General features: G+C 42.6%; 49 protein-coding genes, 1 tRNA gene and 7 pseudogenes (1 of these 57 running past the window's edge). 29 read left to right on the top strand and 28 right to left on the bottom strand.

The window, feature by feature from the left end; genetic code table 11:
• The 3 genes and pseudogenes from AC2VE5_RS08535 to AC2VE5_RS08525 form a co-directional block, all read left to right on the top strand.
• A protein-coding gene (locus AC2VE5_RS08535; protein ID WP_486887335.1) for an NAD(P)/FAD-dependent oxidoreductase crosses the window boundary here: on the top strand, positions 1–331 show its end. 680 nt of this gene lie to the left of the window's left edge; only the last 331 of its 1,011 coding nucleotides appear in the window; its start codon lies beyond the left edge, outside the window; its stop codon occupies positions 329–331.
• Between the two features lie 34 nt (positions 332–365).
• Positions 366–506 (top strand): element excision factor XisH family protein, encoded by a 141-nt coding sequence (locus AC2VE5_RS08530; RefSeq protein ID WP_486887334.1) that lies wholly within the window; start codon positions 366–368, stop codon positions 504–506.
• Positions 500–658: pseudogene (locus tag AC2VE5_RS08525) on the top strand (element excision factor XisI family protein); the annotation flags it as partial. The gene AC2VE5_RS08530 and the pseudogene AC2VE5_RS08525, both read left to right, overlap by 7 nt.
• Before the next feature lie 14 nt (positions 659–672).
• Here the strand turns inward: AC2VE5_RS08525 and AC2VE5_RS08520 are convergent.
• From AC2VE5_RS08520 to AC2VE5_RS08505, 4 genes and pseudogenes are all read right to left on the bottom strand, one after another.
• Positions 673–1,001: pseudogene (locus AC2VE5_RS08520) on the bottom strand (DUF3140 domain-containing protein).
• A 10-nt stretch (positions 1,002–1,011) separates the two neighbouring features.
• Positions 1,012–1,225: pseudogene (locus AC2VE5_RS08515) on the bottom strand (hypervirulence associated TUDOR domain-containing protein).
• 128 nt (positions 1,226–1,353) lie between these two features.
• Entirely contained in the window at positions 1,354–2,277 is a 924-nt protein-coding gene (locus AC2VE5_RS08510; protein ID WP_486887333.1) for a ribonuclease D, read from the bottom strand.
• Positions 2,278–2,302: 25 nt separating this feature from the next.
• Entirely contained in the window at positions 2,303–3,199 is an 897-nt protein-coding gene (locus AC2VE5_RS08505; protein WP_486887332.1) for a bestrophin family protein, read from the bottom strand.
• Between the two features lie 136 nt (positions 3,200–3,335).
• On the opposite strand from AC2VE5_RS08505, the gene AC2VE5_RS08500 reads away from it, so the two are divergent.
• Positions 3,336–6,881 carry a hydantoinase B/oxoprolinase family protein gene (locus AC2VE5_RS08500; RefSeq protein WP_486887331.1) on the top strand — a complete coding sequence of 1,182 codons (3,546 nt, stop codon included), beginning with the start codon at positions 3,336–3,338 and terminating at the stop codon, positions 6,879–6,881.
• A gap of 160 nt (positions 6,882–7,041) precedes the next feature.
• On the opposite strand, the gene AC2VE5_RS08495 is transcribed toward AC2VE5_RS08500, so the two are convergent.
• Positions 7,042–7,338, bottom strand: a complete 297-nt coding sequence (locus AC2VE5_RS08495) for an isochorismate lyase (protein WP_486887330.1) — start codon at positions 7,336–7,338, stop codon at positions 7,042–7,044.
• A gap of 211 nt (positions 7,339–7,549) precedes the next feature.
• On the opposite strand from AC2VE5_RS08495, the gene AC2VE5_RS08490 reads away from it, so the two are divergent.
• On the top strand, positions 7,550–7,900 hold the full coding sequence (locus AC2VE5_RS08490) for a cupin domain-containing protein (RefSeq protein ID WP_486887329.1): 351 nt from the start codon (positions 7,550–7,552) through the stop codon (positions 7,898–7,900).
• Positions 7,901–8,100: 200 nt separating this feature from the next.
• On the opposite strand, the gene AC2VE5_RS08485 is transcribed toward AC2VE5_RS08490, so the two are convergent.
• Genes AC2VE5_RS08485 through AC2VE5_RS08475 form a run of 3 tightly spaced genes read right to left on the bottom strand, consistent with a single transcriptional unit; the run spans position 8,101 to position 10,814 of the window.
• Positions 8,101–9,456, bottom strand: coding sequence for a serine/threonine protein kinase (locus AC2VE5_RS08485; protein WP_486887328.1), 1,356 nt, complete (start codon positions 9,454–9,456; stop codon positions 8,101–8,103).
• Positions 9,453–10,625 carry a low temperature requirement protein A gene (locus tag AC2VE5_RS08480; RefSeq protein ID WP_486887327.1) on the bottom strand — a complete coding sequence of 391 codons (1,173 nt, stop codon included), beginning with the start codon at positions 10,623–10,625 and terminating at the stop codon, positions 9,453–9,455. Before AC2VE5_RS08480 ends, AC2VE5_RS08485 begins: the two co-directional genes overlap by 4 nt.
• Before the next feature lie 48 nt (positions 10,626–10,673).
• On the bottom strand, positions 10,674–10,814 hold the full coding sequence (locus tag AC2VE5_RS08475) for a hypothetical protein (protein WP_486887326.1): 141 nt from the start codon (positions 10,812–10,814) through the stop codon (positions 10,674–10,676).
• Positions 10,815–11,095: 281 nt separating this feature from the next.
• On the opposite strand from AC2VE5_RS08475, the gene AC2VE5_RS08470 reads away from it, so the two are divergent.
• From AC2VE5_RS08470 to AC2VE5_RS08460, 3 genes are all read left to right on the top strand, one after another.
• A complete protein-coding gene (locus tag AC2VE5_RS08470; protein WP_486887325.1) occupies positions 11,096–12,001 on the top strand; it encodes a putative selenate ABC transporter substrate-binding protein in 906 nt (301 codons plus the stop codon).
• Between the two features lie 192 nt (positions 12,002–12,193).
• Complete coding sequence (locus AC2VE5_RS08465) at positions 12,194–12,988, top strand: phosphonate ABC transporter ATP-binding protein (protein ID WP_486887324.1); 795 nt, start codon at positions 12,194–12,196, stop codon at positions 12,986–12,988.
• Positions 12,966–14,606, top strand: coding sequence for a PhnE/PtxC family ABC transporter permease (locus AC2VE5_RS08460; protein ID WP_486887323.1), 1,641 nt, complete (start codon positions 12,966–12,968; stop codon positions 14,604–14,606). Before AC2VE5_RS08465 ends, AC2VE5_RS08460 begins: the two co-directional genes overlap by 23 nt.
• Here AC2VE5_RS08460 and AC2VE5_RS08455 read toward each other — a convergent pair.
• The 4 genes from AC2VE5_RS08455 to AC2VE5_RS08440 form a co-directional block, all read right to left on the bottom strand.
• Positions 14,598–15,182: a gamma-glutamylcyclotransferase family protein gene (locus AC2VE5_RS08455; protein ID WP_486887322.1), complete on the bottom strand. Its 585-nt coding sequence runs from the start codon at positions 15,180–15,182 to the stop codon at positions 14,598–14,600. The two genes, AC2VE5_RS08460 and AC2VE5_RS08455, sit on opposite strands and share 9 nt — an antisense overlap.
• A 166-nt stretch (positions 15,183–15,348) precedes the next feature.
• Complete coding sequence (gene groL, locus AC2VE5_RS08450) at positions 15,349–17,022, bottom strand: chaperonin GroEL (RefSeq protein WP_486887321.1); 1,674 nt, start codon at positions 17,020–17,022, stop codon at positions 15,349–15,351.
• A gap of 159 nt (positions 17,023–17,181) precedes the next feature.
• Positions 17,182–18,144, bottom strand: coding sequence for a CHAD domain-containing protein (locus tag AC2VE5_RS08445; protein WP_486887320.1), 963 nt, complete (start codon positions 18,142–18,144; stop codon positions 17,182–17,184).
• A 108-nt stretch (positions 18,145–18,252) separates the two neighbouring features.
• Positions 18,253–18,939 (bottom strand): hypothetical protein, encoded by a 687-nt coding sequence (locus AC2VE5_RS08440; RefSeq protein ID WP_486887319.1) that lies wholly within the window; start codon positions 18,937–18,939, stop codon positions 18,253–18,255.
• A 102-nt stretch (positions 18,940–19,041) separates the two neighbouring features.
• On the opposite strand from AC2VE5_RS08440, the gene AC2VE5_RS08435 reads away from it, so the two are divergent.
• Entirely contained in the window at positions 19,042–20,091 is a 1,050-nt protein-coding gene (locus AC2VE5_RS08435; RefSeq protein ID WP_486887318.1) for a DUF3616 domain-containing protein, read from the top strand.
• Here the strand turns inward: AC2VE5_RS08435 and AC2VE5_RS08430 are convergent.
• Positions 20,088–20,492: an NIL domain-containing protein gene (locus AC2VE5_RS08430; RefSeq protein WP_486887317.1), complete on the bottom strand. Its 405-nt coding sequence runs from the start codon at positions 20,490–20,492 to the stop codon at positions 20,088–20,090. The genes AC2VE5_RS08435 and AC2VE5_RS08430 overlap by 4 nt on opposite strands.
• 56 nt (positions 20,493–20,548) lie before the next feature.
• Between AC2VE5_RS08430 and AC2VE5_RS08425 the strand changes: the two genes are divergently transcribed.
• Positions 20,549–21,133 carry a thioredoxin family protein gene (locus tag AC2VE5_RS08425; RefSeq protein WP_486887316.1) on the top strand — a complete coding sequence of 195 codons (585 nt, stop codon included), beginning with the start codon at positions 20,549–20,551 and terminating at the stop codon, positions 21,131–21,133.
• 5 nt (positions 21,134–21,138) lie between these two features.
• Here the strand turns inward: AC2VE5_RS08425 and AC2VE5_RS08420 are convergent, their stop codons facing one another.
• Positions 21,139–21,348 carry a DUF6737 family protein gene (locus AC2VE5_RS08420; RefSeq protein WP_486887315.1) on the bottom strand — a complete coding sequence of 70 codons (210 nt, stop codon included), beginning with the start codon at positions 21,346–21,348 and terminating at the stop codon, positions 21,139–21,141.
• 97 nt (positions 21,349–21,445) lie between these two features.
• Between AC2VE5_RS08420 and AC2VE5_RS08415 the strand changes: the two genes are divergently transcribed.
• From AC2VE5_RS08415 to AC2VE5_RS08395, 5 genes are all read left to right on the top strand, one after another.
• Complete coding sequence (locus tag AC2VE5_RS08415) at positions 21,446–22,087, top strand: ParA family protein (RefSeq protein WP_486887314.1); 642 nt, start codon at positions 21,446–21,448, stop codon at positions 22,085–22,087.
• Complete coding sequence (locus tag AC2VE5_RS08410; protein ID WP_486887313.1) at positions 22,087–22,632, top strand: hypothetical protein; 546 nt, start codon at positions 22,087–22,089, stop codon at positions 22,630–22,632. Before AC2VE5_RS08415 ends, AC2VE5_RS08410 begins: the two co-directional genes overlap by 1 nt.
• A 459-nt stretch (positions 22,633–23,091) precedes the next feature.
• Positions 23,092–24,432 carry an efflux RND transporter periplasmic adaptor subunit gene (locus tag AC2VE5_RS08405; protein ID WP_486887312.1) on the top strand — a complete coding sequence of 447 codons (1,341 nt, stop codon included), beginning with the start codon at positions 23,092–23,094 and terminating at the stop codon, positions 24,430–24,432.
• A gap of 2 nt (positions 24,433–24,434) precedes the next feature.
• On the top strand, positions 24,435–27,515 hold the full coding sequence (locus tag AC2VE5_RS08400) for an efflux RND transporter permease subunit (RefSeq protein WP_486887311.1): 3,081 nt from the start codon (positions 24,435–24,437) through the stop codon (positions 27,513–27,515).
• A gap of 47 nt (positions 27,516–27,562) precedes the next feature.
• Positions 27,563–27,634 (top strand) — tRNA-Gly (locus AC2VE5_RS08395).
• Between the two features lie 2 nt (positions 27,635–27,636).
• Here AC2VE5_RS08395 and AC2VE5_RS08390 read toward each other — a convergent pair.
• A complete protein-coding gene (locus tag AC2VE5_RS08390) occupies positions 27,637–27,930 on the bottom strand; it encodes a hypothetical protein (RefSeq protein WP_486887310.1) in 294 nt (97 codons plus the stop codon).
• A 139-nt stretch (positions 27,931–28,069) separates the two neighbouring features.
• Here AC2VE5_RS08390 and AC2VE5_RS08385 point away from each other — a divergent pair, with 139 nt between their 5' ends.
• Both AC2VE5_RS08385 and AC2VE5_RS08380 read left to right on the top strand, forming a co-directional pair.
• On the top strand, positions 28,070–28,891 hold the full coding sequence (locus tag AC2VE5_RS08385) for an ABC transporter ATP-binding protein (protein ID WP_486887309.1): 822 nt from the start codon (positions 28,070–28,072) through the stop codon (positions 28,889–28,891).
• A 62-nt stretch (positions 28,892–28,953) separates the two neighbouring features.
• Entirely contained in the window at positions 28,954–30,291 is a 1,338-nt protein-coding gene (locus AC2VE5_RS08380) for an MlaD family protein (protein WP_486887308.1), read from the top strand.
• Positions 30,292–30,342: 51 nt separating this feature from the next.
• Here AC2VE5_RS08380 and AC2VE5_RS08375 read toward each other — a convergent pair whose 3' ends face one another.
• From AC2VE5_RS08375 to topA, 3 genes are all read right to left on the bottom strand, one after another.
• Complete coding sequence (locus tag AC2VE5_RS08375; RefSeq protein ID WP_486887307.1) at positions 30,343–31,017, bottom strand: vWA domain-containing protein; 675 nt, start codon at positions 31,015–31,017, stop codon at positions 30,343–30,345.
• A 121-nt stretch (positions 31,018–31,138) separates the two neighbouring features.
• The gene (locus tag AC2VE5_RS08370) at positions 31,139–31,975 is read right to left on the bottom strand and encodes an SWIM zinc finger family protein (protein ID WP_486887306.1); all 837 of its coding nucleotides are present in this window, start codon (positions 31,973–31,975) and stop codon (positions 31,139–31,141) included.
• A gap of 44 nt (positions 31,976–32,019) precedes the next feature.
• Positions 32,020–34,644, bottom strand: coding sequence for a type I DNA topoisomerase (gene topA, locus AC2VE5_RS08365; RefSeq protein WP_486887348.1), 2,625 nt, complete (start codon positions 34,642–34,644; stop codon positions 32,020–32,022).
• A 430-nt stretch (positions 34,645–35,074) separates the two neighbouring features.
• On the opposite strand from topA, the gene AC2VE5_RS08360 reads away from it, so the two are divergent.
• Both AC2VE5_RS08360 and cobJ read left to right on the top strand, forming a co-directional pair.
• Positions 35,075–36,643, top strand: a complete 1,569-nt coding sequence (locus AC2VE5_RS08360; protein WP_486887305.1) for an NAD(P)H-quinone oxidoreductase subunit N — start codon at positions 35,075–35,077, stop codon at positions 36,641–36,643.
• Between the two features lie 261 nt (positions 36,644–36,904).
• Positions 36,905–38,710, top strand: coding sequence for a precorrin-3B C(17)-methyltransferase (gene cobJ, locus AC2VE5_RS08355; RefSeq protein WP_486887304.1), 1,806 nt, complete (start codon positions 36,905–36,907; stop codon positions 38,708–38,710).
• Positions 38,711–39,228: 518 nt separating this feature from the next.
• Here the strand turns inward: cobJ and AC2VE5_RS08350 are convergent.
• Positions 39,229–40,716 (bottom strand): annotated as a pseudogene (locus AC2VE5_RS08350) (catalase); the annotation flags it as partial.
• Positions 40,717–41,194: 478 nt separating this feature from the next.
• On the opposite strand from AC2VE5_RS08350, the gene AC2VE5_RS08345 reads away from it, so the two are divergent.
• Positions 41,195–42,154, top strand: coding sequence for a manganese catalase family protein (locus AC2VE5_RS08345; protein ID WP_486887303.1), 960 nt, complete (start codon positions 41,195–41,197; stop codon positions 42,152–42,154).
• Positions 42,155–42,270: 116 nt separating this feature from the next.
• Here AC2VE5_RS08345 and AC2VE5_RS08340 read toward each other — a convergent pair whose 3' ends face one another.
• Both AC2VE5_RS08340 and carA read right to left on the bottom strand, forming a co-directional pair.
• Positions 42,271–43,662 (bottom strand): malic enzyme-like NAD(P)-binding protein, encoded by a 1,392-nt coding sequence (locus tag AC2VE5_RS08340; protein WP_486887302.1) that lies wholly within the window; start codon positions 43,660–43,662, stop codon positions 42,271–42,273.
• 106 nt (positions 43,663–43,768) lie between these two features.
• On the bottom strand, positions 43,769–44,902 hold the full coding sequence (gene carA, locus AC2VE5_RS08335; protein ID WP_486887301.1) for a glutamine-hydrolyzing carbamoyl-phosphate synthase small subunit: 1,134 nt from the start codon (positions 44,900–44,902) through the stop codon (positions 43,769–43,771).
• Between the two features lie 200 nt (positions 44,903–45,102).
• On the opposite strand from carA, the gene AC2VE5_RS08330 reads away from it, so the two are divergent.
• Positions 45,103–47,436 carry a cation:proton antiporter domain-containing protein gene (locus tag AC2VE5_RS08330; protein ID WP_486887300.1) on the top strand — a complete coding sequence of 778 codons (2,334 nt, stop codon included), beginning with the start codon at positions 45,103–45,105 and terminating at the stop codon, positions 47,434–47,436.
• 183 nt (positions 47,437–47,619) lie between these two features.
• A pseudogene (locus AC2VE5_RS08325) lies at positions 47,620–47,883 on the top strand (DUF7737 domain-containing protein); the annotation flags it as partial.
• Here the strand turns inward: AC2VE5_RS08325 and AC2VE5_RS08320 are convergent.
• Positions 47,880–48,095 (bottom strand): Hfq-related RNA-binding protein, encoded by a 216-nt coding sequence (locus AC2VE5_RS08320; RefSeq protein WP_486887299.1) that lies wholly within the window; start codon positions 48,093–48,095, stop codon positions 47,880–47,882. The pseudogene AC2VE5_RS08325 and the gene AC2VE5_RS08320 sit on opposite strands and share 4 nt — an antisense overlap.
• Positions 48,096–48,196: 101 nt before the next feature.
• On the opposite strand from AC2VE5_RS08320, the gene dapF reads away from it, so the two are divergent.
• Complete coding sequence (gene dapF, locus AC2VE5_RS08315; RefSeq protein ID WP_486887298.1) at positions 48,197–49,039, top strand: diaminopimelate epimerase; 843 nt, start codon at positions 48,197–48,199, stop codon at positions 49,037–49,039.
• Here dapF and AC2VE5_RS08310 read toward each other — a convergent pair.
• Positions 49,036–49,527, bottom strand: coding sequence for a MogA/MoaB family molybdenum cofactor biosynthesis protein (locus AC2VE5_RS08310; RefSeq protein WP_486887297.1), 492 nt, complete (start codon positions 49,525–49,527; stop codon positions 49,036–49,038). The two genes, dapF and AC2VE5_RS08310, sit on opposite strands and share 4 nt — an antisense overlap.
• 4 nt (positions 49,528–49,531) lie before the next feature.
• The gene (psb28, locus tag AC2VE5_RS08305) at positions 49,532–49,867 is read right to left on the bottom strand and encodes a photosystem II reaction center protein Psb28 (RefSeq protein ID WP_486887296.1); all 336 of its coding nucleotides are present in this window, start codon (positions 49,865–49,867) and stop codon (positions 49,532–49,534) included.
• Positions 49,868–50,131: 264 nt separating this feature from the next.
• On the opposite strand from psb28, the pseudogene AC2VE5_RS08300 reads away from it, so the two are divergent.
• A pseudogene (locus AC2VE5_RS08300) lies at positions 50,132–51,280 on the top strand (endonuclease/exonuclease/phosphatase family protein); the annotation flags it as partial.
• 105 nt (positions 51,281–51,385) lie between these two features.
• Here AC2VE5_RS08300 and dtd read toward each other — a convergent pair.
• On the bottom strand, positions 51,386–51,838 hold the full coding sequence (gene dtd, locus AC2VE5_RS08295; RefSeq protein WP_486887295.1) for a D-aminoacyl-tRNA deacylase: 453 nt from the start codon (positions 51,836–51,838) through the stop codon (positions 51,386–51,388).
• 71 nt (positions 51,839–51,909) lie between these two features.
• Positions 51,910–52,626: an SAM-dependent methyltransferase gene (locus tag AC2VE5_RS08290; RefSeq protein ID WP_486887294.1), complete on the bottom strand. Its 717-nt coding sequence runs from the start codon at positions 52,624–52,626 to the stop codon at positions 51,910–51,912.
• A gap of 261 nt (positions 52,627–52,887) precedes the next feature.
• Between AC2VE5_RS08290 and AC2VE5_RS08285 the strand changes: the two are divergent.
• A pseudogene (locus AC2VE5_RS08285) lies at positions 52,888–53,037 on the top strand (AraC family transcriptional regulator CmrA); the annotation flags it as partial.
• A gap of 42 nt (positions 53,038–53,079) precedes the next feature.
• Here AC2VE5_RS08285 and AC2VE5_RS08280 read toward each other — a convergent pair.
• The gene (locus AC2VE5_RS08280) at positions 53,080–53,454 is read right to left on the bottom strand and encodes a group I truncated hemoglobin (protein ID WP_486887293.1); all 375 of its coding nucleotides are present in this window, start codon (positions 53,452–53,454) and stop codon (positions 53,080–53,082) included.
• Positions 53,455–53,745: 291 nt separating this feature from the next.
• The gene (locus tag AC2VE5_RS08275; RefSeq protein ID WP_486887292.1) at positions 53,746–54,102 is read right to left on the bottom strand and encodes a hypothetical protein; all 357 of its coding nucleotides are present in this window, start codon (positions 54,100–54,102) and stop codon (positions 53,746–53,748) included.
• A gap of 272 nt (positions 54,103–54,374) precedes the next feature.
• Between AC2VE5_RS08275 and AC2VE5_RS08270 the strand changes: the two genes are divergently transcribed.
• The 4 genes from AC2VE5_RS08270 to AC2VE5_RS08255 all read left to right on the top strand — a co-directional run bounded on the left by AC2VE5_RS08270 (position 54,375) and on the right by AC2VE5_RS08255 (position 57,561).
• The gene (locus tag AC2VE5_RS08270; protein WP_486887291.1) at positions 54,375–55,391 is read left to right on the top strand and encodes an SDR family oxidoreductase; all 1,017 of its coding nucleotides are present in this window, start codon (positions 54,375–54,377) and stop codon (positions 55,389–55,391) included.
• Between the two features lie 234 nt (positions 55,392–55,625).
• Entirely contained in the window at positions 55,626–55,940 is a 315-nt protein-coding gene (locus AC2VE5_RS08265) for a hypothetical protein (RefSeq protein WP_486887290.1), read from the top strand.
• 161 nt (positions 55,941–56,101) lie between these two features.
• Positions 56,102–56,734, top strand: a complete 633-nt coding sequence (locus AC2VE5_RS08260; RefSeq protein ID WP_486887289.1) for an antibiotic biosynthesis monooxygenase — start codon at positions 56,102–56,104, stop codon at positions 56,732–56,734.
• Between the two features lie 101 nt (positions 56,735–56,835).
• Positions 56,836–57,561 carry an MFS transporter gene (locus AC2VE5_RS08255; protein WP_486887288.1) on the top strand — a complete coding sequence of 242 codons (726 nt, stop codon included), beginning with the start codon at positions 56,836–56,838 and terminating at the stop codon, positions 57,559–57,561.
• The last annotated feature ends 110 nt before the right edge of the window (positions 57,562–57,671 follow it).

Genomic DNA, 57,671 nt, shown 5'->3' with positions numbered 1-57,671 from the left:
GCGATCGCCTGTTTTTGTTTTCCATAGTTCGGCTAAATTTGCCCAAAATTATATCAATACAGAAGATTTACAACCTGTAGGACAAATATTGTTAGATAGTGCTGCTAAATTATTTCCAGAACTCTCTACTCCTGATTGGCTGCAAGTTGACCGTTGGCGCTATGCTTTTGCGACAACACCTTTAGCTGATAATTGCTTAAACGCCCACACACCCCAGCCGTTGATTTGCTGCGGTGATTGGTGTGGAAGCGACAGATTAGAAAGTGCGATGCGATCGGGGATAGCAGCAGCAGAACAAATAAACCAAGTTTTACCGCCAGCATCAAGTTAAAATTCGAGCATATATCATAGTTCTATTTCATTAATTGCAAATATCGGCAAGAGATAAGTTTCATTACCTTGTCAGAACTGCCCTTGAAAATGAGGGATGGACAATTAATCACGATCCCTATCATATAGATTTAGGATTTGTCGATTTCTATATCGATCTGGGCGCAGACACGTAGATATTAGAGATGGAAAAATTTGGGTGCAGCACGATGGTACAGAAGATGCGATCGCCGACCAATTGCTAACATTGGGAGTACCTCAGCGAGATATTGTACTGGCATACCACGCGCCCTATGTAAGGCAGTATACAGAGTACGCTACAGGATAATCTATGCGGCTAAATTATTTTAAAGGGTGGTGTCCCCAGTTTTTCAAAGAGTACAACCAGCGCGTATGTTCGATGTCGCCTGCGGGTTTTTGGGCGCTATGGCGATGCACGTAACTAATTACTTTTTTCATGTGTGCTACGTCATCGTCGCTATATTTATCTTGCTTTTTTCTAGTATCTCTATAATTTTTTGCCCGGATTTATGACCGATTGATTCGTCATTCCCATCTTTTTGCCCGACTTCTTTTAATTCCTCGGTTTTCAGCCAAGATTCAATTTCTTTCGGTGTCATATTTACCGCTTGCTTAAATTCTTTGATTATAGATTCTGTATCTTTACTCATAATTTACTTTCTACTCTTTGACTTTTTTCAATGACTCCGGTTTATGGGCTGCTTCTTTACCTGTTTTTTCGCTTTCTACCAAATACTGCGGGTTGTCTTCGGAAGCTGCAACGTGATGTCCTTTAATGTTTATAGGGAGGTGAGTTTTTCTTTAATTTTGCCTGTAGTTGTACCTTGAGCAGTTTCCCATTCTACTTGTCACCTTTTTTAAATTTTTCAGTCATAGTTTTATTCTTGACGCTCTACTTGTTATTTTCTTAATTTCTTACTTACGAACATCACTCCTAAAGCTGATTATATTTTTATTTACTTATTATAAAAGCTCTAGCTACAGCAGAAGCAAAATGCAGTTTTAAAACTCGTCATCTTCTTGGTTTTCCGGTTTTTTTACTGTTAGCCGCCAACTATTAGATACTTCTTCTTGCAGGTTTAATTGCTCGACTATTATTCCTAATTCTTTTTGCAGTTTTTGGGTTAAGGTGACGGGAAAATCTAACTGAATATCATTTTGGTTGACTATTTCTGCTAACTGATTAAAGTCTACTTTGAATGTATGGCGATTTACTGGAGATATTTTTAAATCGGCAGTTTCTGATATATCCTGGGCTTGCATAGCTGCTTTTAATCTAGAGTCAAAATGATTGCATTCTGACTCTATAAGTTGCAATTGTTGCTTCAATTCTAGATAACGTTGAGCCAATATTGCAATATTTTCGGTATTTGGATTTGGATTAGTTACTAACTTTAGCTGCAACAATTTTTGATGCACCATATACAAGTAAACTGGATCGAGATTTGCATAGATCAATTGAGTAGCACTTAGAGGTCTTTGTCCCCAATCACTAGCCTGCTGGCTTTTGTCTACAGCAACAATATTGCAAAGTGATTCTGCTAAAGTTTTTAACGATAAATCGGGCAATGGCAACAAATAATAAGGAATATTTTTAGCCATCTCCAACGTGCAAGTTACGTTTTTAGCTTTTGTTTTGCCCAGAAACTTTAAGTCGTATTTAGCATTATGAAAAACCTTTTCGATGGATGGGCTTAACATAATTTTTTGAATAAAAATATCGACAATATCTGGACTATTCAAAACATCCAATATTTCTACACTCTCCTTTGTTTTTTCTGTGCAATCAGTTAAAACTTGAATCAGAGAAAGTTTAGGAGTGCGAGTTTTAAAGTCTGCAACTTCTGTGTCAATCCATAAAACTTCTGCTTGGGTGTACTTATCAATCAGTGATATAATCCGATCTGATTCTACAAAATATTGCATTAATTATTAGAGGTTTTGATTAGTTTTAATTGTAATCACTAACAGTAGGAGTAAGAGTAGTTAAATCTTCGATATTTCGCAACATGGTATTACAAATTGCATCAAGGGGGAGGTCATTTGCATCGTAGCCAAAAGGATTTTCGATTTCAATTCCAATTTCTTCAATACCTAACAATGTAAAACTAATTAAACTAACAATTGCGCCCGTCCACCAACCTAATGTGCTAACTAATTGAAATGGTAATAATAAGCAATAAATTAATAGCAATTGCTTGAGGTGAATAGCATAAGCTAAAGGTATAGGAGTTTTTAAAATTCGTTCGCAACCTCCCAAATCGTTTATCATTTTACTTAGCAAATCTTGCATTGCTACCAAATGGTGGATATTTAATAACTCACGTTTATATTGTTGCTGAAAATAATTGCCAATCCAAAAAGCAACTTCTAGTGGTAGGTTATTCATTGTTTTTAACTTGAAATACTTCGAGAAAGACATTAATTCTTCTAATTCCCGATTGACAGGCTCACTTCTTAAATGTAACTTAGCTGCAACAGCAAAAGCTACTAACAAGCGCATATTTAAGATTTTCTGCTGTTTATCTTCTATTGCGTTTTCTTCGATATTTATCCAAATTTGCCTTGCTAAGTTGCGAACATTATTAATTAAGCTTCCCCAACACTTGCGACCTTCCCAGAAACGATCGTAAGCGGTATTTGTTCTAAAAACTAACAATAATCCCAAAACAATACTAGGAATAACACTTTCTAAAATAGGTTGGGAAACTGGCAATTTAAAATAGTCCAGTAAAGAAATAAATACGCCAAATAGACCACAGTATAAGACGCGGTTAAAAATAGCTGGTATTACCGAGCCTCTAATTTGTAATACTACTCGAAACCAACGAAGTTTCTCATTTTTCATTATTTTTAATAATAATTCCTAATAACTGTACTGAGTATAATTTAAAACATTTAACTAAAACAGAATGTAAGTTAATACTCTGCTTTTTGCTTCTAGCTAATAACATAAGAAATTAGCACAACTAAAAATTTAACTCATGACTTGCGATCGCAACTGGCAATTTTGGATCGACCGAGGTGGCACATTTACCGATATTGTGGCGCAGCGTCCCGACGGGCAGTTAGTAATTCATAAGCTGCTATCAGAAAACCCCAACCTCTACACCGATGCGCCAATTCAAGGGATACGGGAAATTATGGGTATTCCAGCGACTGCACCAATTCCATCTGAGCAAATTGCAGTAGTGAAAATGGGGACAACGGTAGCAACTAACGCTTTACTAGAACGAAAAGGCGATCGCACTTTACTAATTATCACCAAAGGCTTCGGCGATGCGCTGCGGATTGGTTACCAAAACCGCCCAGATATCTTTGCGCGGCACATCGTTTTACCAGAAATGCTTTACGAGCGAGTAATTGAGGCAGAAGAACGTTACAGCGCCCAGGGAGAAGAATTAATAGCACTAAATACTCAAGCATTAATCCCGCAATTGCAAGCAGCGTATGATAGTGGGATTCGCGCTTGTGCGATTGTTTTGATGCACGGCTATCGCTACCCGAAAAATGAGCATAAAATTAGCAGCCTAGCACTTGACATTGGTTTTGTCCAAATCTCAGTATCGCACAAAATTAGCCCGTTGATGAAGTTAATTAGTCGAGGAGATACGACGGTAGTTGATGCTTATTTGTCACCAATTTTGCAACGGTATGTAGAGCAAATATCTAGTCAAATTGGTTCGGTTTCTTTGCAGTTTATGCAGTCTAATGGCGGCTTAGTTGATGCCCAAAATTTTCAAGGTAAAGATAGTATTTTGTCGGGTCCTGCGGGGGGAATTGTTGGCGCAGTAGAGACAAGCTTGCAGGCGGGTTTTAACAAAATTATTAGCTTTGATATGGGGGGAACTTCAACAGATGTTGCTCATTACAATGGCGAGTACGAACGAACTTTTGAAACAGAAGTTGCTGGAGTAAGAATGCGATCGCCAATGATGGCGATTCACACCGTTGCGGCGGGTGGTGGCTCAATTTTATACTTTGACGGTGCGCGTTATCGCGTAGGTCCCGAATCGGCAGGGGCAAATCCAGGTCCGGCGGCTTACTCCAAAGGTGGAGAGTTGACGGTGACAGATTGCAACGTGATGGTGGGCAAATTGCAGCCCCAGTTTTTTCCGCAAGTATTTGGGGTAAATGGAGATTTGCCTTTAAATGCCGAAGTTGTAGAGCGCAAATTTAGGGAATTGGTGGCAGAAATTGGCGATAATCGCACTCCCGAACAGGTGGCGGCGGGTTTTTTGGCGATCGCTGTGGAAAAAATGGCAAGTGCGATTAAAAAAATCTCTTTGCAGCGCGGCTACAATGTGTCGGAATATACTTTGTGTTGTTTCGGCGGTGCGGGGGGTCAACACGCTTGTTTGATTGCGGATGCGTTGGGCATGAAGCAGGTATTTATTCATCCCTATGCGGGAGTTTTGTCGGCTTATGGGATGGGTTTGGCAGATGTCCGGGTTGTGAAAGAAAAAGCGGTAGAAGCTAGGCTGACTGAGGAGTTGGGATTAGAGGAGATTTTTGCGGGGTTGGAAGCCCAAACTCAAGGAAAAGGAGAGCTTTTGCGGCGGGTACACCTGCGTTATGAAGGGACAGATTCGCCTTTGGTTGTAGGGTTTGGCTTGGTGGAGGAGATGCGAGAAGATTTTGAAAAGTTACATCGTCAGCGTTATGGTTTTGTGGTGGATAGAGCGTTGATTGTGGAAGCGGTAGAGATGGAGTTAGTTTGTAAGAATGAAGTTCTAGAAGAAGGCGTAATTTCACGTACAAGTAATACAAATATAGTGCCAGTTGCTACGGTAAAAACTTACATGGCAGATGCTTGGCGAGATACTCCGGTTTATCAACGGGAAGACTTGCAGCCAGGGACGAGTATCGATGGCGCGGCGATTGTGGTGGATGCGACAGGTACAAATGTGATTGAACCTGGTTGGCGAGTGGAAGTAAGCGATCGCAATTATCTCATTTTGTCTAAACAGGAATCTAATAAGCAAGTTACTAAAACAAAAGTTACTGCGGTAGATCCGGTGATGCTGGAAATATTTAATAATTTATTTAGTGCGATCGCAGAACAAATGGGGATTACACTGCAAAATACCAGTAGTTCTGTAAATATCAAGGAAAGATTAGATTTTTCTTGTGCTATTTTTGACCAGCAAGGGCAGTTGGTGGCTAATGCGCCTCATATCCCTGTTCATTTGGGTTCGATGAGTGAAAGTGTCCGCGCCTTGATTTCTGCGAAAGGTGACCCGATTAAACCGGGAGACGTGTATGCCTCTAATGATCCCTACAATGGCGGTACGCATCTTCCCGATATTACGGTGATTACTCCCGTATTTGAGGGTGCAAAAATACTTTTTTACGTTGCTTCGCGGGGACATCATGCAGATATTGGTGGCATTACTCCGGGTTCTATGCCTCCTAATAGCAAAACTATAGATCAAGAAGGAGTATTAATTGATAATTTTCTACTTGTAAGTGACGGTATTTTTAGAGAAAAAGAATTGCTAGAAATTCTTGCCAATAATGATTATCCGGCGCGAAATTCGGCTAAAAATATAGCCGATCTAAATTCCCAAATTGCTGCAAATAAACGTGGTGTACAAGAATTAAATCAAACAGTAGAACAGTATGGAATTGAAATTGTACAGGCATATATGGGCTATGTCCAAGATAATGCCGAAGAATCTGTACGAAGGGTAATTGAAGTTTTAAATGATGGTTGTTTTAGCTACGATATTGATAATGGTAGCACTATTAAAGTCACAGTTACTATTAATAAATCTAGCCGTAATGCCCAGATAAATTTTACGGGTACTTCTGCGCAATTAGATAGTAATTTTAACGCACCATCGGCGGTATGCAAAGCCGCAGTTTTGTACGTTTTTCGGACTTTAGTAAATGATAGTATTCCGCTTAATGCTGGCTGTCTTAAGCCTTTAGAAATTATTATTCCTGATGGTTGTATGCTAAATCCTCGTTATCCGGCGGCGGTAGTAGCAGGAAATGTAGAAACGTCTCAAGCAATTACTGATGCTTTGTATGGCGCTTTGGGAGTAATGGCAGCTTCGCAAGGAACGATGAATAATTTTACTTTTGGTAACGCAGATTATCAATATTACGAAACTATTTGCGGGGGTTCAGGTGCAGGGGCAAATTTTGATGGTACAGACGCGGTGCAAACTCATATGACAAATTCTCGTCTTACCGATCCTGAAGTTTTAGAATGGCGCTTTCCTGTCGTATTAGAAAGTTTTAAAATTTGCCCGGATAGTGGCGGTAAAGGACATTATAGAGGTGGCAATGGTGTAATTTGTCGCCTACGTTTTCGAGAGAAAATGACGGCGGGAATTTTATCAAATCGTCGGGTTATTGCTCCTTTTGGTTTGCAAGGTGGGGAAGCTGGGAAGTTAGGAAAAAACTATGTTGAGCGTAAAGATGGAAATGTAGAGCAATTAGGTAATACAGCTACGGTAGAAATGAGAGAAGATGACGTTTTTGTCATAGAAACTCCCGGAGGTGGAGGTTACGGTGCTTGAAAAGATTAGTTAAGTACGAATAATATTTATTAGATCTATTGCAAAAAATTTATTAGTCGGCTTCAGCCGACTTTAGCTATTAGCCTGGGACTTTAATCCTAGGCGAACTAAGATGATTTTCCAATGAGTTTATTAGGTATCTTTAGGTTTTGCAAGACGTTTATTGGTTAGATTGCCAATGATTTAATTCTTCTGCAATAAAGTAAGTAACTAAGTCTTGGTATAGTTTTTCAATTACGTCTGGGTTTAAGCCATCTTCTTGCGCCCATATACGTCTTTGTTCTAACATTGCTGCAAATCTTTCTTTAGCTTTAACGCTAGTAGCATCAGTTTTAAACTTAGATGCAGCTTTAACATAAGCAAATCTTTTGGCAAAGTTTGCAATAACTTGACGATCAATATTATCAATTTCTGTACGAATTTCTTGAAGACTCGTACATTCATGTGGCATTTTCATAAATTAAATTAATTAGATAATACAGTGCCGGGTAAATGTTATCACAAGAATAAGATTTACACCCTGTACAAATAGGCTTTTGCACGTATTGATAATGCTATGTAAATATAAACGGTCAAAACTCGCTGAGGCTTAGTTATAATTAGTCTGGCTGCTGAATTTGGTCATGATGCAGTGATTGTTCGGAAGAAAGTATTAAGGAGAATAATAGGTGAACAAAGTTAATCTAGAATCAAAGCTTTCTCAGTTCACTGAACAATGGTCGCCGAAAACAGTCGCCCAATTTAACTGCCACGATATTATGGTCGTGAAAGCGAAAGGTGAGTTCGTGTGGCACAAGCATGATGATACGGACGATTTTTTCTTAGTAATCAAAGGTCGTTTGACAATTCAGCTTCGAGAGCGTGATATTCACCTTGAACCTGGTGAACTCTTTGTCGTTCCAAAAGGCGTTGAGCATCGGACAATTGCCAAGGAGGAAGTACATCTTCTGCTTATTGAGCCAGTAGGTACACCGAATACTGGCGATGAAAGTACGGCGGCGGTTAGACAAGTCATTTGAACATTTGTTTTAATCTTTACTCAACAACCCCGTATGTTGGACGGGCTGGAGAGCGCTTACTTCGTTTTAAAACATTTACTGCCGATGAGGCTCATCATATAGAGCGCGTACACAATTCTTCTCTATATTTACCTTTATCCGCTATCAAACAAGGTGTTAAAAATAGCCAATTTAGAATTTGTACATAGGGAAAGTAAAGCTCAAATAATTTTTAACCAGTCTTTGATTTCCTGAATTAACCAGCTACGTTCGACATCAGTTAAAGGCGGAGAGAATGAATATTTTTTGCCGATGGTTTCAATAACCAATGCCAGCCTGGAGTATTCAATATTCCTTTCTAGTGTTGTTGGGAAAATATTTTGTATTTCTGAGCTATAGCCTTGCTTTTGAATATAAGTAAAACCAAATATTTTTAATTTAACCAAAAAATTCTCTTTATCTAAGTTAATGTCTGTTTGTCCGCAAGAACTTTCTAAAGCGCGGAACCACATAAAAACAAAAGGAATCAATATAGAACAAATAACTACAGATGGAATAATATATGTAATTCCCGGCTGCAATACTAAACCTACTATTAGCATTGCTGCAACAGCTAAAAAGGGCGTAACAAAAACTGTAGATATTAGAAAAAAAGGTAAGCTACCAATATTTGCATCTATAGGCGGTATCGCTATATTTAATTCATCAATAGACTTTTTTAACTTAATACGTGTATTGCTAGGTTGAAAGTTTTTGCTAATACTAGAAGCTATAGGTTGCTTAAGTTCTAGCATTTCCAAAGCTTGCCGAGCAGTGCTAGGTCTGCGTTCGGGTGCGGGTTCGGTGAGGCGTTCTAACCATTGAATAAAAAAGGGACTAAGAGTAACACAACTTTTAAATTGAATTCTTAGTTCTTGTTGAGGTAAATCCGCCGGACTTGTACCTGTAACCAAATGGATTAAAGTTGCACCCAAACTATACAAATCTGTAGCTGGAACCGCGCGATCGCCAAATTGTTCCATAGGAGCATAGCCATAAGTCCCAACTACCGTAAACGTTGCTCCGACAGTAGCCACGCGGTCTTGTACCGCCCCAAAATCTACTAAATACACCCGTCCATCCTCGCCCAAAATTAGATTGCTAGGCTTGATATCTCGATGGAGTACCGGGGGATTTTGTTCGTGCAGATAGATGAGAATCTGCAAAATATCTTTGGCAATATTTTCTATTTCTAGTTCGCTAAACTTTTTGCCCTGCGCTAGTAATTCTTTGAAAGAATAACCATAAATAAAATCTTCTACAAGTACAAACTTAATATCTTGCTCGTCAATACCAAAATAGTCTCGGTATTGAGGAATTTGGGGATGATTAAGCTGTTTGAGAACTTCCGCTTCCCGCTCAAACAGCTTCACATAAGTCCAATCCACCGCCGCCCCAAAAGTCAAGACTTTTACTACAACTTGCTCTTGGCAGTCTTTATCTAATGCCAGCCAAGTTTGGCGTAATGGATGACTACTTAAAGGATTTTGTAGTTGATAGCGATCGCCTAATACCTGCTGTACTTCTAACATTGTCATTGGAAAGTTAATTGTCCGCTCTGATACAAATCTTGCACAACTTGAGTCGCACAGACCACCGCCACAATCCCAACAACCAATAGCGGCGACTGCCCAACTCCCACGATAGCAAGAATAATTAACAACGCTGCCGTTCCAAACCGATACTTACTTCTAACTTTGCACGCCAAAATTACTCCCGTGCGGTGCAATAGACCAAGAGACAGCATACACATCGCTACCCCACCACATAACAACCAGCGATTGGGCGTACTCAAAGCGTTACCTGCCTCACTTGCAATAATATGTTCCACACCTGCACCAGTCGCAGATAGACCAATAACTAAAGGCAAGTGACCGTAAAGCCAAACTTGATAAATCTCAATTCGTCCTACCGAACCCGCCGAACGCAATGCCGAACCGCTAACATTTTCAAAATAGATCCACCATAAGCTAAACGCAATACTAAAGCCAAGCATGGCAGAAATCGCACTGCTGATATCCCATTGTTGCTCGGATACCCCATCAACTACCGCAATAATCGCCTCACCCAGCACAATAATTGTAAATAGCCCAAAACGTTCCGGCAAGTGTTCTGGGTGGGGTAGTAGTCCTAGCTGCAAGCTTTTAGGTGTTGTTAAGGGCGTAGCAAAATCTACCACTAAACCCAAACCCCACAAAATAAAACGCCAGGGAATGGGGACAAATGCCGATACTAACCATAAACTAGCAGCGATCGCAAAACCTTTACTATAACGATTTGCGAGTCCCCGTGCTAGAGGAATATGTTTAGCAACGCGGAAGTATTCAATTACAAGTACCGCTCTCCCGATGGTATAAGCTAGGGCAAATCCGGCGGAAGTCTCCCCCAGACCATAATGCACGTTGACGGCAAGGGCAGCAATTGCCAGCATTTGTACGCCAATCAATAACCGATGACCAATATCATCGCTGTCAAAGCGATTGGAGTAGAATGTTGTTCCAATCCACGCCCACCAAATGGGGATAAACAAAAACACAAACTTTAGAAAGCCCAGTACAGATACATCTTCGTATAGGTTGTGGGCAACTTGGGATACAGCAACTACAAACACCAAATCATAGAACAGTTCTAGCCAAGTAGCATGACGATGTTCTTGTTCGCTTTCTTTGCCAATACGCAAGCGCGGCGGCTTTAACCAACTACTCATATTTAATCCTTATGAATAAATTTATATGTAATTTAGCCTGCAATTGGACTAAAATTTTGAGCGATCCTTGATTGTTAGTAAACTGACGATCGCACTACCGCGCTCGTTACCGCTAAACGAGGCTCTAATAATTGTCAAACTCCCCGGTACGAGCAAAGCACCGCCTACTCCTTGCACTGCCCTAGCCATAATCAATTGACTAAGATTAGGCGATAAACTGCACCAAATTGTACATCTTATTTTTATTTTAAAATTAAGATAATTCTAATTTTAAAATATTTACTAATTGTTTGTAGCAAAATTAGTTGATAGTTGAGCTAATTGTCCTCAAATTAATTTTGTCTCAATCAAAGTTCGCAATTACGGAAATATTAAAATTTATGTTTTGATCAAATAGTAGTTTTAGTAGTAAAATCTAAGGCTGTCAACCTTTCCCATTGAGTGCGAATTAATTGCAACTGTTGAAGTCTATGAAAAAAATTATATATGGAATTTTATTACTAGCATTGCTGCCCTTAGTTGCTTGTTCGTCTAATATATCTGAACCTGTAAAAACAGAAATAAAACCTCTAGTTACTGGGGCAATTCCCGATCAAAACCCAGAGAAACTACAGCGTCAATATAGTAAGCTAAGTGCTTATTTAGAGCAGGAATTAGGCGTAAGCGTTATCTATAAACCTGTAACAGACTACACCGCCGCAGTTACCGCTTTTAAGGTAGGAGACTTAGATTTAGTTTGGTTTGGAGGCTTAACGGGAGTTCAAGCACGACTGCAGGTAAAAGGCGCTGAAGCGATCGCCCAACGCGATGTAGATGCTAAATTTCACAGTGTATTGATTACTAACAAAAATACGGGCTTAAAACCAATTAAAAATCCTACTGATTTTCAGCAATTAAAAGGGCGTACCTTTACTTTTGGTAGCGAGTCCTCTACCTCTGGGCGCTTGATGCCACAGTACTTTTTGCAACAGGCTGGGATTAATCTTAAAGATTTTAAGGGTGAAGCGGGTTTTTCTGGCGATCACGATAAAACTATCAAACTTGTAGAAGCTGGTAGTTATGATGTTGGCGCAGTAAATGAAAAAATTTGGCTAAAAAGAGTGGCTGCTCAAGAAGTCGATTTAAGCAAAGTATCAGTTATATGGACTTCGCCTGCTTACTTCGATTACCACTGGCTAATTAGCCCCCAAGTCAAGCAGCGTTACGGTGCAGACTTTGTAACTAAGGTACAAAATGCTTTGCTAAAACTAGACCCCAGTATTCCCGAACAAAAAGAAATTCTCGAACTATTAGATGCTAATAAGTTTGTAGCTACTAAAAATTCTAACTATGCCCAAATAGAACAAGTAGGCAGAGAAATTGGCAAGATAAAATAACCTTTTTGTCAAGCTTTAAAAGCTAACTTTTACTTAACAAAAATAATCAAAAAACTTCTTCAAAACTATTGCTTTTTGATTTGTGATGTCATACTATAGTAATTGTATTTGTCTATCTAAATGCTTGCTAGAAGTAGTTAGTTAGAGCGCAGAGGACAATGTCCTCTGCGCGGAAATTGATAGATCGAGCAGATGGTAGAAAAAACGAATAAAATCGCTGCTAATCAATCAATAAATCGCAATCAATCCCCAATTTTTGAACTGAGAAAAGTTACTAAACAGTTTGGTAACTTTTCAGCGCTTAAAAATATCGATCTAAAAATTTATCCAGGGGAAAGAGTCGCTTTAGTTGGTTCTAGCGGGGCGGGTAAAAGTACGTTAATCAATTTACTTAATGGCACAATTCGCCCGACTAACGGGGAAGTGTGGGTATTAGAGGAGAATTTAGCGCTTTTAAACCCCGCGTCGGTGCGGCAAATTCAAAGGCAAATTGGGACTATTTACCAGCAATTTCATTTGGTAGATAATCTGCAAGTAATTCATAATGTGAATGCGGGGCATTTGGGGCGCTGGTCGTTTTGGCAAGCAGCTTTTTCGCTGATGTTTCCTTTGGAAGTTGCTACAGCTACTCGCGCCTTAACCCAGGTAGGAATTGCGGAGAAATTGTACGAAAGATGCGGAGTTCTTTCGGGAGGACAGCAGCAAAGAGTTGCGATCGCACGGGTATTGGTGCAAAATCCGGCGGCGATATTGGCAGATGAACCAATAGCAAGTTTAGATCCCGAACGCAGCCGCGAAATTATCCAATTGTTGTGTCAATTGAACGCCGAACTAAATAAAACGTTGGTTACAAGTTTGCATGACTTAGAGTTTGCCCGCAATTATTACGGGCGAATTATCGGGTTGCAAGACGGACGAGTTTTGTTCGATTCTCCAGCAAATTTGGTGTCTTCAGAGATGGTTGATGGGTTATATAAAACAAACTAAACCGCCTTTGAAGGGAGTTGTTACTCTATGCGTACTTGCGGTTATTTGGTCGTTGCATTTGGCGAGAGTGTTCCAAGGAGAAGTTGTAAATCCTGGCGGCTGGAGTTTAGTCAAGCAGTTTTTGGTTGCAGCTATTCATCCTAATTTGAGTCAGGAGTTTTTGCTGCTAACTTGGGATGCGACATTAAAAACCTTTGCTTACGCGGTGTGCGGTACTTTTTTGAGTTTAGCTGTCGCAATAATTGGTGGAGTTTTCTGTTCAGAGGTATGGTGGGAAGTTTTGGGGGTATCTGGGCTGCCTTGGTTAGCGCTGCGGGCGGGGTTAGCAATTCCTAGAGCAATTCACGAATTGATTTGGGGTTTATTTTTTATCAATATTTTTGGGCTAGATCCGCTAGTTGCCGTGTTGGCGATCGCAATTCCGTTTGGCGCAATTACTACTAAGGTGTTTTCAGAGATTTTGGACGAGACTCCCCGTCAGCCATTGTTGGCGTTGCTTGGTAGTGGGGTTTCGCCTCTAAATGCTTTTATGTATAGTTTGATTCCCCAAGCACAGACTAATCTGCTTTCCTACGCCTTTTATCGGTTTGAGTGTTCAATTCGCGCGGCGGCGGTACTAGGAATTATTGGCGCGGGGGGTTTGGGTTATCAAATTCTCCTTAGTCTCCAATCTCTGCGCTACGAGGAAATGTGGACTTTATTAATTGCTTTGGTAGTATTGAGCGGCGTTACAGATTTTGCTAGTGCGTTGGTACGCCGTCAGCTTGGCGCACCTAGTCGGCTAGATTTGAATATGTTGAAAAATCAGCCAACTGGAAGCAAGAGCGTACCTAGATGGGCGATTTTAATCGCAGTTATGGCGATCGCATTCTCGTTTTGGTACGTGGATGCAGATTTCAGTAAACTTTGGACACCGCGCACTGGGCAATTATTAGTAGGTGTTTTACAACAAGCGTTCCCGCCCGATTACAGCCAACTAAACCAGATTTTTACGCTTTGCGGTCAAACTTTGGCTATGTCGATTTTGGCGATCGCCTTTGCAGGCTGTGGGGGGATAATTTTATCTTTCTTTGCCGCCAACAACTTTCTCTTACCAGGAGGAATTTTAGATACGGGCAATCGCTGGTGGGGAATAGTAATTTTGGTTTTATCGCGGTTTTTCTTGCTATTTACGCGCGCAATTCCCGCGCCAATTTGGGCATTGATATTTTTATTTGTGCTGTTTCCCGGAATCTTACCAGGTGCGATCGCCCTTGGTATTCATAACTTAGGAATTTTGGGGCGGCTAATGGCAGAAGTTACTGAAAACTTAGACGATCGCCCATTAAAATCCCTCAAAGCCCTGGGTGCTAGTGGTTCTCAAGTGTTCCTTTATGGAGTTTTGCCCCGCACTATGCCCAAGTTTATTGCCTACATCTTGTATCGCTGGGAAGTCTGCATTCGCGCGACAGTAATTGTCGGCTTGGTAGGTGCGGGAGGTTTGGGGCGCTTGCTAACAGAACAACTTAGTAGCTTTGACTACCCTGGAGTCGTTGCTACTTTACTGTGTTTTATCGGCTTAACTTTTGCCGTCGATATAATTAGCGCGACAATTCGGCGGATGCTCTATTCAAGCTGATTTTAGCCCATGACGCTGCTGTAATTGGTGCATATGATTAAACAACTTCCAGCAATATTGTTCGGGTAAGCCGCAAGTTACCGCACCGCGCAACACAACGTTAGAGTACCAATCATTGGGGGCAAGTTCTTCGGTTAATTTATCTACGACCATATAAGTACGAGCGTTGTTGTAAACCTTGCCGTTGCAAGCAATATCTACGTGTTCGTGCCTGTACCAATTGTGATGCACGCCTTCACGCTCGTCTAAAGCGTAACCCAATCGTTGCGGTAGTTGGTAAAGTACGCCTTCAACCGAAGTTGTCGGGTCTTTGATAATATCTAACACGCCACAATTACGAAAGGTGGAATAGCAATAGAAACCTAGTCGGTAGCCAATAAGTGTAGCCGCACCGACAACGTAGATATGAGTTTTTTCGCCGAGACTTCGCTTTAGATCCACTGGACACATACAAGAACCATAAGCAAAGTAGTAGAACATTGGTTCTCGCTGTTGCTGTTTTTGCATTCTTACATTGGTATTTGCCCAATTATAAGCTGCCAAAGTGTCTTTAATTTGTCCAGTCTGAACGCTCATATCGCTCTAGGTGTTTTCTACTTAGGCAGATTCTAGCAGAACTTTATTACTAAATACAACTAAATTCCGACCGAGAAACCGTAGATTAAATTAATGCACAAAAAAGCAGTCTACCCTAAAGGCAAACTGCTAAATAAATTATTCAGTGGTAATTAGTAGCTAGGGATTACATCATCCCCATGCCACCCATACCGCCCATGCCACCCATGCCACCCATACCGCCCATGCCACCCATGCCACCCATATCAGGCGCAGGAGCATTCTTTTCGGGCTTCTCAACAACCAATGCTTCGGTAGTTATTACCATTCCAGCAATGGAGCCAGCGTTTTGCAACGCCGATCGCACGACTTTAGCAGGATCGATAATTCCGGCGGCGATTAAGTCTTCAAATACGCCTGTAGCAGCGTTGTAGCCAATGTTTAAGTCAGTTTCGCGCACTTTCTCCACGATTACCGAGCCTTCCACACCCGCATTATCTGCCATCTGACGCAAAGGAGCTTCCAAAGAGCGCCCAACAATATCTGCGCCAATTTTTTCTTCTTCAGTCAAGCTATTTTTAATCTCATTGATTTGCTTGCCCAGATAGATCAGTGTCGCCCCACCACCGGGAACAATACCTTCTTCTACTGCCGCTTTGGTAGCATTTAACGCATCTTCAATCCGCAATTTGCGGTCTTTTAGCTCAGTTTCTGTTGCTGCACCAACTTTAATTACCGCCACACCGCCTGCAAGTTTGGCGATTCGCTCTTGGAGTTTTTCGCTGTCGTACTCAGAATCAGTGTCTTCTAACTGTCTGCGAATTTGACCAATCCGCTTTTCAACTTCGGCGGTATATTCGCCCGTAGCAACAATAGTAGTTGACTCTTTATCAATGGTAAGTTTCCGAGCAACGCCCATCATTTCCAAAGTTACGGCATCTAAAGTCAAACCGACTTCCTCAGAAATCATTTGTCCGCCTGTTAGCACCGCAATATCTTGTAACAAAGCTTTGCGGCGATCGCCAAATCCGGGTGATTTAATCGCACAAGCACTCAATACGCCCCGCGCCTTATTTACTACCAAAGTTGCCAAGGCTTCCCCGTCTACATCTTCGGCAATAATTAGCAATGGTTGCCCAGAACGCGCAACTTTTTCCAGTACCGGAACTAAGTCTTGAATACTGCTAATTTTTTGATCGGCAATCAAAATCCGGGCATTTTCGTACTCTACTACCATCCGCTCGTTGTCGGTAATAAAGTAAGGAGAAATATAACCCCGATCTATTTGCATTCCTTCGACTACTTCCAAATCTGTAGTCAAAGACTTAGATTCTTCAACAGTGATTACACCATCTGTCGTAACTTTTTCCATTGCTTCGGCAATCATTTTGCCGACTTCTTCGTCATTACCCGCCGAGACGGTAGCAACTTGGGCGATCGCACTTCCTTGGACTGGTTTGGCTATTTGAGCGATCGTTTCTACCAATTTGTCGATGGTTTTTTCGATCCCTCGACGCAGGCTTACAGGATTTGCACCCGCCGCTACATTCTTCAAGCCTTCTTTAATCATCGCTTGAGCGAGGACTGTAGCTGTAGTTGTACCGTCGCCAGCAACATCTTTAGTTTTTGAAGCAACTTCTTGAATTAGTCTTGCACCCGTATTTTCTAAGGGATCTTCTAATTCAATTTCTTTGGCAACGGTAATGCCATCATTGACAATTTGCGGAGTGCCAAATTTCTTCTCTAGCAGCACATTCCGCCCTTTTGGACCCAAAGTAATGCGAACTGCATCGGCTAAGGCATTTACGCCTCGCTCTAGCGCTCGCCGGGATTCTTCGTTAAATGCAATAATTTTTGCCATATTCTGTTATCCACGCGCTTCCATTAGCCAATTTAGCACTCTCTAGCGTTGAGTGCTAATTATCAAGCATTATAAATAAATTGCGCTTTAGTTTACAGCACTGATTTTTAGCTTGTTTTAGGGAGACAGCAAGACAGTTTTTACCCAAAAGTCAAAATGTTAACCTGCAAGATTTAACTTAGGTTCGAGTATGGCGACGTGAAATCCTTTTCTCCTGTCAACACTCAAGTATTGGGTTTGTAAATTTTGCCACTGCTGCCAGGCGGTATAGTTTGCTTTGGCGAGTTCAGACATTAAGGTAGGAACGGAACGCTCAATATTATCTGCTGATGCTTCTTTGAGAAACTCTGTCAAAACATTGCTGTCTTGAATCTTGCCGAGAATTTCTTGAATAGCTTTTATATCTTCCAAATAACTAGCATAATTGTCGCCGTAGAACTCACTAAATACTTCCATTTGATAGCGAATGCGTTTAGTTTCTTTCCGCAAACTATGCAGTAAGTATCCCTGTTTTTCTAATACTTTCTCCACTGCCTCTATTTCTATCACCTTGGCATCGCTACCTACTAACCAGCCCGGATGTAGAAGCAATTTACTGACTTCTGGTAGTAGCAAGTCTGGCAATACTTCCTCAATCGGCAGTTTAGCAATTTCTTGATACTTAGGCTGCTTCAACCACTCATTTAATGACTCTTTTAATAATTTATATTGCTTGCCTTCTATACTTTCTTTGACTTCCGCTAGAGCGTAACGTCGCTGTTTACTTATATCTCCTAAAGCTGTTTCCAAATACTTTTGTTCTTTGGCGGGCAAACTTGGCTTGTAATCATTTTCTAAAGCAGCGCCCAGTACATCTAGATCGCGCAATGAGCCTAAAATTCGCGCAAGTTTACCAATTTTTTTTTCTGTTGCTGACTTGGGCAATTTTAAAGCTGGGGCGAATCCTGCGATCGCACTGCGCAAGCGTCTCATTCCTACACGCATCTGATGTAAGTCTTCGGGGCTTTTGTCTTTTAGGACATCTTTTTCGTGCTTGACAATTTTTTGCAAATGCTTAGCGATCGCAATAGATGCCCAGTCACCTAAAGTTTTTGATTGAGTTTTTAAATCGTTGACTATCATGTTACTTAGCTTCTTTACCTACTTAGAGTCTTTAATATTGTTCCTAAGTATTGCCTTGTATCAACCTACTTTCAGACTATATCGTAAGTAATAGTTAGAAAGCTTAACCTAATTAATACTAACCATTGCTTGCCAAGAAGGGCTTGTCATATGTGACGGTTGAGCAATGCCTAAATCGTAGCTAATCGTTGCTTCTCCGGTGTCTAGCTGCTTGATAAAGGGCTTACCAGTCCATATTTGACAACCGCAAGCCTTTTTTGGCTCTTGGAGCTTGTAGCTGCCGTCCGTTGCCTCTAGTTGAAAAAACTCAATGTGCCAATGAGCAGGTTCGACTGCAATATTAGCCTGCGTTTCATCAGCTTTCACTGTTAAAGGAAAAAAATCAATATCGATCGCATCGGGACTAAACTTATGTTCGCGCACTAATTCTAATACTTGCTGCCAGCTACTAACGTCGCTGCTAGTTTCTGCACCGATAAAGCGTGCGCCCCACAACCAGACAAGTTTACTTAAAATACTTTCAACGCGGGCAAAGTCGCTTTGCAATAATGCCACATCTTCCGGTAGCAGCAATCGACCCGGAATGCACCACCAGTATGCCCAAGAAGTGGTATGGTCAAGAGGAATAATGCGTTTAACTATGCCGGAAATGCGAAGCCCGTTACCGGGCGCGCTTGCGCTATCGCCTTTTTCCCCATCGCTAATTTTTGTCGCCGCCAACTCTAAACTATCGCCCAAAGGATGTTCCGGTGCATCCATTATCTCTGATGAAATAAATAAACTAGCTTCATTCATCACAGCACTCCTTAAATAACTTGCTCTTTTTAGAGCTTAATTCATTGACTCGTTTTAATAGCATTTTTTCACTTTGGTTAATAATAGGTTAAGAGCAAATTTATGGATTACGCACCTATTTTAAATAAAATCACTCTCAAGTTTACTGATACTTTTCAGGAACATCGGCAAGATGTTTCTGCTATCCGGTTAACGCCAGATAATTATTTATGGTTAGGCTCCGATGAAACTTCAACGATTGAAAGATTATCTTTTGTTGATGCTCAAACTTATGCAAATCACAAGCATTTTAATGTAATAGATTTTATTAGCTTACCAGCCCCCGCCGAGGATGAAATTGACATTGAAGGTTTTGCGTATAGCGACTATTATTTATGGTTTGTTGGCTCTCATAGTTGGAAGCGTAAAAAGCCAAAATCCGATAAAACTGATGAGAAAAATCTTAATAGATTAACCAAACTTCAATCTGAGCCAAATCGTTATTTAATTGGGCGTATTCCCTTAATTAATGGTGAATTAGTCAAATCTTGCTCTCACCCTGACGACCCGCAAAAACAGCTAACTGCGGCAAAATTGGATGTTACCAAAAGCGGTAACTTGTTAATGGATGCTTTAGTAAACGATCCTCATCTTGGTGCATACGTCCAAGCTACAATTCCTGGTAAAGAAAACGGTTTTGATATTGAAGGAATAGCCGTATATAACGATCGCATATTTCTTGGTTTGCGAGGTCCGGTGCTACGCGGTTGGGCGGTAATGCTAGAACTTGAACTAGAACCAAATGGTACAGATTTATTAAAGTTAAAACAAGGGCAATATAAAAAGCATTTTATCTATCTAAATGGGCTAGGCATTAGAGATTTGTGTTTAGCTGAAGAAGACTTATTAATACTCGCCGGACCAACGATGGATCTAGATGGACCAGTGAGAGTTTATCGCTTAGAAAATGGAGTAAATTTGCCAGAAAATGTATTATCTAAACCACAACAAATATTAGAAATTCCCTATGGCAATGGTGACGACCACGCAGAAGGAATGACGCTATTTACAGATAATGCGGAAACACCTTCAATATTAGTCGTTTACGATTCCCCGGCTACCGAAAGATTGCCAGGAGTGGGGGACGTAATCGCAGATGTATTTAAACTCTAGAGATTGGTAGAAATAGCTTGGACGGGACAAGTAGGTATACACTGTTCGCAGACTATACAACGCGATCGCGTAAATGCCAACTGAAAAGTTTCGCTATTGATAGTCAAAGCTTCGGTAGGACAAACCCCCGTACACAAACCACAATCTACACAAACATCTCGATCGATGACTATTTCGGCTAAAGCTTGAGATACACCAATGTTTTGCGATCGCATCCACTCAATTGCCGCATCTAGTTGATCGATGTCTCCTGATAATTCTAGTACCAGTTTACCAATTTGGTTTGGTGCTACTTGAGCGCGGATAATATTGGCAGCGACATTGTAATCTTTTGCTAGTCGATAAGTGACTGGCATTTGAATAGTGCGTTTGGGGAAGGTTAGAGTTACTCGTTTTTTCACAGCAGTTACTAAGGTAAAATAAATAGGATACTTAATAAGTTGTAATAAAAGATTTTATGGCTACAAATATAGAACCTACTCCCGAAACAACAGTCGGGACGAAAGTTAGAAATTTATTAATTGTTTTAGTTGCTGTTGCTCTGAGCATCGCTTTATTTTTGGGCTTGCGAACCGATAGCAACGCGGTTTCTCTCACCACTTTAGCGGAAAAATCTACACCGTTAGAAGTTGCGATGAGTAATGGCAAACCTACCTTAATGGAATTTTATGCTAACTGGTGCGGTAGCTGTCAAGCAATGGCTCCCGATATTGCTCAGTTAGAGAAAGAGTACGACAAATCAGTAAACTTTGTGATGCTGAACGTAGACAATACTAAGTGGTTGCCGGAAATTTTGCAGTATCGGGTAGATGGTATTCCTCATTTTGTATTTAGTGGTAAAGACGGAAAAGCGATCGCTCAAACCGTAGGTAAGCAACCCTATACAATTATGAGTAGCAATTTGGATGCTTTGATTGCGGACGCGCCTCTACCTTACGCGCAAAGTAACAAAGGAGCGGTTTCTGCTTTTGCTGCACCCGTCGAACCTACAGCAAAAAATTCCGACGATCCGCGCTTGCATGGCGCTCAAGTAGTTAATTAAAGCAACTATTCCCTATTATCTGTAAAGAGTTTGGGGAAAATCAGCACAAAATAAATCATCCAAGCTAATACGGGAATTGCCACAAAAATTGTTATCCACAGATTGCTTAGTAGCAGCCAACTACCACCAATTAGCGAGATACCTGTAAGGACGATAGACCAAGGCTGACACCACCAAGGTTTATAATTCCAAATGCTTGTAGATTTTTGAGTCATAGTCAAAGAAATTAAACGCTGCTAGTTGTCGTATTCTAGAAGTTTAGGCAGACAAATAGTTTAATAACTCAAAAATTGATTAACAGGAATTTTTTAGATGTCATCGCCCCCAAGGATAATTGTTGTAAGTAATGGCAAAGGCGGTGTGGGCAAGACTACAACAACTATGTCATTAGCAAGTATTTTGGCTGAAAAATACAAACTGTTAGCCGTTGATGCTGATAGTCAAGGCAGTTTTACTTGGTGGGTACAACAAAGTAAAAAGGGTATAGGCTTCGATCTTGCTCAAGAAACCGACCCGCGATTATTAGAAAACTTGAGGAAGGTTGTAGGCTACGATCTAATCATAGTAGATACGCCACCAGCCTTGAGTTCTGCAACTTTAGCCGCCGTAATTCCGGCGGCGGATTACTTAGTTTTACCTACACCGCCAGCGCCAATGGATTTGGCTGTTTTAGTGGAGACAGTAAAGCAAGCTATTACACCAGCTAAAGTCGCTCATCGTGTACTGTTAACGAAAGTAGACACGCGCAGTTTAGGGGAAGCACTGGAGGCACAAAAAACACTCAGAGAACTAGGCATTCCTGTCTGTACGGCGTTTGTAAGAGCTTACAAGGCTCACGAACGAGCCGCGCTAGAGGGGATGACAATTACTCAGTGGCGGGGGAGAAATGGACGAGAAGCAGAGGCGGATTATCGCCGGGTAGTAGATGAAATACAGAAAGATTGGAGAAAGTAATGGTTAGAAAACGAATCGGAGATTTGTTGCGGGAAGAAGCCCAGCAACCTGTAGAAAGAGAAGGCGCACCAGTGACTGATGAAAATAATGCCCAAGATAAGGAAGTTAAAGAAGAATTGCCACCAGTAAATATTCCCGCAACAAAAAGCAGACGCTCGACTCCAGTAAGTGCAACAGAGTCGCAAACACCAGTTGATGAATTAAAAGCATTATTGCAAACAGCCCAGAAAACAGAAAGCTCGTTGCAAAAACAAATTACTGAATTGAAGTCCCAACTCCAAGAACAAAAGAAATTAGTCAAAGAGTTGCAAACCCAAAGTTCTCACGAACAACAGCTTAAAACAGAATTAGAAGAAGCAAAAAAAACAATACTTAAACTTGCTGAAGTTAGTTCTAAACCAACGGCAAAAGCTGGTACAGCTAAACAAGAAAGTAGGCTTGCGCCCGCAACATCTACTCGCGCCGAAAAATTACCTAATTATTCCGATCCCTCAGAACGCCCCAATACCACTCTTGGCAACAAAGATATTGGCTGGTTTGATTAATAAGTAGGTAAAAAAATAGCGATCGCTTTAGATAGTTACAATTTGAGTAAAGGCGATCGCATTTTAATTATTTTAAGCGTCTACTAATTCAAAATTAACCTAGTATTATCTAGCTCTTTTCGGGAAATCTGCAAAGAGACTCAGGTTAAAGCTTTAGCGTCCCGCAGGTTCCAACGCGCTGAATTTGGCGATTAGAGTCAAGAGTAGCACCTAGAAAGCGTGCTTAGGTAGAGGTAAAAACTCGATGCGGTTACTTAACCGTAGCATAACGCCATAGGAAACCTTAGCCTCCCTGATGGCAACTCGATCTACGGGAATTCACAAAGAAGACACGCTCCCAAATAACAATACCACAAAAATTACATCACTTACACGCATAGATTTCCCAAATCAGCAAAGATATTGAGATATATTAATTAGAGTGCTAAGTTTTTATTGAAATAACGGGCAGGCGATCGCGTGGCTGAAACTGTAGATGTCGCTGAAAGTCAAAAAAATATACCTGAAAGGGAACAGCCAGAACAAAAATTTGTGCTGGAAAAAGAGGTAGAAACCGAGCAGATTGTAACGACCAAGCAGCGTCAGCGCTCTAGAGGATGGCTAATGCCACTACTCTTAGGCACGGGGATCGGAATTGGTTTGGCAGGGGTAGGCATGACTATTATGAATCGCCCCAATACGATCAAGCCTGCCGCTACCGCGCCAAATGCGATCGCACCGCCCGCAATCAGCGTAACTGTTGCCCCCGTCCAGCTTACTCCCGTCGCCCGCACACTCAACGTCACGGGAACCGTCAACGCGCGGGACTTGCTCCCAGTGTTGCCTCAAGCCACAGGCTTGCAAATCGAGCAACTATTGGTAGATGAAGGCGACTCCGTAAAAAGAGGACAAACTCTAGCTGTTTTAGATAATTCTGTATTGCAAACTCAAATCGCTCAAGCAAAAGCAGAAGTAGAATCCAATCGAGCCGTAGTCCAGCAAAGATTAGCCGCCCTAGTTCAAGCCCGTGCGACTCTAAGCGAAGCAAACAGCAACCTTGAACGATATAGGCGACTAGCCGAGCAAGGGGCAATTAGCCGTCAAGAATTAGAAACCCGTTCGACTACCGCTACTACAGCTAGAGAAGCAATTAGTGTTGCCCAGGCTAATATTGCCAGCGCCGAAGCGGATGTCCGCATCAGTATCGCCCGCGTCCAGCAACAACAAACCCAACTAAATCAAACTATAGTCCGCGCTCCTGCTAGTGGGATAATTGCCGAGCAAACTGCCCAAGTTGGGGATGTCGCCAATAGTACGCAAAAAATATTTTCAATTATTCAAAATGGCTCTTTAGAATTGCAGGCAAAAGTACCAACAACTAATTTAGCCCAAGTAAAAATCGATGCTCCGGCAGTAATTACTAGCGATGCAGACCCCCGCTTGCGCTTGAGCGCCAAAGTCAGAGAAATAGCCCCCCTCGTAAACCCGCAAAGCCGCGAAGCAACAGTAAGAATAGATATGCCAGCAACTTCTCTGTTGCGACCGGGAATGTTTGCCAGTGCCGCAATTACGATCGCTAATGTCCCCGGAATTGCCATTCCTGCCAAAGCTGTATTACCTCAAAGCGACGGTAACGCGATCGCTTTTGTATTAACGGACGGCGATCTAGTGCGCAGTCAACAAATTGAAGTAGGAGAAGTTATTGGTAAGGGGAGTGTAGAAATTATTAAGGGATTGAAAATAGGCGATCGCGTAGTCGTTGCAGGCGCTGGCTATCTCAAAGATGGCGACAAAGTACAAGTAGTAGCACAAGGTAAATAACTATGGATTTTAACCTTTCTGCTTGGTCAATTCGCCGCCCTGTACCCACAATAGTTTTATTTTTATTTCTGACGATTATCGGTTGGTTTTCGTTTACAACTTTAGGCATCGATATTAATCCAAATATTGATGTTCCTGCCGTTTCCGTCACTGTTACCCAACCAGGGGCGGGACCTTCAGAACTAGAATTTCAAGTAACCAAGCCCGTGGAAGATGCCATAGCGGGCTTGGGAAACATTGACAATATGATTTCTACCGTCAATGACGGCGTTTCGACAACAATTATTAACTTTGACTTGGGTACAGATAGCGATCGCGCTACCAATGACGTGCGTAATGCCGTTGCCCAAATTCGCCAAAATTTACCTCAAGATATTAACGAGCCGATTATTCAAAGGTTAGAATTTTCCGGCGGCGCAATCATGACCTACGCTGTAGTTTCTAACCAGCAATCAGTAGAAGAATTAAGCAACTTAGTAGACGAAACTATTAGCCGCGCCCTTTTATCAGTCCAAGGGGTTGCTGAAGTCCGCCGCGATGGTGGTGTAGACCGCGAAATTAGAATAAATTTAGCTCCCGAACGCTTGCAAGCATTGGGAATAACAGCAACGGCAGTAAACGAGCAAATTCGCGCCTTCAACGTCAACTTACCCGGAGGAAGAACTGAAGTAGGCGGTAGCGAACAAAGTATCCGCACTCTCGGCAGTGCCGCTACAGTTAGGGAATTACAGAACTATCAAATCGTGTTACCCAATGGCAGTTTTGTGCCGTTATCGAGCTTAGGGGAAGTTGAGGATAGTTTTGCCGAACCAAGGACGGCGGCTTATCTCAATAACCAGCCAGTAGTCGCTTTTTCTATACTGCGTAGTACGGGTACAACCTTAGTATCGGTAGAAGAAGGGGTAATTAAAGCCGTAGAAAAGCTGCAAAAAACCCTGCCTAGGGATGTGAAATTAGAATTAATTTTTACGCGCGGTGATTTTATCCGCGAATCTTACGAAAATACTATTGACGATTTGGTACAAGCTTCCGCCCTTGCCGTAATTACGATCTTGGTATTTTTGCGCGATTGGCGGGCAACTCTAATTACAGCGATCGCTCTGCCTCTATCTATTCTGCCAACTTTTGCTGTCCAACACGCTTTAGGCTACACCCTCAACAACATGACTTTGCTAGCGTTGGCGTTGGCGGTGGGCAACTTGGTAGACGATACCGTAGTCGAAGTCGAAAACATGGAACGGCATATTGGCATGGGTAAAACCCCCCGTCAAGCCGCCTTTGACTCGTCGGCGGAAGTCGGTTTAGCGGTACTTGCTAGTGCCGCAACAATTATTGCGGTATTTTTGCCTGTAGCTTTTATGGGCGGGATTCCTGGGCAATTTTTTCAACCTTTTGGGGTGACGGTTGCCGTTTCGACAATTTTTTCTACTTTGGTAGCGCGGACTATTACCCCGATGTTGGGGGCTAATATGTTTAAACCAAAAACAAATAAACAAATCAGAAAGGAGGAGACACGTAATAGTAGAAGGCGATTCCAACCTTATCGAAAATTACTAAATTGGGCATTAAGTCATCGCTTAACTACTATCGGCATTGCGATTACTTTTTTCATTGGCAGTTTAGCCCTTATTCCTTTAATTCCTCAAGGATTTATTGATAATGGCGACTTGGGGATTTCGACAGTTTCAATCGAACTACCACCCGGTTCGACCTTGGCTGACACGCGCAAAGTAGCCACCCAAGCCACAGATATTTTGCGCCGCAGTCCCGCCGTTGAAAATGTCCTAACAACTCAAGAAATAGATTCAGCAACGCTGATTGTCAATCTCCAGCCCAAAAAAACCAGGGAACTATCTCAAGTAGAATACGAGCAACAAATGCGCCCGTTACTGCAAAAAATTCCTGGGGCGAGAATTAGTTTTCAAAGTCAAGGGGCAGCAGGTAGTACCAAAGATTTAACTATTGTCTTAAAGAGCGAAAATGCGCCAGCTTTAACCGAAGTTGCTAATAACTTAGAAAAGCAAATGCGTTCGGTTCCCGGCTTAGTAGAAGTCGCCTCTACCGCCAGCCTAGTCAAACCAGAAATTTTAATTGTCCCCAACCCTGAAAAAGCCGCCGACTTGGGAGTAAACGTGCAGTCAATTGCTCAAACCACATCCTTGGCAACCATTGGTGACAACGAGGCAAACTTAGCTAAATTTAATTTAAGAACCCGCCAAATTCCCATCCGCGTGCAAATTGCCGAGCAAGCAAAGGAAGATATTAATACTTTAAGAAATCTGCGCGTACCAGGTAAAAACAATACCTTAGTCCCCCTAATCGCCGTTGCAGATATTCGTTACGGTAGCGGTCCAGCACAAATAGACCGCTACGATAGATCCCGTCAAGTTTCGGTAGAAGCCAACTTACAAGGCATTGCTCTCGGCGATGGCGTACAAGCGGTAGACAAGTTACCAGCCTTAAATCCCTTACCGCCGGAAGTCGTGCGCCAAAGTGCGGGGGATGCGGAAATTATGCAAGAAATCTTTGGGCGTTTTGGTACGGCGCTGGCACTGGCAATTATGTGTATTTATGCCATTTTAGTGCTGTTGTACAACAACTTCCTTCACCCGCTCACAATTATGGTGGCGTTGCCTTTATCTTTGGGTGGGGCGCTGTTGGGCTTGTTAATTGCTCAAAAAGCTCTAGGACTTTATGCTCTAATTGGAATTGTCTTACTAATGGGGATTGTGACCAAAAACTCAATTTTGTTAGTAGACTATACCATCATGTACTTAGAAGAAGGCAAAACTCAGCGTCAAGCGCTGATAGAAGCTGGTTTGTCGCGCCTGCGACCAATTTTGATGACTTCTCTAGCTACAGTAGCGGGAACTATACCCTTAGCTTTAGGATTGGGAGCGGGGGCAGAAGTCCGCAGCCCGATGGGAATTGCAATTATGGGCGGATTTACAACTTCTACGCTGCTGACACTGGTAGTTGTGCCTGTACTATTTACCTATGTAGATAACTTCCAATCTTGGATTCTCAAGCGACTAAAGCATGGATGGAGCAGAAGCTCGATGCGCAAGCAAATTTCCGAATAACTAACGAGCAATCAAAAATTAGTCGTATAATATTACTTTGCTCTGTTGCGGGTATAGTTCAGTGGTAGAACGTCAGCTTCCCATGCTGAATGTCGTCGGTTCGAGTCCGATTACCCGCTTTTTAGCGATAACCTAGATCGGTTTCTTCTAAACTAGCCCCACTAGAGGTAGGAGGAGCATTATTTGGAGTAGGCGCGGGTGGTACAGAGTTGCTGGAACTAGCGGGGACTGTCGGCGTAACGCTTCGAGGTCTAGCAGGGCTGGGAGTAGATTGTGCTGGTGGAGACGACGGCGTGTTTTCTGGTTTATTGAAGCCTAGTAGTACAGCAGAAGTAGCAAAGTATTTTGTCCACCGCTCAATTGTTGGTTGTTGTTGCCAATCAAAACGGGAAACTCTAGAAAATAGTAGCGGCACTTGTTGCCCTTGGCGATCGCCTAAAATAGTTATAGCAATTTCTGCGCGGTCAAGGTTATTAGTTAAGATACTTTCACCACAAAAGTTGATAATTCATTTTGCTTTGCGCCAAAATTGTTGTAGACAGTAACAAAGTAAAATGCACTACTTGAATGCAACAGAAACTTTTCCACCTGCTACTACTGAACCAATAATTGAATTAAAGGGCATTAGTAAAAACTTTGGCAAAAGTGTAATTTTAGACAACGTAGACTTAAAAATGTACCGAGGAGAAGCCTTAGCAATTATTGGACCTTCGGGTACGGGGAAATCGACCATTTTAAGAATTATTGCTGGGTTATTAGCGCCAGATGCTGGGGAAATATACATAGAAGGACAGCTAAGATCGGGGTTAATTGAAGATGGTAACGATTCAATTGGCATAGGTATGGTATTTCAGCAAGCCGCTTTATTTGACTCGCTCACGGTAGAGGAGAATGTAGGATTTTTGCTATTTCAACACTCCAAACTCAAAAAGTCGCGCATTAGAGAACTGGTAAAGCAAAAACTAGAAATGGTAGGCTTGGGGGAAGCGGGAAGCCGCTACCCTGCCGAATTATCGGGAGGAATGCGTAAGCGAGTTAGTTTTGCCAGGGCAATTATGGCAAACCCCAACAACCCCAAAGATGTCTCAGAAGTTTTGCTATACGATGAACCTACCGCCGGATTAGATCCGATCGCATCTACAGTAATTGAAGACTTGATCCGTCAGTTGCAATCCACTCAAGGAGTTTGTAGCACTTACGCGATTGTTACTCACCAAGACAGCACTATTCGCCGCACTGCCGATCGCATAATCTTTCTGTATCAAGGTAAAGTGCAATGGGAGGGAACTGTAAGCGATACTCAAACTACAGATCATCCTTTAATCAAACAATTTTTTAGCGGTAGTGTAGAAGGACCAATTCATATAATTGGTTGAGGTGCATGGGTTTTACCCTTATAGCAGATTGTCAGCTAAATACTAATAGCTAGGAGAATATTTTGATCCGATCGCGCACAGTTCGAGAAGGCTCTGTTGGTTTATTAATCCTTCTAGGTTTAGGGTTGCTAGGGGGATTTATTCTTTGGCTGCAAGGAATGCAATTAAATAAACGCAGCTATACAGCTACCGTCTCTTTTGCCAATGTCGGTGGAATGCAAGAGGGGGCAAATGTTCGCTATCGGGGGGTAAATGTCGGTAGTATTGTAGCGATTAAACCAGGCGCAAACGGTGTAGATGTTGAGATGGAAATTAGTCCCGCCGACATCATAATTCCTCGCAATGCCGTAATTGAAGCCAATCAATCGGGTTTGATTAGCGAAGTTAGTATTGATATTACGCCCCAAACTCAGCTATCTCCCCAATTGGTTGTCGCCCAACCCCTAGATGAAAATTGCGATCGCAATTTAATTATTTGTGACGGTTCTCGGCTTCAAGGTCAAATTGGTATTAGTCTAGATGCGCTGATTCGTTCTTCAACCAATTTTGCTAGTATCTACGGCAATCCAAAGCTATATGCCAACCTAAATACTGCCGTAAACAATGCAGCCAGGGCTGCGTCGGAAGTAACTCAGCTTACCCGCGAACTTGAAGTTTTATCCAAGTCTACCCGCCAGCAACTCGGAACTTTTTCTACGGCGGCAACTTCCGTAGAAAAAGCTGCCAATGAAATTAGCACTTCAAGCCGCAAAACCCTAAATCAATTTGGCACTACCGCATCGCAGCTAAATACAACTACAGCTAATGTCAATCGGTTAGTAAATAATGTCGATAGTTTGGTAACGACCAATCGCTCTACTTTAGTTACTACTCTAAACAATCTCAACCGGGCAAGCGAACAGTTGCAAGGGACATTTGGCGAGCTATCACCCACACTTAATCGTCTCAACCAAGGGCAATTAGTCCAAAATCTAGAAACCCTATCTGCCAACGCTGCGGAAGCTTCTGCCAACCTCCGCAATGCCTCTAACGCTCTAAACGATCCTAATAATATTTTGGTATTGCAGCAAACTCTAGATTCGGCGCGGGTAACTTTTGCTAATGCCCAAAAAATCACCTCAGATTTGGACGAACTAACCGGAGATCCTCAGTTTCGTCAAAACGTCCGCGAAATAGTCGATGGTTTGAGTGGTTTGGTATCTACTACCCAACAATTAAAACAGCAAGTACAGGTAGCAGAAAGCTTAGACTCCACCCCAGAGGAAAAATTAAATGTAATTTCTAATAGCTCCCCGATTTCTGTCATGCCAAAGGTAGATAATGCAGAGTTTTCCTTAGCTCAAAAAACTTTAAACCAAATTTCATCTACAAAAGAGGAAGATTTCAGGGAAGCTCAATAAAATAGTTGCGGGGAAAGAAGTCAAAAAATTGCGCCTTAATCCCCGTCAGACTTAAATTATACCCCAACCAGGCGGCGGCAAAGGTATTTGTTCATCCATTCTTGATTGCGATACTCGCTGCATACTGGCAGAAAGCCAGATAAACATTTCTTGAAAGTTTAAACCCACTAACTTCAAAGGACTGCGAGCAACGATTTGGGAAAGGCGAGTCATATTTGCTCCTTCTACACCTACAGCAAAGAAAGCTACGCGCTTATTAGCTTCATCTTCTTTGATCCGTTGGGCGGCTTGCTCTATCAAACTATCTGGTTCGCCTTGGGGTTCTCCATCGGTAATTAAAAATACCCAAGGACGATAATAAGCGACTCCATTGGCGCTGTACTCAGCTTTGCGGCTAGATACCATATCTAGCCCTTTATGAATTGCCGAACCCATGACTGTTAAACCTTGAGCCTTTAGTGTTGGTGGTTCAAATTGGTCGGCGGTAATAAAATCTTGGACTACATTCACATCGCTATTGAAGGTAAGAATTGCGACTTCAACTCGCTTTTTGGCTAAGTTATCGCGATTTAGCTCCTCCTTAAATATTTTTAATCCTTCATTTAGGGCATTAATCGCCTCACCTTGCATGGAACCCGAAGTGTCGAGCAACAACACGCAGGGACAGCGCGGTTCTGGGTTCTCAGCAAATTCAACAGCATCCTCAAGTCTTAAAAAATCAGGCATAGTAAGAGCAATTATAGGACTAGAATTCCTAGTTTAACTGGACGAGTGGAAGCCTAGCTCTTTTTTATTGTAGAAAACATAGCCGAAGTTGGCAAAATCTAGGGCAGCAAATTAACGCAGCTTATAGATTCATGGCTGCAAGTGCAGCTTTTTGGCTAACTTGTCCGTAGGCATTACTTAAATACGCGATCGCAGCTTCCGAGACGGTAGCATCAAAATTAGAGTTCCCTGTGCCATCAATCGATAGGGGGATTGGTCCTAAAATATCTAAAATTGATTCGCTACTTACGGGGGGGGCAATGACAACTAAATCGGGGTCTAAAGGGCGATCGTAGTGCCAAAATTGAGCAATATTAGGAAAATTAGTAGTTTTAGAGGTAGGGGCGGTGTTGGTTTGTAAATCGGTAGTTGATTCGGTATTGTTAGTACGGCGTAGCTGACGCAAGGAAGCAATAATTTGGTCTTTAGAGCTACCGCGCAGTTGAAATAAAACAAAAGGATCTTCACTAAAGCGATCGCCCAATTGATAATACACTGCGCCTATATGCTTACAGGGATTGGCTTTGTCGGGACAAGAACACTTACTGCAAATATCGCTCAAACTAAACGGAAATAGCGACACGCCGTTGGCGGTAAAGACTTCCTCAATATTTTGCGGCATTTCTCCAGCTAATAATTTGGCGGCAAAATATGCTCGATGGGACATAGTTTCAATCACGTAGCCCCATTGTTCTTCGGTAAAAGACTCCAAAGACAAAGAAACTTGATAGGGTTCTACTTCTGTTCCTTGTACCTCGGCGGACACCTTAGCCCCTTGAAACTTGATGCTAAGTACATTTCCTTGCCTTGAGTAAGTTCTCGCCCTTTCTAGACGTTTTTTGAAGCGGTAGGAGTCTAGTAAATCTAGCCATCGTTGCGCCCACCATTCACGACTTGCTTGCGCGTTGTAACTTGTCATTGTTGTGCGTGTAAATTTATTTTTGATCGCATATGCTAATAATCCTAGGTTTTTGAACTTGATTTTGCTCTAGATTTGGTTGTTGTAGTTTTTTTGGCAGTGGTAGTTGTAGACTTGGTGGTTGTACGCTTGGCGCTACCAGCAGGCTTTTTGGTGGCTAATAACTCTAAAGCTGTAGCTAGAGTCATCGTTTCTACAGTTTGACCTTCGGCTAAACCAACATTGGTTTTACCGTGCTTGATATAAGCACCATAAGGACCATCGTAGATATTTACAGGTTCGTTGTCTACCGGATGAGAACCTAATTCTTTTAAAGGTTGCTTAGACTTGCTCCGCCCGGTTTTTTTCGGCTCTGACAAAATTTCTATTGCCCGCTCCAAAGAAATTGTAAAGACATCATCTGCGCCTTTGAGACTGCGGTAATCTTTCTCATCCTTGCTTTGGTTATGGACGATAAATGGTCCAAACTTGCCTAGCCCCGCTTGAATTTTGCCATTTGTCGCCGGATGAACCCCCAAAGTCCGGGGTAATGACAACTGATTGACAGCCATTTCTAACGTCACGTCGTCAGGACTGACACCCGCAGGTAGAGACGCAGTTTTAGGTTTCTTATTTTCCTCGGAGGGTTCGCCCAACTGTAAATAATAGCCATTGCTGCCAATTTTGAGGTAAATTGTTTCTCCCGTATCAGGATGCTGCCCAACTTTGTTTGGTCCCTTTAACAGTGCTTCGACTTGTTCAGAATTTATATCTGCGGGAGTCAAGTTTGGCGGAATTGAAGCTGTAATTGTGCCATTACCGTTATTTGATTCAACGTAAGGACCAAACTTACCAATGCGGACTTTGACATCCAAATCGTCTAATTGTACAGTCTTAGCTTTAGAGCGATCGATTTGGCTTTCTCTTTCTTTGACTAAAGTTTCTAGCCCTTTGTCCCCCGAATAAAATTGGCGCAGGTATGGCAACCATTTTGCTTCTCCGGTGGCAATATCATCTAAAGTTTGCTCCATTTTTGACGTAAAGCTTGTATTTACCAAGTCGGGAAAATGCTCTTCTAGTAAAGCTGTAACGGCAAAAGCTGTAAAAGTTGGAATTAGAGCATTGTTTACTAGCTGCGCGTAGCCGCGATCGATAATCGTGCTAATAATACTTGCATAGGTACTAGGTCGCCCAATCCCTTCGCTTTCTAAAGTTTTGACTAAAGAAGCTTCGGTATAACGAGCAGGTGGCTGAGTTTCGTGACCTACCGCCTCTAATTTAGTGCAATTTGGAAAGTCGCCTACTTTTAATGTTGGCAAAATTACTTCTTGGTTTTCTAACGCCGCATTGGGGTCATCAGAACCTTCTACATAGGCGCGGAGATACCCAGGAAAATCAATCCGTTTGCCACTAGAACGAAATCCCGCATCTTCTACTTGAGTTTGGACAGATACTTGCGTTTGTCGCGCATCAGCCATTTGACTGGCTACCGTCCGCTTCCAAATCAAATCGTACAAAGCCGCTTCTCGACCGCTTAAGCCCGTTTCTTGGGGAGTGCGAAAAGTATTACCCGCCGGACGGATGGCTTCGTGGGCTTCTTGAGCGCCTTTGCTTTTAGTTGTATATTGCCGAGGGGAAGGGCTAAGATACTCTTTGCCGTAAAGTTTTTCTACACAACTGCGGGACGCGGCGACAGCTTCTGAGGATAAATGCACCGAATCTGTCCGCATATAGGTAATATACCCTTGCTCGTACAAGCTTTGTGCCGTCCGCATGGTATCCCGTGCCGAGATTCTTAGTTTGCGGTTAGATTCTTGTTGCAATGTTGAAGTAGTAAACGGCGGGGCAGGTTTGCGGGTAACAGGGCGCTCCTCTAGCCCGGTTACTTGCCAGGGCTTACCTGTTAAACGTTTTTGCAGATTTCGTGCCTCTGCTTCGCTCAGTAACGTTACTTTGCGTCCGGCAATAATTTGCCCAGTGGCTTCATCAAAATCGCTACCTGTAGCTACTTTCGTGCCTGCGAGGGTTGTTAGTACGGCGCTAAAAGGGGTTTTTTCCTGTTCTAAGGTTGCCTTTAAGTCCCAATAACTACCTTGACGAAAAGCGCGGCGCTGGCGTTCGCGATTGACTAGCAACAGTACTGCCACCGATTGGACTCGTCCGGCGGATAGCCCCCAAGCAATTGTTTTCCAAAGGAGGGGCGACAACGTGTAACCGACTAAACGATCTAAAATACGTCTAGTTTCTTGAGCGCGGACTACTTGCTCGTCAATATTGCGGCAATTTTTGAGTGCCTTTTTGATGGCTTCAGACGTAATTTCGTGAAACACCATCCGTTTAATTGGCACTTTTGGCTTCAATATTTGCAATAAATGCCAACTTATGCTCTCTCCTTCCCGGTCTTCATCGGTCGCCAGTATCAGTTCATCGGCGGATTTGAGAGCCTCTTTGAGTTGGGTAACAATTTTTTTCTTATCTTTGGGGATTATATACAGGGGTTCAAAATCTGCATCCACATTGACACCCAAATTAGCCCATTTTTCAGACTTTACCGCCGCCGGAATATCACTAGCCGACTGGGGCAAATCGCGGACGTGACCCATCGAAGCTTCCACGCGGTAGCCTGCGGGCAAATAATTACGAATAGTACGGGCTTTAGTCGGAGATTCAACAATAACGAGAGTTGGCATGGGAACTTTTTGAGCAAGTAGCAACGAGGCTAATAAGTCCAAGGATTAAAGAATTTCCCTCCTAATGTCAAGAGGGAGAATTTTTTAAACAGATAATATTTATCTACAGTAAGTTATTTCAATCTTTAACCTATATTTACAGTTAGTGGCTATAGCTATGGGTAAAAAATAGCCTCAAATGATTACGTGTCAAGCTTTCCAAGACTTTTGATCATTGTGTCAAAATTTACCCCTATGGCTTGTTTTGCGCCTCGTTGCTTCAAAATAGAGCAGCTTTATTCAAGAAGTTTTTACCTTGTCAGAGGCAAAATTGGAAATTTTGACTATAAATATCGAAGAAATAAATCAAAAAAACATCTTAATCAGTTTGAGAGACAATACAATGAACACGGTTAGTTTTTATGCCTAATAACGGCAGCCTATACAAAGTATGGATTTTGCCACGCTTGCAGCCCAGTTGAACGCTGGGACAATTTTGCCCGAAGGGATAATTATTACTACCCTTCTGGTGGTTTTAGTCGGTGACTTAATTGGGGGGCGCAAAGCTTCGCGTTGGATTCCCTACGGGGCGATCGCGGGATTATTGAGTGCGATCGTTGCTTTATACTTGCAATGGGATAACCCCAACCCCATTGGCTTTTTAGGTGCATTTAATAGCGATGACTTGAGTATTGTATTTCGCGGGATCGTTGCTCTATCTACCGTTGTCACAATTTTGATGTCGATTCGCTACATAGAGCAATCGGGTACGGCACTAGCTGAATTTATTACAATTATGCTGAGTGCGACTTTAGGGGCAATGTTCCTTTCCGGAGCAAATGAATTGGTGATGATTTTCATCTCCCTAGAGACCCTCAGTATCTCATCCTACTTGATGACAGGCTACACCAAGCGCGATCCCCGCTCGAATGAAGCAGCATTAAAATACTTGCTAATTGGCGCTTCGAGTACCGCCGTATTTTTGTACGGAGTTTCCTTACTGTACGGGCTTTCGGGGGGAGAAACTCAGTTAGATATCATTGCTGCGAATATTCCCAATATTAACGGCGAACAATCTTTGGGGTTGCTAATTGCTTTAGTATTTGTAATTGCCGGAATTGGCTTCAAAATATCTGCCGCACCTTTCCACCAATGGACACCAGATGTTTATGAAGGCGCACCCACTCCAGTGATTGCCTTTTTATCCGTAGGTTCAAAAACTGCGGGTTTTGCTTTAGCAATTCGCTTGCTAACAACGGCTTTTCCGCTTATTACCGCCGAGTGGCAATTTGTATTTACCGCCCTTGCAGTGCTAAGTATGGTTTTGGGTAATGTTGTCGCCCTAGCTCAAACTAGCATGAAGCGGATGCTGGCTTATTCTTCCATTGCTCAAGCTGGCTTTGTGATGATTGGCTTGATTGCAGGAACCGAAGCTGGCTACTCTAGCATGGTATTTTACCTGATAATTTACCTATTTATGAATTTGGGCGGATTCTGCTGCGTGATTCTCTTTTCTTTACGCACGGGAACCGATCAAATTAGCGAATACTCTGGTTTGTACCAAAAAGATCCACTGTTGACCTTGGGTTTAAGTATTTGCTTGCTGTCTTTGGGTGGTATTCCGCCCCTAGCTGGGTTTTTTGGCAAAATTTACCTATTCTGGGCTGGTTGGCAAGCTGGGCAATATTGGTTGGTGTTGCTAGGGCTTGTAACGACAGTAATTTCAATTTACTACTACATTCGCGTAGTGAGAATGATGGTAGTCAAGGAACCTCAAGAAATGTCGGAAGCGGTGAAAAATTATCCCGAAATTCGCTGGGATTTGCCAGGAATGCGCCCAATTCAAGTATGTTTAATCTTGACTTTAGTGGCGACTTCTTTGGCGGGAATTTTGTCGAATCCGTTGTTTACTTTAGCTAATAATTCCGTTGCCAATACGCCCATATTGCAACCCTCAATTATTAGCACTTTGAAAACTGCTCAAGCAGCAACTGCTTTAAGGGAAGCGGCGAACGATTAGCGGTAGATCCCCTCTAGCCCACGGCAATAAAGCGGGAAGAAAAGCGATACCCGCTTTTTGCCTCCCCTTAAAAAGGGGGGAAAATAAATTCTTAGAGAGGGAGAAGCCTCAAACAGAAGGAAAGTCTTAAAATCTACCTTGTTAAGGTAGATTCAGGGGATCTAAATAACGAGCTACTCACTGTAAAGACTTATTAAAGACAATTATTTTAGGGGCGTACTTGAGTAGTGCGCCCTTCATTTATGGAATATAGGTAATTTGATGAATCAATCGATAGCGGCGATCGCAACTACTCCGAATGCTACCAAAACTTTACAGCCTTTGTGTCATTATCTGGGCGCACAGCTTTGGGTTCCCGATATCACCAATATTGAAGCAGCGCAAATATATAGCGGGGATTTAAAAACTCATGTAGCTACTTTGTGGCATACTCAGCAAGCTTTAATATTTTGTTTGGCAACGGGAGCAGTGGTAAGGTTAATTGCCCCTTTATTGCAACACAAATCAACCGATCCGGCAGTGATAGTAATAGATGAAGCGGGTAAATTTGTTATTAGCCTATGTAGCGGACATCAAGGCGGTGCGGATAAATTAGCAAAATTAATTGCTCAATTAATCGGTGCAACTCCAGTATTAACAGGCGCATCTTCTGGTCTAGGACTTCCCGCCGTAGATATGTTGGGCGTTCCCTTCGGTTGGCGACGAGGCGAGGGCGATTGGACGGGTGTAAGTGCGGTGGTAGCGCAGGGTAAACCCGTACAAGTAATTCAAGAATCCGGTTCTAATTTGTGGCAAAAAGCCTATAGTTTTCAATCTTCCTCATCGCCCCAAGCCCAAATATATATTACCGCCCGGATTGTAGAAAGTGTAAACTATCCACAAATCCAATGGCATCCACGAGTTTTGTGGGTGGGGATTGGCTGCGAACGCGGAACGCCGAAGGGAACGATCGCAAATGCCATTAAAAAGGTATTTTTAGAACATCAATTAGCAGAAAATGCGATCGCCGGAATTGCCACTATCGATCTAAAAGCTGATGAAATAGGCTTACTTCAACTATGCAAAGAGCGCGATTTACCTTTGCGTACCTTCACTAAAGAGGTTCTAAGTGCTGTTACTGTCCCTAACCCTTCCCCCATAGTTGAATTGGAAGTTGGAACCCCTAGCGTTGCGGAAGCCGCCGCTCTAAGTGCTGCTAGTAGTCAATCTCTTTTAGTTAGCAAACAAATTTTTAAATCTATTGGCGCAGTAACAATTGCGATCGCGCAATCGGCACAAGAATATACTGGTCGTACAGGTAAATTGTTGCTAGTTGGGACGGGACCTGGGCAATTAGACCAAATTACTCCTGCTGCTCAAATTGCGATCGCTTCAGCAGATGTAGTTATTGGTTATTCGTTGTATATAGATTTAATTGCCCCCTTGCTGCAACCACAGCAAATTATTGAAGCAATGCCCATTACTCAAGAACGTCAACGCGCCGAACGAGCTATAGAGCTTGCCAATTGGGGCTTGACGGTAGCTGTTGTATCTTCCGGCGATAGCGGTATTTATGGAATGGCGGGGATAGTAATGGAACAATTGCAAGCGGCGAATTGGGATGGGAAAACCCCCAGCGTGCAGCTATTTCCGGGAATTAGTGCTTTGCAAGCAGCAGCTTCTCGCGTCGGTACGCCCTTAATGCACGATTTTTGTGCTATTAGCTTGAGCGACTTACTTACACCTTGGGAAACCATCGAAAAACGCCTAACCGCCGCCGCCCAAGCGGATTTTATTACAGCTTTGTACAATCCCAAGTCGCAAACTCGTACCCAACAATTAGCGACAGCAACAGCCATTTTCTTAAAATACCGCGATCCAAATACCCCTGTGGCGATCGTCCGTTCTGCCTATCGCCCAGATGAGCAAATTACGCTAACTACTTTAGATAAATTGCTCGATACAACCGTTGATATGCTAACTACGGTATTAATTGGCAACCAAACCACCCGCACTCACAATAATTGGATGATTACCCCACGCGGTTATCTTGGCTTTGGCGATTCAGTTGCTCTGAATATGGGCTAAATACGATCGCTACTTGTAGAATTTTCGAGTTTTTGGCGAATCGCTGCTTGGGCTTTCGCATCAAAATCAGGATCTCCATGACTTGCAATAATTCTGAGCGGACGTTGAATGATTTTATTTATTACTAGCTTAGTGATGTGGTGGTATCAACCTAAAAACCCGTTAACTCAAAAAAGGCGAAAGTTAAAATAGTTATGCAAACGATTCTGTTACTGACTATTAAGAAGTTGGATTTTGGAAGGTGAGATCGCGCGCTCCAACGGTACACCTAACTGCGGCAAGGATTTTGTAGAAATTTGATTGAAAGTTAGAATCTATGGCTATTTCACCCAACCTATAGCGAGGCATTACCAAGTCTGGCACGATTGTACCAACAGTAAAATTTACTTGTTACTAAAGCCACTCTGGTGAAGGAGCGGCTTTAATCAATAAACTTCTAAGCTTTTTGTACACAGAATATATAAGGTAAGGGAATCTTATTTTTTTCCCCTTACCCTTTAACCGCGCTACATCTTGGCTTGCTCAAGTCCTTCTTTGACCCTTGTACCGTATTCCGAATCGCATTGCATAAAGTGTTCTACCATGCGCTCTTGAATATCTGGGTTACAGGTTTTAAGTGCTGTAACCAAGTTCAAAATTAGGTCATCGCGCTCCGAGTCTTCAAATGTACGATACCGTTCGCCAGCTTGCTTGTAGTCGTTAAGACGGCTAATTTTTTGCCGCACAACTGGACTTTGAACGTAGGGAGTATGATCTTTGCCAGACTTCGGTGCTTCTTTAAGTCCGCCTATACTGCTTGGTTCGTAGTTGACATGGGGGTTTTCGCCTGCTTCTACTCCATCAACGTTGTAAGCCATCTGACCATCGCGTTGATTTGTCGCTACTCGCGCTTTTGCGCGGTTAATCGGTAGCTGGAGATAGTTTGTCCCGACGCGGTGACGCTGAGTATCAGAGTATGAAAAAGTCCGACCTTGAAGCAGTTTGTCGTCGGAGAAGTCTAAACCGTCAACTAATACCCCCGCACCAAAGGCTGCTTGTTCAACTTCAGCGAAATAGTTGGTAGGATTTTTGTCTAGTACCATCCGTCCGATTGGCAACAAAGGGAATTGCTCTGGCGGCCAAACTTTGGTTGGATCTAAGGGATCGAAATCTAGTTCGGGATGGTCGTCATCGGACATGATTTGTACGCAAAATTCCCATTCAGGATAATCGCCTCTTTCAATGGCTTCATACAAATCCTGCGTAGCATGATTAAAATTTTTAGCTTGAACTTCCTCAGCTTGAGCGAGAGTTAGGTTTTTGACTCCTTGTTTGGGAACCCAGAAATACTTAACTATATGCCCCACTCCGTCAGAATTCACCATTTTATAAGTGTTTACGCCCGAACCATCCATTTGTCTGTAGTTAGCAGGAATTCCCCACGGACTAAACAGCCAAGTAATCATGTGCATGGCTTCCGGTATATGGCTGATAAAATCAAATATCCGGTTGGTATCTTGACGGTTTGTTACGGGGTCTGGCTTAAAGGCGTGAACCAAATCTGGGAACTTGAGCGGATCTCTGATGAAAAATACTTTGAGGTTATTGCCAACTAAATCCCAGTTACCATCTTCGGTGTAAAACTTGGTTGCAAATCCACGCGGATCGCGCAGGGTTTCAGGCGAATGACCGCCGTGAATAACACTAGAAAAACGGACAAATACAGGCGTAATTTTGCCTTTTTCTTGGAAAAGTTTAGCACGGGTATATTTGCTTGCTGGTTCCTCGCCGATTGTTCCATAAGCTTCAAAATAACCGTGTGCGCCAGCGCCTCGCGCGTGAACGACTCTCTCTGGGATGCGTTCGCGGTCAAAGTGGCTAATCTTTTCGAGAAAATTATAGTTTTCTAAAACTGTGGGACCTCGATCGCCTACAGTTCTTGTGTTTTGATTGTCAAAGATCGGATGACCTTGGCGGTTAGTCAAAGTCTCCTCAGTGTTGCCCAAGTTATCTTGTTGTTGCTCCATTGTTCTATATAACTTAAGTCTGCTCTTTACTTGACGATTTGCTGCGATCGCATAAGGGAGTTTTCTATAAAGATAAACTCGTTATGGTTTCGATCTATTTAAATCGTAGTCATTACGACTAGCATTTGCCCACTAAATTGCCACAAAATTTGCAGCAAACTTATTTCTCGATCACGTCTAGCTATAGAGTTAGATCCCTTTCTAAGCCAACCTCTGCTTGGGTTAGGAAAGTATTGGGCAATCAAAAAAGCATCGCCACAGAATTATTTGAGTAATATAAACACCATTTGAGAACAAATACTTATCTCTATTGGCTATTTTATTGTCTTACTACTGATTGATGTTCAAACCATATTTGCGTAGTTACCTAGTAAGAGTAACCGTTCTAGCAAATATTCACCATCACTTAAATGTGTTCCAGGTGACTAATAGTATTTCACGTAGACCAAAAACAAAAACTGAGTAAGGCAATCAATAAATGTTTTATCACAAGAAGCAACTGCAATATTTTACTCCTCCAGAGCGTCCAGACGCAGTTTATGCTAAGAAACTGCAAGAACTCATAGGTGGTCCTATGGGAGAAATGACTGTGATGATGCAGTACTTATTCCAGGGGTGGAACTGTCGTGGACCTGCTAAGTACAAAGATATGCTGCTAGATATTGGTACTGAGGAAATTGGTCACGTCGAGATGTTAGCGACGATGCTTGCCCATCTGCTGGATAAAGCACCGATCAAAATGCAAGAAGATGGTGCAAAAGACCCCGTAGTAGGTGCAGTTATGGGGGGTACTAATCCAAGGGATGTGATTGTAGCTGCTATGAATCCAAAGCATTCAATTGTCTCAGGTGGAGGTGCTATGCCTGAAGACAGCGTTGGAGTCCCTTGGAATGGTCGCTACATCATGGCTAGTGGCAACTTGTTGGCAGACTTCCGTTCTAATCTGCACGCTGAGTCTCAAGGTCTATTACAGGCTGTACGGTTGTATGAAATGACCGACGATAAGGGCGTAAGAGATCACCTCAGTTACATGATTGCCCGTGACACCATGCACCAAAACCAGTGGTTAGCGGCGATTGAAGACTTGCAAAGCGAAGGATTTGAGGAGACTGTAGTTCCTAAAATTGCCTACGAATATGGCAAAAAAGAAGCTGCTTATCAGTTCTGGAATAATTCTGAGGGCGAAGACAGCGCTCAAGGTCGTTGGGCTAAAGGTCCGTCGATGGACGGCAAAGGCGAGTTTGAGTATGTAGCCAATCCTCAACCCCTAGGACCTGTACCAACACCACCACAGCCCGATCCTAACTTGCACGGTACTCCCGCTTCTCCCGCAATGCAAAAAACAAGTGACGGTGCAAGTAATATTGTTGATGGTATTTCTCAAGCCGTTGAGGGTGTAGGTGAAACAATTAAGCGCACAATCATCGGCGGGCAATAGCAGACAGTGATGTTTGACAGGTACGAGTAGCAAAATGCCCCTTTTTTAAGGAAAAAAATCCCTTCATTGCTCCTTTTTAGGGGGAATGAAGGGATTACAGCAAAAATAAGTAACTGCTAATTGGCGGCAATACCTTCTTGCCTAGCTGCCTTTTGAACTGCTCCAGAAACCGCACTGACAACCCGCTTGTCGAACACTGAGGGGACAATGTGTTGGCGGTTGAGGTCGGAAGGTTTGACTAATGACGCGATCGCATAAGCTGCTTCTAAGTACATTGTGGTAGTAATAGTTGAGGCTCGACAGTCTAAAGCACCGCGAAATACTCCCGGAAAAGCCAAAACATTATTAATTTGGTTGGGGTAATCGCTTCTTCCTGTTGCCATCACCGCAACATAGTTAGTTACAAGCTCCGGCTGAATTTCTGGAATCGGATTTGCCATTGCAAATACAATTGGTTCGCTTGCCATCGAGCGCACCATTTCCGGCGTAACTACCCCCGGAGCGCTAACGCCAATAAATACATCCGCACCCACCATCGCCGCCGCTAAACCGCCCATTTTATCGATCGCAAACTCTAGCTTTTCGGGGGTCATATCTGGGCGCTGAGTAGACAAAATGCCTTTGGAGTCGCACATCCAAATAATTTCGGCTCCCGCTTTTTTTAGCAAACGCGCGATCGCAACTCCTGCCGCTCCCGCCCCATTAATAATGATTTTTACCTTAGCTATAGGCTTATTGACAAGTTTGAGGGCATTGATCAACGCTGCTAAAGTTACAATTGCCGTACCGTGTTGGTCGTCGTGAAAAATGGGAATATTTAATTGTTCGCGCAGCAGCTTTTCAATTTCAAAGCAACGGGGAGCAGCAATATCTTCCAAATTCACCCCGCCAAATACGGGCGCAATTTGTTTGACGGTTTCGACAATGGTTTTAGTATCTTGACTAGCTAGACAGATCGGAAAAGCATCAATTCCCCCAAACTCTTTAAACAGCATCGCCTTACCTTCCATCACAGGTAACGCCGCCTCTGGTCCCAAATTACCTAACCCTAAGACCGCACTACCATCAGTAACGATCGCGACGGTATTTTGTTTAATTGTTAAGTGGTAAGCCTGTTCGGGGTCTTGAGCAATTGCTGTACAAATTCTCCCCACTCCTGGGGTGTAAGCCATTGCCAAGTCTGCCAAGCTCTTAATTGCAATGCGACTTGTGATCCTAATTTTGCCGCCACGATGCAAATTAAAAGTGCGATCGTAGACATCTATTAATTTAATGTCGGGTAGAACTTTAATTGATTCAACAATCGTCTCTGCGTGTTCGGTACTGGCTGCATCTACTGTAATATCGCGAATTGAAACCTCACGGGTTTGCTCGATCAGATCGATTTGACCGAGATTGCCGCCAGTAGATGCGACAGCACCTGTTACACTCGCCAGCATTCCCACACGGTTGGGAATTTCTAAACGTAGCGTCAAACTAAAGCTAGAGTTGGGGGTCAAAATTGTCATGCCAAGTACCGCGATTCTCCGTTATTGAAGCAGTTGATTATAGCAATACACCTTAAATTGGCACAAATTGCGATCGCAAACTGATAGGAATTTGACAGATGTGCCATCAAGCGTCTCTATTAGTACGCATTGAGGTGACAAATTGCTCGAATAAATAATCGGCATCATGAGGTCCAGGACTTGCTTCGGGGTGGTACTGCACCGAAAACATTGGTAAGGATTTGTGCTTTAATCCGGCAACAGTGCGATCGTTGAGGTTGAGATGGGTAATTTCTACGTCTGAACTTGATAAGGAATCAGGATCGATAGCAAAACTATGGTTTTGGCTAGTAATTTCTACTTTTTGCTCTAAACCCGCAGGCTGATTTAATCCGCGATGACCAAACTTGAGTTTATAAGTTTGAGCGCCCAACGATAAACCTAAGATTTGATGACCCATGCAGATACCAAATACGGGTTTTTGGCTAGTTAATAGAGCTTTGGTTGTTTCTATCCCTTCAGTGTTTGCGGCTGGATCTCCAGGACCATTGGAGAGAAATATCCCATCGGGGTTGTATTTCATAATCTCCTCGGCGGGTGTACTTGCTGGGACAACAATTACCCTACAACCATAACTTGCTAGTCGCCGTAAAATATTTCGTTTGACTCCAAAATCAAGAGCGACAACGGTTAGTTGTTTTTCTACGATTTGCTCAGTGGCGGGTTTAAATTCCCACAGGTTGGTAGTTGGATCTGACCATTCGTAAACTTCTGTAGTGGTGACTTCTCGCACCAAGTTTAAGCCTGCCATATCCGGCGCTGTTTGGATTTTTGCTAATAACTGTGCTTCGTCAAGCTCAGTTGAAATGCCACCATTCATGGCTCCAAATACGCGAATTTTGCGAGTTAGGGCGCGGGTATCAATGCCGTAAATTCCCGGTATATTGTGTTGTTTTAAGTAGTTGGGTAAGCTACTTGTCGATCGCCAGTTGCTGGGGCGATCGCATATATTGCGCGCGATCGCTCCTCGTACCTGCGGGCGGCTCGATTCTTCGTCTTCGGCATTAACACCAGTATTGCCAAGCTCCGGATAGGTAAAAACTATGATCTGACCGCGATAGCTGGGATCTGTCAATACTTCTTGATAGCCCGTCATTCCGGTATTAAAAACTACTTCTCCGATCGTTGTTCCAGTCGCCCCAAAAGACAAACCGCGATAAGTTGTGCCATCAGCAAGGACTAAGATAGCAGGTTTAGACATTTTCAATAATTAGGCTAATTTACGCACGTTGCGATCATTATGCCATGAGTTGTTTTTTAGGGTAGTTGATTTTATACTGATGCGATCGCATTCCTTGAGGCGATCCCCAACCCTAAAGTTAGCCCTCAATCTTCTTGAAATCTTTGGGAAAAAAGCTTTACAGTAAATTAATATACCTTAATATTTTTTCTAATAAACTTGTGCAAGAAGATTTTAGACTAATTGTCGATTTAGTATTAGTCCTTGCAGTGTCGGCGGCAGGTGGGCTACTCGCGGCATTATGTCGCCAACCTGTTTTACTAGGTTATCTTGTTGGGGGCATGGCGATCGGACCTGCAGGATTAGGGCTTATTAAAGAATTAATTCAAGTAGAAACTTTAGCCCAATTTGGCGTTGCTTTTTTATTATTTGCTTTGGGAGTGGAATTTTCCCTGGCTGAACTCAAAAAAGTCCAACTAATTAGTCTGGGCGGTGGAGGTTTGCAAATTGTCCTAACTATTGTTGGTACTGCCTTGGTATCGGTAGGTGTGGGCTGGGTAAGTTCCCCAGCCCAAGGAGTATTTTTAGGGGCAATTTTATCGCTTTCATCTACCGCCGTTGTGTTGAAATGCTTGATGGAGCGCAACGAAACCGAAACGCCCCACGGTCAAGTTATGTTAGGGATGTTGGTAGTCCAAGACTTGGCGCTGGGGCTGATGTTAGCGGTTTTACCTGCTTTAGAACAGCCGCCAGAAACTATCGGTATCGCTGTAATTACGGCATTAATTAAAATTGGCTTATTTGCCACCGGAGCAATAGTAGCGGGAATTTGGCTAATTCCACCATTATTGAGGTTATTGGCTAGGACAGAAAGTAAGGAATTATTTTTATTAGGTGTAGTGGCGCTGTGTTTGGGTATTGCCTTGCTGACCGAGCATTTGGGGTTATCAATTGAAATGGGCGCTTTTGTCGCCGGATTGATGATTTCTGAAGTGGAATATGCCGACCAAACTTTAACGTATGTCGAGCCACTGCGAGATATTTTTGCAACTTTGTTTTTTGCTGCCATTGGGATGCTAATCGATCCGTTCTTTTTGTGGCAAAACCTAGAGTTGATTTTGGGGCTAGTATTGCTGGTATTTGTGGGCAAGTTTGCGATCGTTACTCCGCTCGTAAAAGTATTTCACTATCCCTGGAAAACCGCTTTGATGGTTGGTTTGGGACTAGCGCAAATTGGGGAATTTTCTTTTGTGTTAGCCAGCGAGGGGCTATCGATGGGCTTAGTTTCCCGCCGCGTGTACTTATTAATTTTGGGAACAACCGCCGTCACCCTCGTACTAACGCCGTTTGTATTGCGATTAGTACCGAAAATACTTGAATTACCTTGGTTAAAATCGTTAATTGAAGCTGGAGACGTTGCGATCGCCGAATCTAACGAATTACCCCAACAAAATCATGTAGTAGTTTGCGGTTATGGGCAAGTAGGGCGCAATTTGGTCAAGCTTGTCCAAGAACATGGCTATCCAATAGTTGTAATTGAACAGTCTGAAAGCCGGATTCAGCAGTTGCGCGATGCGGGAGTTGCTTACGTTTATGGCAATGCGGCAAGTTTTCACGTATTAGAAACGGCGGGAGTAGAAAGAGCAAAATCTTTAGCAATTACCTTGCCAGATCCGATGAGTACGCGGCTGTGCTTAAAACGCGCCTTAGAACTATCTCCCGACTTGGACTTGGTAGTACAGGCAAATCATGGTAAAGACATTGAAACTCTTTACCAATTGGGAGCGCAAGAAGTAGTACAGCCAGAATTTGAGGCAAGCTTGGAACTAGCAAGTCATTTGCTGACCAAAATGGGCTTATCGGCGGTAACGATGCAAATAGAAATGCAGCAAATTCGCGATCGCCATTATCTAGATTTACGCCCAGAGCGATCGCCTGCTCAAGTAGCGCGAGAATTGCAAGAAGCGACTCAAGATATGAACAGGCGCTGGTATGCCTTGCCCGAAGGCTCTCCACTTACAGGGATGACTATAGAGGAAGCAGATATGCGTTACTTGACGGGAGTGAGCTTAATGGCTGTGCGGCGGGCAAATGGCGAGGAACTTGACTATCCCGATAGCAAAACAATTTTAGCCAAAGGCGATCGCTTATTAATAGTTGGGGAAGGCGACGAGTTAGCCGCTTTTGATGAATTAGCTAAAGGTGCAGGTACAATACCCGCAGAAAACAATCCTTGTCATTGGTTGTTTGTAGCTAATAATAGTCCAGCAGTGGGGCAAAGTCTCGCCGAGCTTGATATTCGCCGTCAGTATGCGGTGCAGATTCAAGCAATCCGCCGTGATGGTAAGTTTATTCGTTTTCCCGATGGTAGTATGCACTTGCAAGCAGGGGATCAGTTGTTACTTTGTGGCGGCTTCTCGTCATTAAATCAACTAGAACAATTGGTTAATCCGAGCGCTGAGAGTAAAGTTATTCCCGCCGTACCCATTGTGAGAGCTATTGAATCGGAAGCCTTAATGGAGTATTTGCCGATGGATAGTTGGCGAGATATGTAATAGCGCAAAAGTGCTACGTCTTGCTCCTGTCTCTAGGATTAGGGATTGGGGGAAGCAGAATTATCAGCATTATTAAAAAAGTTTCTCTCAAAAGGTGCAAAATAATGACTTGCTGCCGCAAGAGTTTATTTGTTGGTCGCAATTCCTCCCACCACTGGACCGCAGGTCAGTGGGGGCATTTAGGTGAAGTTGGAGAGATCCCATGCTTTAATAGAAGGTCATCTTGGTAGTTATTCTGTTCATCTTGGTAGCGCCGGAGTTCACCGCCAACCAGGAGGATATTTGTGTATTGTTCCCGTACATTCTCAGCATCGCGGACGGGTATTTTTACCCTTTGTTGATAACGATCCCAAAACTGCCGAAGTTATCTCCAAAGTGCTATTACTAGCAAAAGGTCGCGAAATTAAATATCCGACAATTCTAGAACAGATTTTGGCGCGAGGTTAATTTTTAGCTTTGATAAACGCGATCGCTTGTCGCCAAATCGTAATACTCTGTTCGCTAGTATCAATCAGACACATACAAGTTTGATCTTGCCATAGTAGCTTGCCACTAAGTAAGTCGCCACTGAGCAACTTTACTTCTACGGCTTTAGCTTCTTTAATCAACGCCTGTACTTGTTTTATGCTGGGTGAAGCTACATCAAAATCACTTTTCATCAAATTAATTCCTGGCAAACACTGTTATTAGTTGGGTACAAATAGAGAAATATCATTCAACTATAGTATTTTGCCTGCTACTTTCAGGAGGATTAGAAAACGTGTCTATCGAGTTTGTTAAATATCAAGGGCTAGGAAATGATTTCATCTTAATTGACAATCGCTCCTCATCAGAACTTATAGTTTCTCCAGAACAAGCAATTAAATTATGCGATCGCCATTTTGGCATTGGCGCAGATGGAGTAATTTTTGCGCTTCCAGGTCTTGAAGGCACAGATTACACTATGAGGATCATCAATTCCGATGGTTCTGAACCCGAAATGTGTGGGAATGGGATTCGTTGTTTAGCCGGATTTATCGCCCAATTAGAAGGGTATGGTAGCAAAAACGTCCAATATCGCATTCATACTCTAGCTGGCGTGATATCTCCCCAGCTATTGGCTGATGGTCAAGTAAAAGTTGATATGGGTTTACCAAAACTCCTTGCAAAAGAAATTCCTACTACTTTGAGTTCTCCAGAGCAAAAAGTAATTAATGAATCGATTGAAGTCGCCGGGAAAAATTGGTTAGTTACTTGTGTAAGTATGGGAAATCCGCACTGCATTACTTTTGTTGAAGATGTTGCGGCGATAGATTTAGCAATAATTGGTACTCAATTCGAGCATCATTCAGCATTCCCACAAAAAACTAATACTGAGTTTATTCAAGTTGTAAAGCGCGATTACTTAAAAATGCGGGTTTGGGAACGAGGCGCAGGTATAACTTTAGCTTGCGGGACTGGTGCTTGTGCGGCGCTAGTTGCAGGGGTACTTACAGGGATTTGCGATCGCACGGCTACGGTAGAACTCCCCGGCGGCTGTTTGCATATTGAATGGTCAGAACCCGATCAAAGGCTCTACATGACTGGGACGCAAGAACGGGTATTTGCAGGGACAATTAGTTAAGAATGCAACTGACTAACTAAATGCTCTAATTCCGGCAAAATCAACTCATCCATAGCAAGTTTGACTGCATTGCTAGAACCTGGAAGGGAGAATACTAATTTATTTTGGTATACCCCACAAATCGCTCTGGAGGCGATCGCCCTTGAGCCAATTTCTTTGTAACTGAGATATCGAAACAACTCGCCAAATCCTGGCAAAGTCTTTTCCAGCAAACTAGAAATTGCATCGTAAGTTGTATCTCTAGGCGCTATACCCGTACCGCCATTAAAAACCACCACATCAATGCTGTTACTTAGCCCTTGCAATTGGCTTTTAATCTGCGTTGGTTCGTCTTTAATAATGGTGTAATATCCCACCGCGCGATCGGCATTAGAGAGCAACTGTTGAATTAGCTGACCGCTTTTATCTGTAAGGTGTGATCGCGTATCGCTAACGGTAATTACTGCACAGTTAATTATTATCTTGCCTGTATCGGGGTGGGGTTGCATAGATTTACGCTTTGTTGAAGTCTAGCTCGTTTTTCTCAGCGTAACGCTCCATAAAGCGGAGAAACCGATCCCATTCCGCCGTTGAATTCATGATATAAAATACTTCCAAAGCTTCCGGCTTGCCATTGACAAACTTACCTTTAACTTCGCGAGTGACAATTTCACCCTCCTCATCGAGCATGTACATTCCTGTAATGTCATCGGCGTTGCCACCATTTAAAACTGAAGGATTTTGAAAGTAAAATGTCGCTGTACTTTGCTTGCCATCCCGCGAGCGAGTCAAACGTACATCTGGGGTTACATCTTCGTCAATACCTTTAGAAAATTGAATTGTAGCCATAGTTTCCTTGGATCTAAGTTTTTTGCTTATTAGCTTTCTATCTTCTCATTATTTAGACAGGTCTGTTAGCGAGCTTTAACCTGTCCTAGAAGGCGAGGACAGGTTAAAGCTTTGATGAAGAAGGCAAGTTCTAAAACTTAATTTACCAGTACCATAGCTTGTCCTTAACTTTCTTCTTGCATAATTCAGCATAAATACGGTACTCAAATAATGAATAGTAAGAAAAACATATATATACTAGCGATCTCACTGGCAATAGGCACGATTTCTTCTTCTCCCGTTCAAGGGGCGGGACTCAAATTTGCTAGCTTTAACGCCTCCCTCTATCGCAATGCCGCAGGACAATTAGTTACAGACTTATCTACCCCAGATAACAATCAAGCTAAAAATGTAGCTGAAATTATCCAACGAGTTAATCCTGACGTTCTCCTCATCAATGAATTTGACTATGTGGAAGATGAAGTAGCTGTCAATTTATTTCAGGAAAACTATCTTTCTCTGAGCCAAAATGGAGCAGCAGCCGTTGAATATGCGTATAAATACGTTGCGCCGTCTAATACTGGAGTCCCATCAGGCTTTGATTTAGACAATAATGGCTCGGTGGGTGGTGGAAACGATGCCTTGGGATTTGGTCTTTTCCCCGGTCAATATGGTATGGCGATCTATTCTAAATATCCAATTGTTACCGATAGCGTTCGCACCTTCCAGAATTTTTTGTGGCAGGATATGCCTAACGCCCTACTACCCGACGACCCGACAACGACAGCCGCTAAGGACTGGTACTCCGCCGCAGAACTTGAGATATTGCCCCTTTCTTCTAAAAGTCATTGGGATGTACCCATTGAAGTCGATGGGCAAATTATTCATACTTTAGTTAGCCATCCCACACCCCCGGTATTTGATGGCGCAGAAGATCGTAACGGCAAACGCAACCACGATGAAATTCGTTTTTGGGCTGACTATATTACCCCAGAGGCGGGAGATTATATTTACGACGATGGGGGCAATAGAGGCGGACTTAAAGAAGGTTCTAGCTTTGTAATTATGGGCGATCAAAATGCCGATCCAATAGACGGCGACAGTACAGATAACGCAATTAACCAATTGCTAGATAATCCCTTAGTCAATACTAGCGTCACTCCTGCCAGCGCTGGCGGTGTCGAACAAGCAGCGCTAGACGGCGGGGTTAATTTGTCTCACCAAGGCGATCCAGCTTTTGATACTGCCGATTTTGGCGATACACCGCCTAATGGAGCGGGAAACTTGCGGGTAGATTATGTTTTACCTTCAACAGATTTAGAAATTACTGATGCTGGAGTGTTTTGGCCACAGGCTTCCGAGCCACTTTATCGATTGGTAGGCGATCGCGCATCTTTTGCTACAACTCCCAGTTCCGATCATAGTTTAGTCTGGGTCGGTGTCAAACCCGTACCCGAACCTAGCGCTAATTTAGGGATTTTTAGCATGGTAATTGTGGGAATACTTAGCTATTTTCGCGATCGCCGTCTAAAAAAATAATTAAAAATAGGCTTCACGTTCTAGCATCAGCGTCACAGGTCCATCGTTTTCAATTGATACAAGCATCGTCGCCCCAAAGAATCCTGTTTCTACTTTCAAATTACTTTGGCGTAACTTGCCAACAAAGCTGTTGTACAAGGTTTCGGCAATTTCTGGACTAGCGGAAGCATCAAAAGAAGGGCGGCGACCTTTGCGGCAATCGCCATACAAGGTAAACTGGCTAATTACTAGAATCTCGCCGCCGATTTCTTGCACGGATTTTTGCCAACGATTAGCTTTTTCACCGTCAAATAGGCGCAATTCTAAACACTTGCGAACCATCCAATCAATTTCTGCTTCTGTATCGGTGCTAGCAATACCTACAAGGAGGTTTAATCCTTTACCAATTTTGCCGACAATTTCATCATCTACGCAGACTTGGGATTTTGTAACACGTTGAATGATGACTCGCATAACTTATTTTTGTAATTTGCAGCCTCATGAATCCCATTACGTTGCAATTGGTGAGGACAATGACAGCTAGCTTACAAACAAGTTATTAATTGGGCTAGTTCTGTAGATAAATTCTCTTTACAACTATTCTGCTTTGTAAATAATACACCTGCTAATAAGTAGATATTTTTGGAATAAAAAGCCATATTATCTTTTTTTAATTCCTCAATTCTATGCTTTACCTTTGGCTCAGAACTATAGTAACCAAAACTTAAAGGGGAGATAATAAAGTTAGCAATATGGTAACCTTTAGTCAAAGCATAATCAATTGCACCGATCGGATTAGAATAACTAGCAATCATTGCTAATACATTATTGTATTCTAATGACAATAGCTGCTTTGTAACGGTTGTTCCATCTATACCTCCGTGCAAAAATGGCTGATATATTTTATTATCTATTGCTGGTAAATAAGGAGGATTAGATATTAAATAATCTCCTTGAGGTATAGACGTATTAAACAAAGAGCGATTATGAACTATATATTTATCACTTAAGCCGCAAACCTTTATCTTTTCGTTTGCTAGTTCGCAAGACAGATTGTTGATTTCAAACCCATGTACTACCCCGTTAAACTGTGTTTGACTTAAAGAATTAATAACTGGGCTGCCATCTCCAGAACCAAATTCAATAATAGTTTCTGAATTTGAACAATTATTTAATACTAAACTTTGCAAGCAGTAAGAATAAAAATTTGATTCTTCGGGACAGAAAAATACATCCTTTAATGGTTTTGGAGAAGTAAGCATCTAACTAATAAAAAAGTAACTAACCCAAACCTACTGTTTCAGCGTTTCCACTGCCATCTATCGTAAGTTCTATACCTAATAGCTTGCTAAAGGATTGCACTTAAGCAAAATTAAAAAATTGCCTAAATTGTGGCGTGGTTAAAGTAACTTCACAATATAGTATGGGCTGGCGGTGGGTCTAACTGTGATTTTATCGATATCACCATCGTCAGGAAAGCGCGATCACACGAGCAGAAATGCACATAAAACTCCTAACCGCCCGCCCGTCCCTTGATGCTTGCAGATAATTCCGATGCGGTTGATGCTGCTGATCGAGTAGCTTATGAAAGCCTTGCTCAATTTAGCCGCAAATATTCGCGGCTGTTTGGTGCGCCACCGATTAAAGACATTGAACGCTTGCGTACAGCTTAGGTGCGATCGCTATTTTGCCAGCGACTCACTGACAAGTCCAAGTTAGAGGTTCAATACCTCCTTTTTATGATTAGGTGCAGTAGCAACAGCCTTCACTTCGCCGACGAGTTCATCGGAAATTCCTAATTCTTTTAAAGTTCCAACCAAATTCTCGATTACGGCATTGAAGTGTTCGCCATTTAAGCCCATGTCTTCAACTAAATACTTATGAGCTTCTCGCATTGTTTTTCCATCATATTGAGTAGCGCCACCAAAAGCGAAGGTTAGAAAGGCTTTTTGATGCGACTTCTGCTTGTTCATATCAACGTTCTCAAAAAAGTGCTTAATTCGCTGATCGTTTAGAACACGCTCGTAAAACTTATCAACGGCTAGATCGACGGCGCTCTCTCCACCCAGTTTCTCGAATAAAGTAGGCATACAAATTTTTTCTTGTAGGATTTAAACATCATTGCATTGATTAATACTGCCCTGGGGTTATTTCCCCAAAAACGGCTTACCTCTAGTCAGAGGTAAGCCGTGAGTCAAAAAGCAGATATGTAAGCTACGTCAAATCTGATAACAACGAAGGTGCTGAATGAGCGATTGAGAAGACTTACAAATTACAACATCATTCAGCGTTAGGCGGATCCAGAAATTCCACCCTGCGTAGAATACAGATTCTGGGTTGGGCTTGAACGCCCACGTCCAAGCCTATATTGCGATCGTGCGCTAAAACATCAAGCTGTTAATTAATTTTTCTTTAATAACTGACAATTTATTTACGCGGCTATAAATATAGGTGATCGCACCGATATTAGTCATCAAACAACTGCTAGATAGCCCCAACAGCACGTAAGTCGGAATCATCACAACTCCCGCCTCAAACCATGTATATACGTGCCACAGCAGGACTACAGCAAAAATACTCGCGACTCCTGCCGACTGCCATACTCTAATTTTTGGGCGAGGCAGCGCCGCCCACACCATTGTTAGACAAGTAGCAATTAAGTTAGCTGGAACCAAAAAGGCACAAAGAGAAATGCAATGCGTGCGTGACAGTTCAGCTAAATTGGTCAAGTCAAACATCAGATTTTTACTTTAAGGGGGCAGGTTTCTCTTATCCTCCCTCTACTAATTCAATCTTGACCGCTATAAATTACATTTATTGACATTTGCTAGGCACTGAAGATGAGAAAACTCTATATTTTGCTACAAACGTCCCAAGTACCCGCAGTTCAACAATAAACAAAATTATCTACCTCTGGTCAACCCTGCGGCTGATGTAATTAAGTGAAAAATTGATTTAGCTAGTTAATAAAAGTTCATATTTATAAGCTTAATTTTTAGGAGTAGCATCAATGCAATTGAAACCTATAAGCCAACAAGTAGTTGCCATAGTTGGAGCCTCTAGTGGGATTGGCAGAGAGACAGCCCTGCAATTTGCCAAAAAAGGAGCAAAAGTAGTAGTCGCCGCCCGTAGTCAGTCGGGTTTAGAAAGCCTTGTCAGTGAAATTAAACTTTTTGGTGGCGACGCGGTAGCGATAGTTGCCGATGTCAGCGAATTTGAGCAAGTAAAAGCGATCGCAGACAAAGCTGTAGAAGTCTATGGGCGGCTCGATACTTGGGTACACGCCGCCGCTACAGGAGTCCTTGCACCTTTTGACCAGATTACCCCAGAAGAATTTAAACGGGTAATTGATGTCAACCTCACCGGGCAAGCCTACGGCGCAATGGCAGCCTTACCGCACCTCAAAAAAGAAGGAAGAGGGGCGCTAATTCACATCTCCTCGGTAGAAGCTAGGCGTTCGATTCCATTGCAAAGCCCTTACTCTGCGTCCAAGCATGGTGTAGAAGGTATGTTAGATTCTTTGCGGGTAGAATTGCAACATGAAGGCTTGCCAATTAGCGTTACAAATGTGATGCCTTCGGTAATCAATACGCCTTTTTACAACAAAGTTCGCACCAAGTTGGGTGTCAAACCTACCGGAGTACCACCCTACTATCAGCCGAGTATAGTTGCAGAGGCAATTTTGTATGTAGCCGAACATCCTACCCGCGATTTTATTGTTGGGGATGTCGGGAAAGTTTTGGATGTCATGCAGCGAGTTTCGCCAGCCCTTGTAGATAATTTATTACTCTTGATTGGTTTTGCCGGACAACGGACAAACGAGCCAAAGTCAGAAGATGCGCCCGATAATGTATTTGAACCGATCGCAGGTTACGACACTGTAGAAGGTGATTTTGGCAATTTAACTATTCCAACTTTTACAGACTGGCTAGATATGAATCCACCTGTTAAGTGGGGTGCGGTAGCAGTGGCGGCAGCTTTGGGCTTTGCGGCAGTATTGGGTGGATTGTCAGGTAAAGACGCTTAAATAAAGCGATCACCTCTATTTAAGCGCTTAGGGTTAAAAACTCAAGTAAAAATGCTGTTTATTACCTAGCGCTGCAAATATCTGTCTCCACACCTACACAATTTAATCCTCCCGAAAGAGACAAGTTAAATATAACTTGGGATATTTTTGAATAAATACCAGTAGCTAAAAAGCCTAGAGTTGTCGATAGGCATAGTATTTCACTGTATAGCAGCAATAGCGAGGTTAGAGAATATGAGCAACGAACCAAACCAAGTCCTTCCAGAAGATCCTACCGAAGCAGAACCCGGTAGAGGCGCGCCAGGAGACAACCACTATGGCGTGCAAACAGCACAAACTACCGCAGTAAATGCCCCCGATGCAATTATCCCTTCTAATGCTCCTACGGAACTCAGCGAGAAGCAACTAGAAGCTTTTGAACATGAGGAAGAAGTAGAAGGTGAAGGTTTTACAACTACTGACGGTTATGTAATTGATGAGGCTGGTTTGCTGAACAACTTTGCTGTTGAACCACCCATGTATGTTGAAGGTGAAGAACCGAAGATTTAACTCTTAAGCTGGGAGCAATGAATTTTATTCTGTTCCCAGCTTTGAAAATTACTATAATGCGATCGCTATCTTTGCAGCGAATGTTGTCTAAATAACTGACAAATATAGGGAAATAGCTTACCAATAAGGAAGAATTCGTAAGTTAATAGAGGTATTTACAGATGTCTGCGATCGCTAAAAATAATGAGGTCATCACGGCAATCATCATCTTTGCTGTAGAACCAGCACAACAGCAAGAATTAGTAGATACTATTATCGAGTTTCTGGATACTGTTAAGCACCAACCAGGTTTTGTGTCCTCTAGCATTCATAAAAGTATTGATGGAGTGCGGGTAATGAATTACGCGCAGTGGCAAACTCAAGCAGACTATCAAGCTTTTGTCAAAAATGCCGAAGTCCAAGCTCAAGGTAAAAAGCTTTCAAATTTCCAAATCAATGAGTCGCACATTTACGAAGTGGCGGTATCTAAGCCCGACGATGCTAATCTTGCGATCGCTAAAGGTGGTTTGATTCACCTAGCAGAATTTCGAGTAGCGCCAGAAAATCAGCAGCGCTTAGTAGAATTAGAAAAAGAGTATGTAGGGGTAGGATTGCAAAATCCAGGGCTACTATCTGCCAACTTCCACCGCTCCCTTGATGGCGTGCATACGGTAAATTACGGTCAGTGGCGCAGCTTTGCAGATTTTGAAGAACTGCTCAAAGATCCCAAGTACAAACCATTGAACGAGTATTGGCAGGGCATTGCCGAAAACCAATTTCACCTATACGAAGTAGTCTACACAGAACCTACATAAGCTACGCTTCTTTGCCTCTTAAAACGCTGTAGAGACTAACATTTTTCCTATTAGGCTCCATCATTAATATAGGAAGTAATGGTAGTGGCTGGAAAAACCCTGTGAACCCAATAAAAACAGATAAGCATCAAGCAAATCACAATTTACTTCAAGAGCCAAACCTGCTAATTATTTTTGCAATTTCTCTAATTGCGATTCTCGGAGTTGCCAGCGTTACGCCCACTTTTCCTAGCTTAAGAGCAGCATTAAATGTTCCTGTAGAAAATATTGGTTTATTAGTTACAGTCTTTACTTTCCCTACCCTAATACTAGGTCCAATTATTGGTGTATTTGCCGATCGCCTTGGCAGAAAAAAGATCCTTGTCCCTTCCCTAATATTATTTGGTATTGCTGGATTTGCCTGTGCTTTTGCTCGCGATTTTAATCTTTTGCTTGGCTTGCGTTTCTTGCAAGGAGTTGGCGCAGCGTCTTTACTTTCTCTAAGCGTTACTTTAGTTGGCGACTTGTATGCAGGAGACAAGCGAGTTGCGGCGATGGGTTACAACGCTAGTGTCAGTAGTATTGGTACAGCACTTTATCCAACTATTGGCGGCGCACTAGCAACTATGGGGTGGTATTTTCCTTTTATGTTACCGATAGTTGCTATTCCTGTAGGGCTATTGGTATTATTTGGACTCAAAAACCCCGAACCGCAAGGACAAAGAAATCTCAAAGCATATTTGAGCAATGCTTTAATAACTCTCAAAAATCGCCAGCTATTTGGGCTATTTATTGCTAGTGCGGCTAATTTTGTGCTGTTGTATGGCGCTTATACCAATTCTTTATGAAGCTGCGCTAAATAAAGCTTCAAGGATGAAATTGTAAGAAGTGAGAGAAGCAATCGTCTCAGGAGTGATGGCAAGGAGTGCATCAGTTAACTTCTGCTGTAGTTGTGGGA

The organism is Aliterella sp. E5.1, from assembly GCF_057473825.1.
This window is presented reverse-complemented; position numbering and strand designations above follow the sequence as displayed.

Coding starts and splice junctions, on each gene's coding strand:
- AC2VE5_RS08510 (WP_486887333.1), bottom strand. CDS start 2,277: ATGCAATATTTTGTAGAATCAGATCGGATTATATCACTGATTGATAAG.
- AC2VE5_RS08505 (WP_486887332.1), bottom strand. CDS start 3,199: ATGAAAAATGAGAAACTTCGTTGGTTTCGAGTAGTATTACAAATTAGA.
- AC2VE5_RS08500 (WP_486887331.1), top strand. CDS start 3,336: ATGACTTGCGATCGCAACTGGCAATTTTGGATCGACCGAGGTGGCACA.
- AC2VE5_RS08495 (WP_486887330.1), bottom strand. CDS start 7,338: ATGAAAATGCCACATGAATGTACGAGTCTTCAAGAAATTCGTACAGAA.
- AC2VE5_RS08485 (WP_486887328.1), bottom strand. CDS start 9,456: ATGACAATGTTAGAAGTACAGCAGGTATTAGGCGATCGCTATCAACTA.
- AC2VE5_RS08480 (WP_486887327.1), bottom strand. CDS start 10,625: ATGAGTAGTTGGTTAAAGCCGCCGCGCTTGCGTATTGGCAAAGAAAGC.
- AC2VE5_RS08475 (WP_486887326.1), bottom strand. CDS start 10,814: ATGGCTAGGGCAGTGCAAGGAGTAGGCGGTGCTTTGCTCGTACCGGGG.
- AC2VE5_RS08470 (WP_486887325.1), top strand. CDS start 11,096: ATGAAAAAAATTATATATGGAATTTTATTACTAGCATTGCTGCCCTTA.
- AC2VE5_RS08465 (WP_486887324.1), top strand. CDS start 12,194: ATGGTAGAAAAAACGAATAAAATCGCTGCTAATCAATCAATAAATCGC.
- AC2VE5_RS08460 (WP_486887323.1), top strand. CDS start 12,966: ATGGGTTATATAAAACAAACTAAACCGCCTTTGAAGGGAGTTGTTACT.
- AC2VE5_RS08455 (WP_486887322.1), bottom strand. CDS start 15,182: ATGAGCGTTCAGACTGGACAAATTAAAGACACTTTGGCAGCTTATAAT.
- groL (WP_486887321.1), bottom strand. CDS start 17,022: ATGGCAAAAATTATTGCATTTAACGAAGAATCCCGGCGAGCGCTAGAG.
- AC2VE5_RS08445 (WP_486887320.1), bottom strand. CDS start 18,144: ATGATAGTCAACGATTTAAAAACTCAATCAAAAACTTTAGGTGACTGG.
- AC2VE5_RS08440 (WP_486887319.1), bottom strand. CDS start 18,939: ATGAATGAAGCTAGTTTATTTATTTCATCAGAGATAATGGATGCACCG.
- AC2VE5_RS08435 (WP_486887318.1), top strand. CDS start 19,042: ATGGATTACGCACCTATTTTAAATAAAATCACTCTCAAGTTTACTGAT.
- AC2VE5_RS08425 (WP_486887316.1), top strand. CDS start 20,549: ATGGCTACAAATATAGAACCTACTCCCGAAACAACAGTCGGGACGAAA.
- AC2VE5_RS08420 (WP_486887315.1), bottom strand. CDS start 21,348: ATGACTCAAAAATCTACAAGCATTTGGAATTATAAACCTTGGTGGTGT.
- AC2VE5_RS08415 (WP_486887314.1), top strand. CDS start 21,446: ATGTCATCGCCCCCAAGGATAATTGTTGTAAGTAATGGCAAAGGCGGT.
- AC2VE5_RS08410 (WP_486887313.1), top strand. CDS start 22,087: ATGGTTAGAAAACGAATCGGAGATTTGTTGCGGGAAGAAGCCCAGCAA.
- AC2VE5_RS08400 (WP_486887311.1), top strand. CDS start 24,435: ATGGATTTTAACCTTTCTGCTTGGTCAATTCGCCGCCCTGTACCCACA.
- AC2VE5_RS08385 (WP_486887309.1), top strand. CDS start 28,070: ATGCACTACTTGAATGCAACAGAAACTTTTCCACCTGCTACTACTGAA.
- AC2VE5_RS08375 (WP_486887307.1), bottom strand. CDS start 31,017: ATGCCTGATTTTTTAAGACTTGAGGATGCTGTTGAATTTGCTGAGAAC.
- AC2VE5_RS08370 (WP_486887306.1), bottom strand. CDS start 31,975: ATGACAAGTTACAACGCGCAAGCAAGTCGTGAATGGTGGGCGCAACGA.
- topA (WP_486887348.1), bottom strand. CDS start 34,644: ATGCCAACTCTCGTTATTGTTGAATCTCCGACTAAAGCCCGTACTATT.
- AC2VE5_RS08360 (WP_486887305.1), top strand. CDS start 35,075: ATGGATTTTGCCACGCTTGCAGCCCAGTTGAACGCTGGGACAATTTTG.
- cobJ (WP_486887304.1), top strand. CDS start 36,905: ATGAATCAATCGATAGCGGCGATCGCAACTACTCCGAATGCTACCAAA.
- AC2VE5_RS08345 (WP_486887303.1), top strand. CDS start 41,195: ATGTTTTATCACAAGAAGCAACTGCAATATTTTACTCCTCCAGAGCGT.
- AC2VE5_RS08340 (WP_486887302.1), bottom strand. CDS start 43,662: ATGACAATTTTGACCCCCAACTCTAGCTTTAGTTTGACGCTACGTTTA.
- carA (WP_486887301.1), bottom strand. CDS start 44,902: ATGTCTAAACCTGCTATCTTAGTCCTTGCTGATGGCACAACTTATCGC.
- AC2VE5_RS08320 (WP_486887299.1), bottom strand. CDS start 48,095: ATGAAAAGTGATTTTGATGTAGCTTCACCCAGCATAAAACAAGTACAG.
- AC2VE5_RS08310 (WP_486887297.1), bottom strand. CDS start 49,527: ATGCAACCCCACCCCGATACAGGCAAGATAATAATTAACTGTGCAGTA.
- psb28 (WP_486887296.1), bottom strand. CDS start 49,867: ATGGCTACAATTCAATTTTCTAAAGGTATTGACGAAGATGTAACCCCA.
- dtd (WP_486887295.1), bottom strand. CDS start 51,838: ATGCGAGTCATCATTCAACGTGTTACAAAATCCCAAGTCTGCGTAGAT.
- AC2VE5_RS08290 (WP_486887294.1), bottom strand. CDS start 52,626: ATGCTTACTTCTCCAAAACCATTAAAGGATGTATTTTTCTGTCCCGAA.
- AC2VE5_RS08280 (WP_486887293.1), bottom strand. CDS start 53,454: ATGCCTACTTTATTCGAGAAACTGGGTGGAGAGAGCGCCGTCGATCTA.
- AC2VE5_RS08275 (WP_486887292.1), bottom strand. CDS start 54,102: ATGTTTGACTTGACCAATTTAGCTGAACTGTCACGCACGCATTGCATT.
- AC2VE5_RS08270 (WP_486887291.1), top strand. CDS start 54,375: ATGCAATTGAAACCTATAAGCCAACAAGTAGTTGCCATAGTTGGAGCC.
- AC2VE5_RS08265 (WP_486887290.1), top strand. CDS start 55,626: ATGAGCAACGAACCAAACCAAGTCCTTCCAGAAGATCCTACCGAAGCA.
- AC2VE5_RS08260 (WP_486887289.1), top strand. CDS start 56,102: ATGTCTGCGATCGCTAAAAATAATGAGGTCATCACGGCAATCATCATC.